The sequence below is a fragment of the Hymenobacter sp. HD11105 genome, assembly GCF_054051685.1.
Window position 1 is genome coordinate 1 of record NZ_JBSWBR010000001.1, and the last position, 56451, is coordinate 56451.

Annotated in this window: 53 protein-coding genes and 1 tRNA gene (1 of these 54 only partly in view); 35 read left to right on the forward strand and 19 right to left on the reverse strand. The window is 54.2% G+C overall.

Annotation, left to right across the window (positions count from 1 at the left end; genetic code table 11):
- Window positions 1-16 precede the first annotated feature (16 nt).
- From ACW9KT_RS00005 to ACW9KT_RS00020, 4 genes are all read right to left on the reverse strand, one after another.
- Complete coding sequence (locus ACW9KT_RS00005) at window positions 17-349, reverse strand: hypothetical protein (protein ID WP_457077308.1); 333 nt, start codon at window positions 347-349, stop codon at window positions 17-19.
- Between the two features lie 443 nt (window positions 350-792).
- The gene (locus tag ACW9KT_RS00010) at window positions 793-1347 is read right to left on the reverse strand and encodes a hypothetical protein (RefSeq protein WP_457077309.1); all 555 of its coding nucleotides are present in this window, start codon (window positions 1345-1347) and stop codon (window positions 793-795) included.
- Between the two features lie 453 nt (window positions 1348-1800).
- Window positions 1801-3180 carry a hypothetical protein gene (locus ACW9KT_RS00015; RefSeq protein WP_457077310.1) on the reverse strand — a complete coding sequence of 460 codons (1380 nt, stop codon included), beginning with the start codon at window positions 3178-3180 and terminating at the stop codon, window positions 1801-1803.
- Between the two features lie 346 nt (window positions 3181-3526).
- Window positions 3527-3599 (reverse strand) — tRNA-Met (locus ACW9KT_RS00020).
- A gap of 300 nt (window positions 3600-3899) precedes the next feature.
- Here ACW9KT_RS00020 and ACW9KT_RS00025 point away from each other — a divergent pair.
- The gene (locus ACW9KT_RS00025) at window positions 3900-5009 is read left to right on the forward strand and encodes an alpha/beta hydrolase (RefSeq protein ID WP_457077311.1); all 1110 of its coding nucleotides are present in this window, start codon (window positions 3900-3902) and stop codon (window positions 5007-5009) included.
- A 66-nt stretch (window positions 5010-5075) separates the two neighbouring features.
- Here the strand turns inward: ACW9KT_RS00025 and ACW9KT_RS00030 are convergent, their stop codons facing one another.
- Complete coding sequence (locus ACW9KT_RS00030) at window positions 5076-6968, reverse strand: POTRA domain-containing protein (protein ID WP_457077312.1); 1893 nt, start codon at window positions 6966-6968, stop codon at window positions 5076-5078.
- Window positions 6969-7087: 119 nt separating this feature from the next.
- Here ACW9KT_RS00030 and ACW9KT_RS00035 point away from each other — a divergent pair, with 119 nt between their 5' ends.
- The 9 genes from ACW9KT_RS00035 to ACW9KT_RS00075 all read left to right on the forward strand — a co-directional run bounded on the left by ACW9KT_RS00035 (window position 7088) and on the right by ACW9KT_RS00075 (window position 13647).
- Entirely contained in the window at window positions 7088-7327 is a 240-nt protein-coding gene (locus tag ACW9KT_RS00035; RefSeq protein ID WP_457077313.1) for a chryseobasin-related MNIO class RiPP peptide, read from the forward strand.
- Between the two features lie 21 nt (window positions 7328-7348).
- Entirely contained in the window at window positions 7349-8482 is a 1134-nt protein-coding gene (locus tag ACW9KT_RS00040) for a multinuclear nonheme iron-dependent oxidase (RefSeq protein WP_457077314.1), read from the forward strand.
- A gap of 195 nt (window positions 8483-8677) precedes the next feature.
- Complete coding sequence (locus ACW9KT_RS00045; RefSeq protein WP_457077315.1) at window positions 8678-9271, forward strand: RNA polymerase sigma factor; 594 nt, start codon at window positions 8678-8680, stop codon at window positions 9269-9271.
- Window positions 9272-9275: 4 nt separating this feature from the next.
- Entirely contained in the window at window positions 9276-9542 is a 267-nt protein-coding gene (locus tag ACW9KT_RS00050; protein ID WP_457077316.1) for a hypothetical protein, read from the forward strand.
- Between the two features lie 125 nt (window positions 9543-9667).
- Window positions 9668-10369: a ClpP family protease gene (locus tag ACW9KT_RS00055; protein WP_457077317.1), complete on the forward strand. Its 702-nt coding sequence runs from the start codon at window positions 9668-9670 to the stop codon at window positions 10367-10369.
- 117 nt (window positions 10370-10486) lie between these two features.
- Window positions 10487-11626: a radical SAM family heme chaperone HemW gene (gene hemW / locus ACW9KT_RS00060; RefSeq protein WP_457077318.1), complete on the forward strand. Its 1140-nt coding sequence runs from the start codon at window positions 10487-10489 to the stop codon at window positions 11624-11626.
- 28 nt (window positions 11627-11654) lie between these two features.
- The gene (locus ACW9KT_RS00065) at window positions 11655-12125 is read left to right on the forward strand and encodes a hypothetical protein (protein WP_457077319.1); all 471 of its coding nucleotides are present in this window, start codon (window positions 11655-11657) and stop codon (window positions 12123-12125) included.
- Between the two features lie 32 nt (window positions 12126-12157).
- On the forward strand, window positions 12158-12847 hold the full coding sequence (locus ACW9KT_RS00070) for an alpha/beta fold hydrolase (protein WP_457077320.1): 690 nt from the start codon (window positions 12158-12160) through the stop codon (window positions 12845-12847).
- 29 nt (window positions 12848-12876) lie between these two features.
- Window positions 12877-13647 (forward strand): cyclase family protein, encoded by a 771-nt coding sequence (locus ACW9KT_RS00075; protein ID WP_457077321.1) that lies wholly within the window; start codon window positions 12877-12879, stop codon window positions 13645-13647.
- 151 nt (window positions 13648-13798) lie between these two features.
- On the opposite strand, the gene rpmA is transcribed toward ACW9KT_RS00075, so the two are convergent.
- Both rpmA and rplU read right to left on the reverse strand, forming a co-directional pair.
- Entirely contained in the window at window positions 13799-14089 is a 291-nt protein-coding gene (gene rpmA / locus ACW9KT_RS00080) for a 50S ribosomal protein L27 (RefSeq protein WP_457077322.1), read from the reverse strand.
- Between the two features lie 92 nt (window positions 14090-14181).
- Window positions 14182-14487, reverse strand: coding sequence for a 50S ribosomal protein L21 (gene rplU, locus ACW9KT_RS00085; protein ID WP_457077323.1), 306 nt, complete (start codon window positions 14485-14487; stop codon window positions 14182-14184).
- A gap of 470 nt (window positions 14488-14957) precedes the next feature.
- On the opposite strand from rplU, the gene ACW9KT_RS00090 reads away from it, so the two are divergent.
- From ACW9KT_RS00090 to ACW9KT_RS00115, 6 genes are all read left to right on the forward strand, one after another.
- Entirely contained in the window at window positions 14958-15917 is a 960-nt protein-coding gene (locus ACW9KT_RS00090; RefSeq protein WP_133274415.1) for a ribonucleoside-diphosphate reductase small subunit, read from the forward strand.
- A 502-nt stretch (window positions 15918-16419) separates the two neighbouring features.
- The gene (locus ACW9KT_RS00095) at window positions 16420-18804 is read left to right on the forward strand and encodes a ribonucleoside-diphosphate reductase subunit alpha (RefSeq protein WP_457077324.1); all 2385 of its coding nucleotides are present in this window, start codon (window positions 16420-16422) and stop codon (window positions 18802-18804) included.
- Between the two features lie 4 nt (window positions 18805-18808).
- On the forward strand, window positions 18809-19096 hold the full coding sequence (locus ACW9KT_RS00100) for a hypothetical protein (protein ID WP_457077325.1): 288 nt from the start codon (window positions 18809-18811) through the stop codon (window positions 19094-19096).
- 260 nt (window positions 19097-19356) lie between these two features.
- A complete protein-coding gene (locus ACW9KT_RS00105; protein ID WP_457077326.1) occupies window positions 19357-20040 on the forward strand; it encodes a RibD family protein in 684 nt (227 codons plus the stop codon).
- Window positions 20041-20252: 212 nt separating this feature from the next.
- Window positions 20253-20543, forward strand: coding sequence for a GIY-YIG nuclease family protein (locus ACW9KT_RS00110; protein ID WP_457077327.1), 291 nt, complete (start codon window positions 20253-20255; stop codon window positions 20541-20543).
- 205 nt (window positions 20544-20748) lie between these two features.
- Window positions 20749-21228, forward strand: coding sequence for a GNAT family N-acetyltransferase (locus ACW9KT_RS00115; protein WP_457077328.1), 480 nt, complete (start codon window positions 20749-20751; stop codon window positions 21226-21228).
- 256 nt (window positions 21229-21484) lie between these two features.
- Here the strand turns inward: ACW9KT_RS00115 and ACW9KT_RS00120 are convergent, their stop codons facing one another.
- On the reverse strand, window positions 21485-22483 hold the full coding sequence (locus ACW9KT_RS00120) for a ScyD/ScyE family protein (protein WP_457077329.1): 999 nt from the start codon (window positions 22481-22483) through the stop codon (window positions 21485-21487).
- Between the two features lie 289 nt (window positions 22484-22772).
- Between ACW9KT_RS00120 and ACW9KT_RS00125 the strand changes: the two genes are divergently transcribed.
- The 5 genes from ACW9KT_RS00125 (at window position 22773) to ACW9KT_RS00145 (ending at window position 27986) form a co-directional block, all read left to right on the forward strand.
- Window positions 22773-23333 (forward strand): glycosyl-4,4'-diaponeurosporenoate acyltransferase CrtO family protein, encoded by a 561-nt coding sequence (locus ACW9KT_RS00125; RefSeq protein WP_457077330.1) that lies wholly within the window; start codon window positions 22773-22775, stop codon window positions 23331-23333.
- Window positions 23334-23459: 126 nt separating this feature from the next.
- Window positions 23460-24965, forward strand: a complete 1506-nt coding sequence (locus ACW9KT_RS00130) for a serine hydrolase (RefSeq protein ID WP_457077331.1) — start codon at window positions 23460-23462, stop codon at window positions 24963-24965.
- Between the two features lie 268 nt (window positions 24966-25233).
- Entirely contained in the window at window positions 25234-26508 is a 1275-nt protein-coding gene (locus tag ACW9KT_RS00135) for a M48 family metallopeptidase (protein WP_457077332.1), read from the forward strand.
- Window positions 26509-26521: 13 nt separating this feature from the next.
- Entirely contained in the window at window positions 26522-26803 is a 282-nt protein-coding gene (locus ACW9KT_RS00140) for a hypothetical protein (protein ID WP_457077333.1), read from the forward strand.
- Between the two features lie 277 nt (window positions 26804-27080).
- Window positions 27081-27986 (forward strand): hypothetical protein, encoded by a 906-nt coding sequence (locus ACW9KT_RS00145; RefSeq protein WP_457077334.1) that lies wholly within the window; start codon window positions 27081-27083, stop codon window positions 27984-27986.
- A gap of 128 nt (window positions 27987-28114) precedes the next feature.
- Here the strand turns inward: ACW9KT_RS00145 and ACW9KT_RS00150 are convergent, their stop codons facing one another.
- Window positions 28115-28672, reverse strand: a complete 558-nt coding sequence (locus ACW9KT_RS00150) for a hypothetical protein (RefSeq protein ID WP_457077335.1) — start codon at window positions 28670-28672, stop codon at window positions 28115-28117.
- Window positions 28673-29123: 451 nt separating this feature from the next.
- Here ACW9KT_RS00150 and ACW9KT_RS00155 point away from each other — a divergent pair, with 451 nt between their 5' ends.
- From ACW9KT_RS00155 to ACW9KT_RS00170, 4 genes are all read left to right on the forward strand, one after another.
- Window positions 29124-29678: a GNAT family N-acetyltransferase gene (locus ACW9KT_RS00155; RefSeq protein WP_457077336.1), complete on the forward strand. Its 555-nt coding sequence runs from the start codon at window positions 29124-29126 to the stop codon at window positions 29676-29678.
- Window positions 29679-30053: 375 nt separating this feature from the next.
- Window positions 30054-30323, forward strand: a complete 270-nt coding sequence (locus tag ACW9KT_RS00160; RefSeq protein WP_457077337.1) for an acyl carrier protein — start codon at window positions 30054-30056, stop codon at window positions 30321-30323.
- A gap of 200 nt (window positions 30324-30523) precedes the next feature.
- On the forward strand, window positions 30524-31240 hold the full coding sequence (locus ACW9KT_RS00165) for a 3-ketoacyl-ACP reductase (RefSeq protein ID WP_457077338.1): 717 nt from the start codon (window positions 30524-30526) through the stop codon (window positions 31238-31240).
- A 142-nt stretch (window positions 31241-31382) separates the two neighbouring features.
- A complete protein-coding gene (locus ACW9KT_RS00170; RefSeq protein WP_457077339.1) occupies window positions 31383-32303 on the forward strand; it encodes an alpha/beta fold hydrolase in 921 nt (306 codons plus the stop codon).
- Between the two features lie 70 nt (window positions 32304-32373).
- Here the strand turns inward: ACW9KT_RS00170 and aspA are convergent, their stop codons facing one another.
- Complete coding sequence (aspA, locus tag ACW9KT_RS00175; protein ID WP_457077340.1) at window positions 32374-33780, reverse strand: aspartate ammonia-lyase; 1407 nt, start codon at window positions 33778-33780, stop codon at window positions 32374-32376.
- A gap of 203 nt (window positions 33781-33983) precedes the next feature.
- On the opposite strand from aspA, the gene ACW9KT_RS00180 reads away from it, so the two are divergent.
- The 6 genes from ACW9KT_RS00180 (at window position 33984) to ACW9KT_RS00205 (ending at window position 39279) form a co-directional block, all read left to right on the forward strand.
- On the forward strand, window positions 33984-34616 hold the full coding sequence (locus ACW9KT_RS00180) for a DUF4269 domain-containing protein (RefSeq protein WP_457077341.1): 633 nt from the start codon (window positions 33984-33986) through the stop codon (window positions 34614-34616).
- 155 nt (window positions 34617-34771) lie between these two features.
- Window positions 34772-35539: a PKD domain-containing protein gene (locus ACW9KT_RS00185; RefSeq protein ID WP_457077342.1), complete on the forward strand. Its 768-nt coding sequence runs from the start codon at window positions 34772-34774 to the stop codon at window positions 35537-35539.
- A 186-nt stretch (window positions 35540-35725) separates the two neighbouring features.
- Window positions 35726-36493: a creatininase family protein gene (locus ACW9KT_RS00190; RefSeq protein WP_457077343.1), complete on the forward strand. Its 768-nt coding sequence runs from the start codon at window positions 35726-35728 to the stop codon at window positions 36491-36493.
- A 70-nt stretch (window positions 36494-36563) separates the two neighbouring features.
- Window positions 36564-37511 carry a proline iminopeptidase-family hydrolase gene (locus ACW9KT_RS00195; RefSeq protein WP_457077344.1) on the forward strand — a complete coding sequence of 316 codons (948 nt, stop codon included), beginning with the start codon at window positions 36564-36566 and terminating at the stop codon, window positions 37509-37511.
- A 195-nt stretch (window positions 37512-37706) separates the two neighbouring features.
- The gene (locus ACW9KT_RS00200; protein WP_457077345.1) at window positions 37707-38318 is read left to right on the forward strand and encodes a hypothetical protein; all 612 of its coding nucleotides are present in this window, start codon (window positions 37707-37709) and stop codon (window positions 38316-38318) included.
- A gap of 247 nt (window positions 38319-38565) precedes the next feature.
- The gene (locus ACW9KT_RS00205) at window positions 38566-39279 is read left to right on the forward strand and encodes a haloacid dehalogenase type II (RefSeq protein WP_457077346.1); all 714 of its coding nucleotides are present in this window, start codon (window positions 38566-38568) and stop codon (window positions 39277-39279) included.
- Window positions 39280-39311: 32 nt separating this feature from the next.
- Here ACW9KT_RS00205 and ACW9KT_RS00210 read toward each other — a convergent pair whose 3' ends face one another.
- Complete coding sequence (locus tag ACW9KT_RS00210; protein ID WP_457077347.1) at window positions 39312-39647, reverse strand: hypothetical protein; 336 nt, start codon at window positions 39645-39647, stop codon at window positions 39312-39314.
- Window positions 39648-39917: 270 nt separating this feature from the next.
- Between ACW9KT_RS00210 and ACW9KT_RS00215 the strand changes: the two genes are divergently transcribed.
- Both ACW9KT_RS00215 and ACW9KT_RS00220 read left to right on the forward strand, forming a co-directional pair.
- Window positions 39918-40499: a TetR/AcrR family transcriptional regulator gene (locus ACW9KT_RS00215; RefSeq protein WP_457077348.1), complete on the forward strand. Its 582-nt coding sequence runs from the start codon at window positions 39918-39920 to the stop codon at window positions 40497-40499.
- Window positions 40500-40580: 81 nt separating this feature from the next.
- Window positions 40581-41348 (forward strand): MBL fold metallo-hydrolase, encoded by a 768-nt coding sequence (locus ACW9KT_RS00220; protein ID WP_457077349.1) that lies wholly within the window; start codon window positions 40581-40583, stop codon window positions 41346-41348.
- 176 nt (window positions 41349-41524) lie between these two features.
- Here the strand turns inward: ACW9KT_RS00220 and ACW9KT_RS00225 are convergent, their stop codons facing one another.
- Window positions 41525-43624, reverse strand: coding sequence for a M13 family metallopeptidase (locus ACW9KT_RS00225; RefSeq protein ID WP_457077350.1), 2100 nt, complete (start codon window positions 43622-43624; stop codon window positions 41525-41527).
- Window positions 43625-43874: 250 nt separating this feature from the next.
- Between ACW9KT_RS00225 and ACW9KT_RS00230 the strand changes: the two genes are divergently transcribed.
- Complete coding sequence (locus tag ACW9KT_RS00230) at window positions 43875-44729, forward strand: pirin family protein (RefSeq protein WP_457077351.1); 855 nt, start codon at window positions 43875-43877, stop codon at window positions 44727-44729.
- A gap of 160 nt (window positions 44730-44889) precedes the next feature.
- On the opposite strand, the gene ACW9KT_RS00235 is transcribed toward ACW9KT_RS00230, so the two are convergent.
- The 7 genes from ACW9KT_RS00235 to ACW9KT_RS00265 form a co-directional block, all read right to left on the reverse strand.
- Window positions 44890-45147: a hypothetical protein gene (locus tag ACW9KT_RS00235; RefSeq protein WP_457077352.1), complete on the reverse strand. Its 258-nt coding sequence runs from the start codon at window positions 45145-45147 to the stop codon at window positions 44890-44892.
- A gap of 63 nt (window positions 45148-45210) precedes the next feature.
- Window positions 45211-46542, reverse strand: coding sequence for a M56 family metallopeptidase (locus ACW9KT_RS00240; RefSeq protein ID WP_457077353.1), 1332 nt, complete (start codon window positions 46540-46542; stop codon window positions 45211-45213).
- Window positions 46539-46910: a BlaI/MecI/CopY family transcriptional regulator gene (locus ACW9KT_RS00245; RefSeq protein WP_457077354.1), complete on the reverse strand. Its 372-nt coding sequence runs from the start codon at window positions 46908-46910 to the stop codon at window positions 46539-46541. Before ACW9KT_RS00245 ends, ACW9KT_RS00240 begins: the two co-directional genes overlap by 4 nt.
- Window positions 46911-47059: 149 nt before the next feature.
- Window positions 47060-50977 (reverse strand): T9SS type A sorting domain-containing protein, encoded by a 3918-nt coding sequence (locus ACW9KT_RS00250; protein WP_457077355.1) that lies wholly within the window; start codon window positions 50975-50977, stop codon window positions 47060-47062.
- A 115-nt stretch (window positions 50978-51092) separates the two neighbouring features.
- The gene (locus ACW9KT_RS00255; RefSeq protein ID WP_457077356.1) at window positions 51093-52421 is read right to left on the reverse strand and encodes a DNA/RNA non-specific endonuclease; all 1329 of its coding nucleotides are present in this window, start codon (window positions 52419-52421) and stop codon (window positions 51093-51095) included.
- 416 nt (window positions 52422-52837) lie between these two features.
- Window positions 52838-53344, reverse strand: coding sequence for an N-acetyltransferase family protein (locus tag ACW9KT_RS00260; RefSeq protein WP_457077357.1), 507 nt, complete (start codon window positions 53342-53344; stop codon window positions 52838-52840).
- 181 nt (window positions 53345-53525) lie between these two features.
- Window positions 53526-55130, reverse strand: coding sequence for a family 43 glycosylhydrolase (locus ACW9KT_RS00265; RefSeq protein WP_457077358.1), 1605 nt, complete (start codon window positions 55128-55130; stop codon window positions 53526-53528).
- Between the two features lie 624 nt (window positions 55131-55754).
- On the opposite strand from ACW9KT_RS00265, the gene ACW9KT_RS00270 reads away from it, so the two are divergent.
- Window positions 55755-56451, forward strand: the 5' portion of a protein-coding gene (locus tag ACW9KT_RS00270; RefSeq protein WP_457077359.1) for a Gfo/Idh/MocA family protein. Its footprint extends 341 nt past the window's final position; only the first 697 of its 1038 coding nucleotides appear in the window; it begins with the start codon at window positions 55755-55757; the stop codon falls past the right edge of the window.

A 56451-nucleotide genomic window follows, 5' to 3' on the forward strand; every position in this document is an offset into this window, starting at 1 on the left:
CCCTGCTTATCGATCCTTATTCCCTGTCTGCAAGTAGAGCTAGAATGGCCGCTGCTTGCCGGCGGAGGTGGTTCCACCGCGGGCTGTGCGCCAAAGCCTCGACCGTCCACAGGTCGGAAACGGAGGACATCGCATACAGTGCTTGATCTAGCTCGATGAGGGCCGTGTATATGGTGGTCGTTAAGGGAAGCGGAGGCGGGGCGCTAGTGAGCAGTAACAGCGCATCGTCGTAGTCCAAGGTGATCTCATCCGCGACGACGTAGGGAGGATAATACTGACACTGCTCCTCAGCGGGCGCGGCTAAGAGGCGAAGCGCCGCCACTAGTTGGGTATAGGAGTCGGTCGGCATAGGGGCAGGGTGAAGTAGGGATGGATACGAACGTGCTCCTAGGATCAAGCGCATCGGGTGGCTAGCGCTTAAAAGGAACCCCTTTTTCCAAGTCGAAGGGTGGCACTGAATATTAGGTCCGCTACCTGAAATTTATCGGACCTAAACGTTAGTGCAGGGAGGTAGGGTGGTCCCCGGCTACTGCTCCGCCTACTTGCCTTTAGGAGACCTGCCCGACGACCCGGGGGCCGCTTCGGCTAGCCTGTAGCGCGAGTGCGGTGGCCAGCTGACTGCTCGGCCCTTATTTTCGGACCGGGGCGAGCAGCCGCCGCTGGCCGGAATAATCCGTGGTTCGAACCCGCCCACAGGACGGACACCGCTGGACCTCCACGTAAAAGAACGTTTGGAGGGGTGGCCCCCAGGCGTGCCAGCCGAGTTGACAACGGAGCGGGTGCATCCAGGCCCTACTGCTTGGCATACCGCTGTGTGGTCACCACGCCGCTTAGGCGCTCGGCCGTTCGCGGATCGATTAACAGCTCCAACTCGGTGGCCGTCAGCTTGAGGATCGTATAAGGCCGGAAGGGTATGGGATTATTCGGCGTGGTCACCGTCACCTCCAGGCGCATGTCCTCGATGCGATAGGTACCGGCCAGTTGCTCGCCCCCCTTATAAAGAAAGCGCACGCCCTGCTCGGCCGTAAAGAAGCGCTCATAGTCCTCGCCCGTGCCCGCATACTGGTACGTGTTGTCGGTCATCAGGCCCCCTGCGCTATTATACTCTTGGATCGTTTGTGTTTTTAGCAGCCAGTGCCCGACGATGGTCTTGCGGGCCTCCGAGGTGGGGGTGGGGGCCAGCACTGGCGCCGGCTTCGGGGCGGGATCGGCCCCTTTGTGGTCGGCGCAGCTCAGGGTGGCGACGGTGAGCGTGAGGAGCAGACAGCGGGACAGGCAAGCAGACAGCATAGAATCGAAAAGGATAGCCGGGATACCCCCAGCGGGCTCCAGCCCCGGGCAGGGCAAATCGATGAGATATAAGAATAAAAGGATACCGGGGCAGCATTTTTAATGCTCTCCCCAGCAAATTAGTACAAAAGGTAGGCCAACTAAGAACTGCCGTCAGTAACCGTCCGCCCCGCAGCGAGAACCAGACGAAACTCGACCAGGCAGTAAGTAGCCGGGAGTCAAAAAAGCGGACACACCCATAATAACGTTCGTTAGACTCACAAACTTATATAGCTATAGTTCTATTTGTTCTGCAACAGGTACCGCAAATAAGTGGTTGGTTATACTAAGATAAAAATAATAGGTCCCCTATGCCCCCACGGCCCCTGCTTCTCCTATCCTAGTATGTTTTTTGCCCAGCCTCGGGTCGGATAACTAGAGATTCTTTCTGTGCTCAAACCCTTACTCTTCGCGACCTGCTGCGCCTTGCCTTCCCTGCTCCTGGCTCAGGCCCGCCCCTGCGCCTGCAGTTTAGTCCATTCGGCTCGTTGCCGATTCTGTTTTTATATGTTCAAAGGCACCTATTTTAGCCTGTTTCAGCATGTCGATATAGCCAGGGAGCAGCATCTTATCCCAGTGCATGAGAAATTGTCTGTTGCGTTGAGCGATGGATGACGGTGTCATGCCTGCTTCGATGTCAAGAACGACTGCTCTGGCACCTTCATTATACCAGGTAAGCCAGTTAAAACCTTGTTTCGTATTCGGGTAAAGCAAACTGAACGCAGTCAAGCAAAAAATCCATTGCATCCGTTTCTGCCAGACACCTGACGCATAAAGGCCCCAGGTAAAATAGCAGATAAGCAGCGCTGGCACGGCTAACAGGGCATATCGGTGGGGTAAACCATAAACGGGTACCAAGCCTGCCCGGCCATATCCCATCACTAAGGCGAAAAGCAGGCTGCCAAGGAAAAAAGAAAGCATTCCCCATACGCGGCGGGATTGAGTAGTGTAATCCCTGCGAATTGTAGCAAGCAGTAAAATAAAGGTAGGTAATAGCAGGAAGGCTATCGCCAGAAGCGCTGGCAACCAATTGTATTCAACAGCAGGGCCTAGGCCGAGCGCCTGAAACTTCCAGCCTGTTTTGAGAGTAGCGAGCAGGCCGGGACTGGGTGGGTTCCAAGGGGGGCGCTCATACCCAACAAAATAAACAAGGCCCTCAATACCCGTCAGCAGCACACTACCAACCAACAGCACGCCTACCCACCTTTTAGTCCCTTGTTCTTGATGCTGCCACTGAATAAATCCTTCAGCTAATAGCCAGGGGGCAATGGGCAAAACGTATAATAATCCGTTGGCACCGCATAGGGGCAGCAACATCAAACATAGACCGGCAGCGATGGCCAGTGATGATTTAAGGGCCGATTTATACTGAATGATAAGTAAAAGCAGGATGAGAGTCAACACCGTAGGGAGGACAAATGAGACTTGCCAGCTCCAGAAAAGATTATTTCCGTGCCCTATATGAAGCAAAATCAGCGGAATAAACGCATCCGTTAGCGAAAGTTTTCCTTCCCTTAAGTAAGCGCAAACCCGAATAGCAATAGCCGCCAGTAGGCCTATCAGTAGCACATTGAAAACCATCCCCACTCGAAAATCGCCATGACTTAATTTCAGCAACCCCAAATAGATGAGTCGGGGTAGTGGAATCCGATGTTCATTGACCTGCGACCACAGCCAGCGAGGCATATCTTGCTCATTTCCGGTGAGAGCGGGCACCATGTGCCAGTCTTCGGCCAGCGGCATATTCGGCGCATACCGAAAAATACAAAACAGTGCAAAGGCAAGCAGGCCACACCAGGTAGCCCAAACAAAAACGTTTATCGGTTGAGTTAGACTGTTTTTGCCGGGCATATGCGTATGAAATATATATTATGCCAAATATAGATTGTGGCGATGGATTGACGTTTATTCAATCGGAAGTTTAAATTGTCAGCATACTAGGCAAGTTGCTGCCAAAGTATGAAAAAGCCCCGTGCCCTCGACTGAGGAACGCGGGGCTTTGCCGTTTGGTAGAGCTGGCAACTACAAACCTGTAGGCGCTATAAAGATACTTGTTGGCTGCTATTTCACCATTTCTTGTAGGTTGGTGTATTAGGCAATAATGTCCTACACGGTAGGAGGCCAACTGAATTTGTCCTATAAACTGTCCTATATACAAAAGAAAAAGGCCTTTCCGTTATAGAAAGGCCTTTTTAGGTAGCGGGGACAGGACTCGAACCTGTGACCTTTGGGTTATGAGCCCAACGAGCTACCAACTGCTCCACCCCGCACTGTTTGGTTCTGCAAATGTAAGAGGGTTTTTCGGAATTAGGTGAGGTCCAGCTGCAAAAAGTTGATTGCAGGGGCTTTTGCGCTGATAGTCAGTCTTATTAATTTCTGAGTGTTATTTAAGGCAAGGGCCTTACTGATTAGCCCTCTGTCTTATACCTGTTGGTAGCGCTCCTTAAATCTTAAGTAGGCGGCAGGCCGTATGTAGGTCCCTTACACACATCATACACTTCAGCTTACTCCCCCTCATTGCTAAGAAACACTCTTTTTTAGCTGCTTCCTGCGCGGCAGCATTAGCGACTATGGCGTTGCTGACCGCTTGCGACTCCAACAGTACCACGGGCCAAACGGCTACTTCTGCCCCTGAAGGCAGCTTGGCTACAACGGCCATGGGTGATACAGCCGCCGCAGCTACCCGGCCGTTGCACCCAACGGGACCAAAGCCCGCTTGGGCACCCAATATTGCACCGGAAATGCAAGTTGTTATTGAAAAGCTAGACAGCCTGAGCGGTCCGAAGCCGATGCATGAGTTGACGGCCCAGGAAGCACGTAAGGCCCCATCAGCGACCGACGCTACTATGGCGGCAATGAGAGCATATGGCATTCCGACCCCGCCTTCGCCCGTCGATACGATGAGCAAGGAGGTCGCGCCCGGCGTGAAAGCTCGCATTTATACGCCTCGTAATGCCGGTAATGGACCGTTGCCTGTGGTGGTGTACTACCACGGTGGCGGCTGGGTGATTGCCACCTTAGATACCTACGACCCCTCAGTGCGGGCACTGGCGGAAAAGACGGGGGCCATTTTTGTGTCGGTAGCGTACCGGCAAGCGCCAGAGAATAAATTTCCGACGGCCCATAATGACTCGTTTGCTGCATATCAATGGGTGCTGAAAAATGCGGCCTCCATCAAGGGCGATCCGCAGCGCGTGGCAGTGGCGGGTGAAAGTGCGGGGGGCAATTTGGCCGCCGCCGTGTGCATGATGGCCCGCGACAAAGGCGTGTCATTGCCTAAGCACCAGCTGCTAGTATATCCCATTGCGGGCTACGACCTGAATACACCTTCGTATCAGAAAAACGCCAACGCCAAGCCTCTAAGTAAGCCACTGATGGCGTGGTTCTTCGACAAATACCTGCGCACTCCTGCCGATGGCAAGAACCCGTTGATTTCGCTTGTGACGGCGCCAAACGTAAAAGGCTTGCCCGCAGCTACCGTTATCACGGCTAGCATCGACCCGCTAATGAGCGAAGGCAAAACCTACGCGGATAAGCTACAGGCAGCCGGCGTGCCGGTAAAATACCGCAACTTCGACGGGGCAACGCACGAGTTCTTCGGAATGGGCGCCGTGGTGCCCCAGGCTCGTGAGGCGCAGGATTTTGCGGCTGGCGAGTTGAAAGCTGCCATGAGTAAATAGTTCAGCTTCGACTGTGCATTAAAAAGCCCCCCAGAACTGTTCTGGTGGGCTTTTTTGCCTATAACCCTAAAATCGACTCGTAATACCGAAGTGAATTTTGGAAGCATTCAGCGCCAGCTTTTGACCAAGCTGTTGGGAGCGGCCCACGGAGTATACCAGCTGAAACAAGCCTGCCCCAGTCCGGAAGCTTATGCCCGCGCCTAGGCCGGTGGGCGAATCGGCGTTGTTGCCTTGGTTGAGCTTGCGCTGCAAATAAGCTTGATCGAGGAAGAGAAAAACGAACGAATCGGGGCCGGTAAACTGCCGGTACTCCACGGTGCCGACAGCGTAGGAGCTGGCAAAGAAGGCAAACTCGCTAAAGCCGCGCAGTGTAGCCAAGCCGCCCAGGCGAAATAAGTCGTTGAGAAACAGCCGGTCATTGAGCAAGGATTCGCCCCGCACCCGGCCCAGGAACACGCCGTTGCGCCCCACCGGATAATAATATTCGGCCCGGCCGCCCAACGTAATTTGAGTGGAGCGCAGGGGCACCCGATTGTAGAGCGTATCGTTGAGGTCGGTGTTTTTGCTGATGCGCTTGTTGCCGACGGCTGCCAAACCGGTGAAAAAAGCCCCCCGGCGCGGGAAATATAGGTCGTCGAGGGTGCTTTTGGAATAGTCGAGGCCGTAGGAAGTGTACTCGGAATCGATGTTTTCGGGCAGGGCCCGCAGTTCCCTAAAGGTGGAATCGGAAAGCAGGCGGGAGCTGCGAAACTCTGTGAAGAAGCTGATGCGCCCGGCCCGCGCCGTAGGGTAGGTGACTTGGAGACGCGGCCGTAGCGTCAGAAAGGCATCGGACTGACGGTAGAGGTTGAAATTGCCCCCCACCTCCAGCGGCGAGCCGAAGAAATTGGGGTGCACATATTGAGCATCGAGCAGTTGGGAGGCGGCGTCTACTTTGCGCCATTGCAGACCGAGTTGCTTGCCGCCCCCGCGAATGTTGCGCAAATTAATGGTCACGTCGCCGGTGAGTTGCACCCGGTTCTGGCCCGGTCCGGGACTTGGGTTAGGTAGCACGCCCACAATGGCATCGAACTGGTTGGCGGCCCGGTCGTCGATAAGAAGGTACACGCGCGCTTTGCCTTGAGCGAACCGGACCTCTGGCTCAGCTTTCAGCTGAATGTAGGGGAGCTGGCGGAGCTGGCGGGCAGCGGCGGCCACCCGCTGTTGGCTGTAAGGCTGATTGGGGAAAATCTGCAGATACTTGGTTAGAAACTGTGTGCGGGTCTTGGTGTTGCCTACCACTTGTAGACTGTCAAACACGATGACTGGGCCGCGGTCGAGCACCACGCGGCCCTCAATATCGGAACCGGTGAGGGCGACGGAGTCGAGGCGGATGGTGGCGAAGGGGTAGCCTTGATTTTCGGCTTCGGTAAGTACGCGCTGCTGCAACTGAGTCCACTCCTGGGGCCGGAAGGGCTGGTCGCGGAAGAACTTTTCGCGGTAACCGGCTTTGGTGAGCAGGCCGTCGCCGAGGTTGCCGTTGCGCAGGCGCGCCCACCGAAACTGCTCGCCCACGTACAGGCGCACCCGCACCGTGTCGCGGCGCCAGCGTAGGGTATCGGCTGAGGCAGTGAGGTAAGCGTCGGCTTGTAGGGCCAGCACTAGGTCGCGGATGGTGCGCAGGGCGGTGAGCGAGTCGGGGGCGCTAGGGCGGAAGCGGAAGCGCCGCAGAGCGGGCCGGTCTACCTCTTCCACGTCCAGCCGGATGAATTTTGCCCCCCGAAGCGGTTTGCGCAGGCGGGTGGCGCTGGTATCGGCGCGAGCTGGCGGCAAGGGTGGCGTTTGGAGTGTGGGCTGATTAGGCGCGGCCGGAGTGGGCGTGACCTGTGCCCATGCTGCGCTCGGCCAACTAATTAGCAGCCAGCTTACCACCCAGCAAATGAAGACGCGCACAAACATCGGGGCAAAGAACGCGGACAAGAAGCACTTGTTGTGGGGGGCTTTTTTTGGCCGCAACATTAACAGCGGCAAAAAACGGCCTTTGTCAACTCCCAGACACGATTTGACAACAAAACATCAATCAACATTCCGCCCACCCGATGCAACCAATATTCGTGCACCCGGCTCTTGTAGTTGAAAATAAATCTGTCCTACCTAAAACGATTTGTACTACTATGAAACTGCCAAAAGCATTACTCGGCGCTATCTTGGTGGGCATGACGGTGCAAGCCACCAGCTGCTCAAAAGAAGACGCACCCAAACCCAAAGAAGAAGCTGGGAAAAGCGGGAAGGAGTCTTCCAAAACGCCCGTTAATTGCCCAGCTTGCGGCATGGGATAAACACCCGAAATAGTTGATGGCATGGAAAAGGAGCCGACAATTTTAGCGTCGCTAGCCTGTAATCTGGATGTCGATATTCTGTCGGCGGCTTTTCCGTTGCTGGAAGAAGGTCGAGTAGAAGCTATCGAGTGGTCATTCGACACACTTTTATGGGCTGAGCAAGTACCAGAGTGGTTTTTGGAATTACTCGGCACCTACGGCGCTCAGAAAAGGCTGATAGGCCACGGGGTATTCTTTTCCCTGCTCTCGGGCAAGTGGACGCAGGAGCAACAGCAGTGGCTACAGCAACTGAAAAAGCTATCCACTGAGTTCTACTTCGACCATATCACCGAGCATTTTGGCTTTTTTACTGGTCAGAATTTTCACTACGGAGCGCCTTTGCACATCCCGTACACGGCTACTACGCTGCGCATCGGTCAAGATCGACTGAGCCGTATACAGGATGCTTGCCAGCGGCCGGTGGGGTTGGAGAATCTGGCTTTTGCCTACTCTTTAGACGAGGTAAAACAACACGGCGAGTTTTTGGAAAAGCTGGTGGAGCCCGTAAATGGCTTCCTTATTTTGGACCTGCACAACCTGTACTGTCAGCTCCACAACTTTTCCGTCGCCTACGACGAGCTTATCCAGCTATACCCCTTGGAGCGGGTGCGGGAAATCCATATTTCGGGCGGCAGCTGGGAAAAATCGGCGCTGGTACCGGATAAGAAAATTCGACGGGATACGCACGATGAGTCGGTGCCAGAGGAGGTTTTTCAGCTTCTGGAGCAAACTATACCAAAGTGTTCTAATCTAAAATTTGTGGTGTTGGAGCAGTTGGGCGTTGGCCTAAAAACTGCAGACAGTAGGGCCCAGTTTCGCCGCGATTTTGGGCGGATGGAAAAGATGATGAAGGGGAGTAGAAAAGGTCGTACTAGTAGCCTAAATAATCTGTTTTTGCCGTTGCAGCCTCTCCAAATGACTAGTGCAGTAGAAGACGCGACACTACACGAACAACAGATTCAACTCTCGCATATTCTGGAAACCGCGCTTTCCTTCGAGGAAGCCCAGCGCCGACTGCATTCCTCGTCCCTAGCGAATACCGACTGGAAAGTGGAGCAGTGGGAGCCGCGTATGTTGGAAACCGCCGTCAGTATAGCGCAAAAGTGGAAAAAGTAGCTGCTGTCATTTTATTGGAGAAGTAGTTAGTTGCTAGATTATCCTCTATATAATTATCATACAAGTAGCTAAATTATGTAAGTAAGCATTGACAGGGTAGGGGAAGAGGTATGGGGCTTCCAGGGGAAAGTATTTTCTTAATAATTGGGTGATACCAGGGGCCAAAAAGGATTAATCACTAGACTGCACGCTCCCATGAAACCACTTCTTCCACCTCATCCCCTGCCGCCCGAACCAACCGCCCTGCGGGTGGCCCTACAGCATGACCGTGAAGCTATGCTCACGGAGCTTTACCGGCGCACCTTTCCGATGGTACGGCGCCGGGTGAAGCACCTAGGCGGTACGGATCAGGATGCGCAGGATGTGTTTCATGATGCCCTGGTGATATTTTACGAAAAGGCCATTAGCAGCACCCTCGTACTCACGGCCTCGGCCAGCACTTACTTGGTGAGCATTTGCCATAACCTGTGGCGGCAGGAGCTAAGCCGCCGCAATCGGAGCGCCGCGGTGGATTGGCTGGAAACCGACGCCCCACCCGCCGATGAGCCGGAAGTGACTTCGGCTGATAGTTCAGAGGAGGCTTTTTCGGTGCTGGGGTACGTGGAGCAACTGGGCGAGAAGTGTAAGAGTATTTTGCTGTCCTTTTATTACTTCCAGCAACCCCTGGAGCAGATTGCCACCACCCACCGGTACAGTAGCGTGCGCTCAGCGACGGTGCAGAAATTCAAGTGTCTGGAGCGTTTGCGCAAATCGGTGCGGGCTGTACGAGACCAACTGCTAGCCCACTAACGCCATGCGCTCCGAACTGGAACGTCTGCAGTACATCGAGCAGCAGTTGTTATCCGCAGTGCCGCCTTCGGAGGCCGCCTGGAATGTGCAGCTTTTGCTTGACCCTGAATTGGAAGCTGATACCGAAACGCAACGCCTTTTATATCAAGGTATATACTTAGCGGGCCAGCGCCAGTTGCGGCGCGAACTGGCCGCTATTCATCAGCGCCTATATGCCCCCAGCGCTCGAGTTGGCTGCATACGGCCACGGCTGGGCTGCGCTCCTTCCTGACGCGTCGCCTACACCGCCGCACTTAGCACTGATCCTTTCTATCTGCTTGCCTTTTCCTCCGCGCCACCCAGTCAGCGTGCTGATTTCCTGTGCGCATAACTCACCGCTTTTCATCCAACATACTTATGCTGACCAAAGAAGAATTCCGCAAGTTTGCCGTCCGGGGTCAAGGCTTGAATGGCTTACGAGTCGACGAATATTTGCACCAAGTGGAGGGCCAGATGCGCCACTCCATAACGGGCATGACCCGCTTGGTAATTGAGGAACGCCCCACCCGCTTCGCTGAAATTGACGTGTTCTCCCGCTTGATAATGGACCGTATCGTGTTCCTGGGCACGGCAGTAGATGACCAGATTGCCAACATCATCACCGCGCAACTCCTTTTTCTAGAGTCAGTTGATGCCAACAAAGACATTCTGCTCTATGTAAATTCGCCGGGCGGCTCGGTGTACGCAGGCTTGGGCATTTATGACACCATGCAGTATGTGGGCCCCGACGTAGCAACCATCTGCACCGGGTTGGCCGCCTCGATGGGGGCCTTTTTGCTGGCGGGAGGCGCCTTGGGCAAACGCTCAGCTCTGCCCCACGCTCGCGTCATGATTCACCAGCCTTCGAGTGGTGTGCAAGGTCCTTCAGCTGATATCGAGATTACGGCCCGCGAGGTGGTGAAGCTGCGCCAGGAACTCTACACCATTTATGCCGAACGCACAGGTAAAACCTACCAACAAATTCACGACGACTCAGACCGCGACTATTGGCTACGCGCTGATGAAGCCAGAGACTATGGGCTGATTGACGAAGTATTGGAGCGAAAATTAGTGGCATAAAATCAGGCGAAGCGGCCGTTTGGGTAGCTTGCGGGTCAATTAGAATTACTTGGCGCTGTCGCGCTAAACTAATTGCCCCGCTCCGGCTGTTACCCAACACGCTACTCTTCTTGCTGAATGCCTGGTCTTTACCTCCACATACCTTTCTGTAAACAAGCCTGCCACTACTGCGACTTCCATTTCAGTACTTCTATGGCGCTGAAAGGCAAGCTGGTAGAGGCTCTGGTACGCGAAGTGGAGCTGCGCCGCGACTACCTTGGACCGCAGGCCGTTCTGGAGACAATTTACTTCGGCGGCGGCACGCCATCCTTGCTCACGGCGGCTGAGCTGGATACCCTGTTCTCGGCCATTCATCGGCACTTCCAAATTGCCCCCCAGGCCGAAATTACCCTCGAAGCAAACCCTGACGACCTGACCGCCGACAAGCTGCGGGAGCTGGCCGCTTCGCCTATTAATCGCCTGAGCATTGGGCTGCAAAGCTTCCACGAGCCGCACCTGCGCCTGATGAATCGGGCCCACTCGGCCACTGAGTCGGCGCGGAGTGTGCGGCTGGCCCAGGAGGCGGGCTTCGAGAATATTTCCGTAGACTTGATTTATGGCGTGCCGGCTTCCGACCACGGGATCTGGGAGCAGGATATGGCGGCAGCATTTGCCCTGCAAGTACCGCACCTGTCCTGCTACGCACTTACTATTGAGCCCGATACAGTATTTGGGCGCCGCCTGCGCAAAGGCCAGTTTACCCCGCCACCCGATGAGTTTGTAGCCCGGCAGTTTGAAATGCTGCTGGCCGAAATGGCCACGCACGGCTACGAGCAATACGAGATTTCTAACTTCTGCCTCCCCGGCCGCGAGTCGCGTCACAACTCAAACTACTGGCGCGGTGTGCCTTATTTGGGCTTGGGCCCAAGTGCCCACTCCTTCGATGGCACGAGCCGGGAATTTGCTGTAGCCAACAACACGCGCTATGTAACCAGTCTGCTGGAGCAAAACGAGGTGCCCGTCACCCGCGAAACCCTCTCGCCCACCGACCGCGCCAATGAGTACCTGATGACTAGTCTGCGCACCGCCCGGGGCTGCGATCTGGCCCGGATGCGCCAAGAATTCGGGGTAGATATCCGCTCCCAACGCGCTGACTACTTGCACAATTTAGAGCGAAACCACTGGGCCACCTTACACGATGAAGTATTGATTCTTACTGACCAAGGCAAGCTCCTGGCTGACCACATCACGCTGGAATTATTTCAGGAGGCTGGCTAAATCAATAAAATCAGCGTAATCTGTGCCTATGGAACGCCTGATTGATGCCCTCGCCGACGACGCCGACTTCTTTGTTGAGCACGTTCAAATTACTGCCATCGTATTCGACAATACCGACGACGTAACTGTGTGGGCTACCACCTATTTCGATAACAGTCTGCATTTCTTTCATTTAGGCCTACAGTTTCCGGCTTTGGATCTGTTGCTGCGCTTGGCTGGTGAGCGCGCCGAGGCCTTGCAAGAGGAAGTAGCTGAAGCCCTAGCAACCGTTACGGAGTGGCCTTGCTTGCTGGAGTACACTACCGAAGAAAGGCCCCCAGTGCCGCTGGCCAACGTTGCCATGAAGCTGTCGTGCACTTATCCGGCCTCTTTACTGGAAGATGACGACGAAGAGGAAGAGGATCAGGAAGTAGAGGACGAGGATCAGGAAGACGAAGAGGAAATTGCCCCCCACAACATCTTTTACCTCGAGGGCGTCTATTTGCGCTTGGAACCGTAGGCGTATCATAAACCTCACCACGCAGAGCTATTATGTTCTACTTGATTCCTGGTCTGGGAGCTGACAAGCGCGTTTTTCAGAAATTGCTGCCCTTGCTTCAAGGCCCAGCGCAGGTTTTGGAATGGCTGAAGCCCATCGGCGACGAGCCGCTGCCGGACTACATACGGCGCATGGCGGCAGCAATTCCTGAGGATCAGACCTGTTTCGTGGTCGGGGTGTCATTTGGGGGAACGGTGGCGTTGGAAATTTGCCGAATCCGGCCACTGGCCTGCGCGGTGCTGGTTTCCAGTATTTCAGATGCTAGCCGGTTGCCACTCCTACTGCGTCTTATTCGGGCTACACGGGTGTACAAATTGGTGCCGCCGCCTCTGCTCAAGTTATTTCCTTGGGCAGGCCGCTGGTACTTTGGCATTGACGACAATATCGAATACAAGACTTTCAAAGCCATCCTGCGCGACATGGATTCGGCTTACACTAGCTGGGCAATTGAGCGGCTTTTGCACTGGGACAGCACCGGGGTCGGCAGCTGCGTCCAGATTCTCGGCTCCCGCGACCGAGTTTTCCCGCCTTCTCCCGCGCCTGTCGACTACATGATTCCTGGTGGCACGCACTTTATGGTACTCACCCACGCCCAGCAGATCAGCGAAATCCTGAATGACTTGCTACGCAAACAGTGCCGCGCTCAGGAAGCTGTAGAAGAGCCAACAGACGTGCGGAGTTAAATTCTACCCACCCATCGCTGCTCTCATAAATGCTCGCCACTTATCCCTTCCACGGCCACACATTCTCATTTGACCCTAGTGCGCCCCTGGATATTTCGCTGCCTTTGGCGCCGGGCCCAGATCAAGTCAACTGCTTTTGGGCCGAGCCGGTGCAGTTCGAAACCATTTGGGTGGGTGACTTTGTAGGAAGCGTAGCTGAAGGTGGCAGCACCAACTACAAGCGCGTGCACCTCACGCCCCACGGCAACGGTACCCATACGGAGTGCTACGGTCATATTTCTACCAACCCCGCGGCGACCTTGAATCAATGCCTGCGTCGCTTTTTATTTGTGGCCCGACTCATTTCAGTAGAGCCACGCCCGCAGCCCAATGGCGACCAGGTAGTGATGCTTGCCGACGCGCAGTCGGCGCTGGGGGGCTTTTTGCCGGGCTCCTCGCAGTTACCAGAGGCTATTATTCTGCGGACCCTGCCAAACCATAAAGCCAAGCGTACCCGCCAGTACTCCGGCACCAACCCTACCTATATTGAGCCTGCGCTGGCTCAGTACCTTGCCGACCATCACATTGAACACTTGCTTCTAGATTTGCCTAGTGTAGACAGAGAAGAAGACGGTGGCCAGCTTCTCGCTCACCATGCTTTCTGGCAATACCCCGAGCATACGCGGCGCGCCAGCACCATTACGGAACTCATCTTTGTGCCTGATAATTTGAAGGACGGTCTGTATCTGCTTAATCTTCAGGTTACAAGTCTCGAGCTTGACGCCAGCCCGAGCAAGCCAATTTTATACAAACTCAACTGAGCTTAGCACTCCTTCAATTGCTTCGGGTTTCAGAAGCTACTACACACTTATGACACGAACGCAAAAAGCCCCCCAGATTTACCTGGGGGGCTTTTTGTTACTTTCCTGATTTCCACCAAAGCTGTGGAGATCGATTAGCTAATAAGTTAGACTAAGCAGCAGTTGCTTCGGTCAACTCGGTGTCGTCGATGACGGGTACTACCGATACGAACGAACGGTCCTTGCGGCCCTTGCGGAACTGCACGGTGCCATCGACCATAGCGAACAGAGTGTGGTCTTTGCCGATACCCACGTTCTGGCCGGGGTGGTGCTTAGTGCCACGCTGACGAACGATGATGTTGCCAGCAATGATGTCTTGACCGCCGAAGATCTTCACGCCCAAGCGCTTAGAATGCGATTCGCGGCCGTTGTTAGATGAGCCTACGCCTTTCTTATGTGCCATTGTAGTATGTGTTGTGCGTTAGTGGTGCTGACTTGCCTATTGGTTGCTCAGGGCGGAAAACTCTCGCTCAGCAACTCATCAGGCTAGTTCAACTACCCGATGCTGTTGATCATTACTTTGGTGTAGTCCTGACGGTGGCCGTTGAGCTTCTTGTAGCCCTTACGACGCTTCTTCTTGAAGACCAATACCTTGTCACCCTTTACTTGAGCCAAGATGGTACCTTTCACAGTCACGTCCAGAAACGGAGCGCCGATAGTGAGCGAACCGTTATTATCGGTCAGGAGCACATTGCCCAGCTCAACTACGTCGCCGACGTTGCCGGCTAGTTTGTGGGTATAAACAAATTTCTCGGCTTCGACCTTGGTCTGCTTGCCAGCTATGTTGACGATTGCGTACATCGGCGTCTCGCGTGTTTTAAAAATGGGAAGGCAAAAGTAGCAGGTTTAAGATTCAAAACCAAACCTAACTCACTAGTCTTCATTTGGTCGGCGAAACAAGGCGCATCGCGAAGGAGGTTTTCAGAGGGTTCTAGGAGCACGCGCCGGGCACGCGAATACACTTTTTGTGGATAAGTTAGATTGTCCACAGATGGAATGTGGATAACTATTCATAATTCGGGCATTTAGAAGGAAATTTAGGCCTTTTCCACAAAAATTATATAGCAGGCAACTTAGCCAGCATAGGCAAAAATTAACAGAATAAAAATGCTTTTCAGGGGGCATTTTGCCGGTAGTCGGGTTTATATTTGATCCATTGACCAGCCAAATTTTATCTAAAGCTGGACTAAACAATTCCGTTTGTCGCAAGGTTGGCAAGCCACCGCCTGATCATATTTTTGGTCACGTTCACCTTCAATACGCTATCTGTTATGGAACCACTGCTCGTTGAGAACCCCAACCGCTTTGTGCTTTTCCCCATCCAGAACGACGATGTCTGGCAATTCTACAAGAAGGCGGAAGCTTCCTTTTGGACCGCCGAGGAAATAGACCTTTCCCAAGATCAGAAAGATTGGGAAAACCTCAACGATAACGAGAAACACTTCATCTCGCACGTGCTCGCCTTCTTCGCGGCCTCTGATGGCATCGTGAATGAGAACCTGGCTGTCAACTTCATGCAGGAAGTGCAGATGCCTGAAGCGCGCTGCTTCTACGGCTTCCAGATCATGATGGAAAACATTCACAGCGAGACTTATTCGCTGCTGATTGACACCTACATCAAAGATCCCAAGGAGAAAGACCGCCTCTTCAATGCCCTCGAAACCGTGCCTTGCGTGAAGAAAAAAGGTGAGTGGGCCCTGAAGTGGATCAACTCCGAAGATTTCGCCGAGCGCATCATCGCCTTTGCCGCCGTGGAGGGCATTTTCTTCTCTGGCTCGTTCTGCTCAATCTTCTGGCTGAAGAAGCGTGGCTTGATGCCCGGCCTCACCTTTTCCAACGAGCTAATCTCCCGCGACGAAGGTCTACACTGTGACTTCGCTTGTTTGCTGTACGGCTACCTCCAAAACAAGCTCTCCGAAGAGCGTGTGCATAGCATCATCCGCGACGCGGTAACCATCGAGCAGGAGTTTGTAACGGATGCCCTGCCCGTGAACCTGATCGGGATGAACGCCAAAAACATGGCGCAGTATATCGAGTTTGTGGCCGACCGCCTACTGGTGTCGTTGGGCTACAGCAAGATTTACAATGCTTCCAATCCCTTCGATTTCATGGAGATGATTTCTCTGCAGGGTAAAACCAACTTCTTCGAAAAGCGCGTAGCTGAGTATCAGAAAGCCGGCGTGATGAGCGAGCGTACCGAGAATGCCTTCTCGCTCGACGAGGATTTTTAATCTGTTGATTCTCAATAAAGAGGCCCTCCAGCGTTGGTTGGGGGGCTTTTTTGTTGGCTTGTTTCTCGTTCAACGAGGCCTCACCCCCTAGCCCCCTCTTCTAGGGGAGAGGAGGAACTAGCTCTAAGAGCTAGTAAGTAGTAAGAGCTACTATTCTAGAAAATCTAAAAGCTAGTTCTCCCTCTCCCCTAGAAGAGGGGGCTAGGGGGTGAGGCCAATCGTTAGCGCCGCCTACCAAATTTCCCCCAACACTACAACCCAATTTCACCTCCAAAATTTAGTACCAATCTCACAGCGCCTCCCATCAATTTTGCCCCCCAGCGCTGGATTTTTGGACTATGTGGATAACTTCTGTTGATAAGTCTTGTCCTACCCAACTGTAAGAAATATCTTCCGCAACGATTAGCCACATCCATTCGCGGCTTACCCCAATTTCCCGATTATACTGCCTGCTCCAATAGAGCCGGCAAACTCATATCCAACTACCAAAACGCACACGCTTATGCTGGTAATTAAACGCGACGGCCGGCGCGAATCCGTGAAATTTGACAAAGTCACGGCGCGCATCGAGAAGCTCTGCTACGGGCTCAACATGGTGTATGTCTCGCCAATAGAAGTGGCCAAAAAGGTCATTGACGGGATTTATGACGGCGTAACGACCATTGAGCTAGACAACCTGGCCGCCGAAACCGCTGCCTCGCTCACCACCAAGCACCCCGACTACGCTATTCTGGCGGCCCGCATTGCCGTGAGCAACTTACATAAGGTGACGTCCAAGTCGTTCAGCAGCACGATGAAGCGGTTGTACACTTACGAGGACCCCAAGACGGGCGAAAACGCTTCGCTTATTGCCAAAGACGTGTGGGAAGTTATCCACAAGCACGCGGCTACCCTCGACTCGGCTATCCTGTATGACCGCGACTACAGCTACGACTACTTCGGGTTCAAAACCCTGGAGCGCTCCTACCTGCTGCGCATGGATGGCAAAGTGGTAGAGCGGCCCCAGCACATGCTCATGCGCGTGGCCATCGGTATTCACAAGGACGATATCGACTCGGCCATTGAGACCTATGAGCTAATGAGCGAGCGGTGGTTTACCCACGCTACCCCTACCCTGTTCAACGCCGGCTCACCGAAGCCCCAGTTGTCGTCGTGCTTCCTGCTCACCATGAAGGACGACTCCATCACGGGCATTTACGACACGCTGAAAAACTGCGCCCAGATTTCGCAGTCGGCGGGCGGTATTGGCCTCAGCATACATAACGTGCGGGCTACGGGCTCTTACATCAAGGGCACCAACGGTACCTCCAACGGTATCATCCCGATGCTGAAGGTGTTCAACGACACGGCCCGCTACGTGGACCAGGGTGGTGGCAAGCGCAAAGGCGCCTTCGCTATTTACATCGAGCCCTGGCACGCCGACATCTTCGACTTCCTGGACCTCAAGAAAAACCACGGCAAGGAAGAAAACCGCGCCCGCGACCTGTTCTACGCCCTCTGGACGCCCGACTTGTTCATGAAGCGCGTGGAAGAGAATGGCGACTGGACCCTGATGTGCCCCAACGAGTGCCCCGGCCTGGGCGACACCTGGGGCGAGGACTTCGAGCGCTTGTACCGCAAGTACGAGAAGGAAGGCCGCGGCCGCAAGACCATCAAGGCGCAGGAGCTGTGGTTTGCCATTCTGGAAAGCCAGACCGAGACCGGCACGCCCTACATGCTGTTCAAGGACGCGGCCAACCGCAAGTCGAACCAGCAGAACCTGGGTACCATCAAGTCGTCGAACCTGTGCACCGAGATTATGGAGTACACCGACGAGAACGAAATTGCGGTCTGCAACCTGGCTTCGCTGGCCTTGCCGCGCTTCGTGAAGGAAGGTGAGCAGAAGGGCCAGATGGTGTTCGACCACCAGAAGCTCTACGAGGTAACGTACCACGCTACCAAGAACCTGAACAAGGTTATTGACATCAATTATTACCCCGTGCCCGAGGCCGAGCGCTCCAACCGTCGCCACCGCCCCATCGGGCTGGGCGTGCAAGGGCTGGCCGATACGTTTATTGCGCTGCGCATGCCCTTCGAGAGCGACGAAGCCACGGGCCTGAACAAGGACATCTTCGAGACCATCTACTTCGCGGCCTGCACGGCTTCCATGGATTTGGCCAAGAAAAATGGCCCCTACGAGACCTTCGCCGGCTCGCCCATGAGCCAGGGTAAGTTTCAGTTCGACCTCTGGAACGTGACGCCCGACTCGGGCCGCTGGGATTGGGAAACGCTGCGTGCTCAGGTAATGGAGCACGGCATGCGCAACTCCCTGCTGGTGGCGCCTATGCCCACGGCCAGCACCGCCCAGATTCTCGGCAACAACGAGTCGTTTGAGCCTTACACCTCCAACATCTACGTGCGGCGCGTGCTGAGCGGAGAGTTTATGGTGGTAAACAAGCACTTGCTCAAGGACCTCATCAAGCTCGGCATCTGGAACGAGCAGATGAAGAACGAAATCATTGCTGCCAACGGCTCGGTGCAGAACATCGCCCGCATCCCGCAGCACATCAAAGACCTGTATAAGACGGTGTGGGAAATCTCCCAGCGCCGCATTATCGATATGTCGGCCGACCGGGGGGCATTTATTTGCCAGAGCCAGAGCCTGAACCTGCACGTGATGAACGTGAACTTCGGCAAGCTCACCAGCATGCACTTCCACAGCTGGAAGAAGGGCCTCAAAACCGGCATGTACTACCTGCGCACCAAAGCCGCCGCCGACGCCATCAAGTTCACGGTGCAGAAACAAGCCGCCGAGACCCTAGAGCCGCTGAACGTAGCCGCCCAGAATGCTTCGGATATGGCTTGCTCGCTGGATAATCCAGATGCTTGCGAGGCTTGCGGTTCGTAATTAAATGTTTGAAGGCTATAAGGTTGATTTTGGCAAAGTAAATTGGAATTGGTGCCACAGCTTCAATATCCAGATGGACGAAATAGAGGAGCTTTTAGCTGCTTCTGATCGTAGTTCGTGGTATATCAAAGAAGATGGCTCTTACGAAGTTGTTGGATATACGAAGCACCGGAAGTTTCTTTCAGTTACTTTTATGTTGAAGGATGACCACTTAGTCATCGAAGACGTAAATTTACCTAGTTATGAAACCATCCGAGACGTCATCCTCCGCCAACTCGAATCCGGCCAATAATCTTTCAATGATTGGTAGGACGATAGAGGAGTATGAACGCATCAGAGTTAGTGGCCCACTGACGAAGCAAGAGTTTCTATCTCACCTGCGTAAAACCGGGCAACTACCACCCAATACCAATTGGCAATTGGCTTCGTAGTTCCCTTAATATTAAGATAAGAACGCCCGACCATATTGGTTGGGCGTTCTGCATTTATGGTAATATCATGCACCTGCAAATGCGCGTAAGAAGCACCTTATTCTTACACTAATCAACACCTATGAAACCTCGGGTAATCTGCCACATGATGAGTTCCCTGGACGGGCGCACCATTCTCAGCCGCTGGGGCGACTCGCCCAACACCAAGGAGTACGAAACGACGGCCGCCACCTTCGAGGCCCAGGCCTGGCTGTGCGGGCGCGTGACCATGGAAAAGGACTTCACCCACGGCCTAGCCCCCGACCTGAAGCCCGTAGCCTCTCCCCTGCCCCGCACCGACTTCGTGGCCGAGCACGGTGCCGAGTCGTTTGCCGTGGCTGTCGATGCCCACGGGAAGCTAGGCTGGGAATCGGCCGCCATCGACGACGACCACATCATCAGCATCCTCACCGAGCAGGTAAGCGACGAATACCTGGCTTACCTGCGTGAGAAAGGCGTGTCGTACCTATTCGGCGGCGCCCAGGAAATCGACTTCGCGCTGGTCCTGCACAAGCTAGGCGAGCTATTCCCTATCCAGACCATCCTGCTGGAAGGCGGAGGGCACCTGAACGGTTCCCTGCTCAAAGCCGGCCTGATCGATGAGCTGAGCCTCCTGCATTACCCCGTGGTAGATGGCGCGCCCACCTCGCCCACCATCTTCGAGCAGAGCGATGCGCCGGGCCCCGCCACACCCTTCAAGCTCCTAAGCGCCGAGCAGCGCCCCGACGGGATTCTGTGGCTTCGCTACGAGGCAGGAGCAGCTTAGAAAAAGCCCCCCAGAAAGCCGGTTGGCGCCGTGGGGGGCTTTTTCTTTTGAGGTGGTCATGCCGAGGCGGAGCCGAAGCATCTCGCGTGCTGGTATTGCGATGGTAACTTCTCGGAGAGAACGTCATGCAGAGCAGAGCTAAGCATCTCGCGTGCTGACGTTGCAATGCTATATCTTTAAATTGAACATATTACTATAAAGACAATCATCTAGTGTACATCTACCTTCTGACCAATCCTGCTAGGTCAGTTCTTTACACCGGCATCACTAATAACTTGGACCGACGGCTGTATGAACACAATCAAAACCTAGGTACTGCGGGCAAATTCACCGGCCGTTATCAATGCAATCTGCTTATGTATTTTGAGGTATGTCCCGATGCTCTCCAAGCTATTGCGCGCGAAAAAGAGATCAAAGGCTGGAGTAGAGCTAAGAAAGAAGCCCTGATTGCGACAATGAATCCGACTTGGGAGCCTATCGATTTGAGTACTTGGTCGGGGTAAACGAATTACTAAATAATTCTTCAATACCATAACGTCATGCAGAGGCGGAGCCGAAGCATCTCGCGTGCTGATGTTTGGTTGCTAACCTTGATAAACACGCGAGATGCTTCGGCTCCGCCTCTGCATGACCGCCTTTTGAACCAGCTCTTCAACCAAGGCGGTATCATACCAGACAGCGCACAATAGTAGCAGCAGAACTATCCCGATGCGGCAGAGACAAGTAAACCTCAGGCCAACCGAAAAAGCCGACTTAGACTTTTTCTTTCAATTCCAGCTCGACGAAGAGGCAGGTCACTTAGCTGCATTTATGCCTGAAAACCACACTGATAAAGAAGCATATGTGGAGAAATACACCAGATTTCTGAATGACCCGACCATCCATATGCAGACTATTTTGGTGGATCAAATCATTGCCGGTAGCATTTCAAAATTTGAGCGGGAAGGCGACGCTGAAATCACCTATTGGATAGACAGACGCTTCTGGGGAAAGGGAGTCGCGACAACCGCACTTAGGAACTTCCTTATCCTTGAAAACACCAGACCTATTCTTGGACAAGTTGCATTTGATAATCTAGGCTCGCAGAGAGTTTTAGAAAAATGCGGTTTTGTAAAAATCGGCACGGACAAAGGCTTTGCGAACGCGCGCCAAACGGGGATAGAGGAATTCATTTACAAACTGACATAGGATCGATAAAGCAGCGAACTGCCAGCTTGTAGTTCGTGACCAGCTTAAGAGTATGCGTTGGTGAGCAAACCCGTTGAAACAGAAGAGTCGTCTGCACCCCAGACGACTCTTCTTGTTTGTACCTGACCTGATGTTCGCGCTTTGCTGCCTACGGCTCTAGCTACAAGCAAGAACGCCCAACCTATTGGCTGGGCGTTCTGCGTCTCTAACAATATGAGTATCAATAACAAATAATGAGTAGCGAATAATAGTAGAGCTAGAAGGTTACTCGGCGGATAGTGCCGTTGCCGTTGCTTAGTACATAGTAGGTGTTGCCGCTGATGCGCTCGATATCGGTGGGGCGGCTGAGGCCACCGAGCAGAACGGTGCCTGACTCGCTGCGTACGGCACCGGTATTGGGCTGGAAGCCTACGTTTGTTGGGGGTTGAAATACAAACTCGGCCAGCTGAGTAACCACGGGGGCTTTGTTGGCGGTTAGCTCAATGTCGGTGAGGGTAGTGAAGCCGGTGCGGTAGTCACTCACAACGCCGCTGTTGCTGACCTGCATTATTTTGGCGGACCCAGTGGCGAAGGGAAAGCCAGTGAGTGTGCTGACCAGGAAGCGGTTGCCATCGTGCACGATACCCGTAGGCACGGGCTGGGTTTGGGGGGTAATGTTGGGGAAGCGGGCAAATACGCTCAGCCGCCCGCTGTCTCTATCCCGCCGGATGATGGCGTTGGCGCCCGCATCGACGATATATAGGCTGCCATCTGGCCCGAAGGTCATGTTGTAGAGGTTAGAGTCGATTGGGTCAGACAGATTCTGCGACAACACAAACGAGCCAATATCCTCTGAACTCAGGCTAGACGCGGGGCGCGCTGGGTCGCCGAGCCGATAAGTGGATACATCGACGCGGTAAAGCTTGCCAGAATAGCCCCCCAGAATATACAAGATGCCATCACGATACAGTACGTGGCCAATGCCGGTGATTTCCCCGTCGGGCCGCAAATCGGATTGAAAGCCAGTAAATACTGGATACACCTGCCCTGTGCCACTCACCACGGATACCCGCCCATCGTTACCCCCTGTCCCCGACTCACTTACCCACACGCGGCCATTTGGCGCTACACTCATCCCAATGGGACTCACCAGATCGTCGGTTAAAATAGGTCGCTGGGAAGCCAGCAAACCGTCGAGGCCGTCGATGTCGTTGCAGCCGGTGGTAACAAGAGCCAGAAGTAAGGTTGCATTCAGGAGGTAGCGTTTGTAATTCATGATGGTTGGTGATTGGAGTGGAAAAAGAAAGTATGACTTTACTAATTTTAAAACTCTGCTATTCAAGTCGTTATCCCGAATCTAACATAATTTTTAAAAGATTTCATAGTTTTTTTTCCTCTTTCTGTGAGCCGCTCACTGCCCACCGCTTAGCTTGGCATTACCGGTCTGGACTGCTAGTGTCGAGCAACAGCTAAATCAGCAAACGCCCTCCAGGCCGTCCCGTGCTTGCGCTGGCGTAGCTTCAGGCAAGTAGAGTAGTTCCGAGCACCTTCTTTGCCCTAGCACTATGCCGCCATTTGCACCGAAATCAGCTGTTCATTCGCCTGCTTTGTTGGCCTGGTACAACGCGGTGCCCAACGTATTCTGGTCGGTGCTGAGCCTGACGCCCATTAGCGTGTATTGCTACCAGCACATGGAGCGGCCGTGGCTTTATGGGATGCTGGCGGGCAGTATGCTGGCGTTTGGTGGGCTGCCGGCTTCGTGGTTTCGGTACTGGCAGCTTAACTACGCGCCGATTACGTACCGCCGGCTGGGCGTGCATGTAGTCAACCTCTTCACTCAGCACGGCACCTTGATTCATGGCCTAATTCGTCGGCGGTATCCGCAGTACCGGCGCGTACGCTCCCGCCTGGCTGTGGCGGCCGTAGTGCGAGCTACTTACCACCAAGAGCGGTTTCACCTAGTTTTGTTTCTGTTTTTTCTGCTGACGAGCCTCTATGCAGCCGCGTTGGGTCACGGGCGCTGGGCCTTGCTCATCGGGTTTACCAATGTGGGGTACAATCTGTATCCGATGTGGCTTCAGCAATACATTCGGGTCCGGCTGGCTGCGGGGCAGATGAAGCACTAGCCGGCAGCAAGCCAAGGCGGACTCTATCCTACTAACCGGTGTCAGGCCAAAGCCTATGAAGTTGAGAACTACACCTACTTTAGATCCCGAAGCAACGGTTTAGCCATCCCGGGTATCTATCCCCACATGATGCGAATTCTCCCCTCCGCCTGCCTGTATTTTCTCGTTGCTGCCACGGCGTCCGTTGGGCAAAGTAACCCGCCCGTTATCAACCCCGATACGGCCGCCACGCGGCTGGGCTCGCGCTTCGTGAGCGTGCCAGGCAATATGGGCTTATCGGTAGGTGTATACGACAATGGCCGGACGTACTTCTACAACTTCGGCACAACTGAAAACGGCCAAAAAAAGCCCCCCACGCAGAACACGCTGTACGAAATTGGCTCTGTCACGAAAACCTTTACTGGTCTGCTACTGGCGCACGCCGTGACAGAGAAGAAGCTAAACCTGAACGATGATATTCGGAAGCACCTCGACGGTAGTTACCCTAACCTCACGTATCAGGGTCAGCCGATTCGACTGGTGCATCTGGCCAATACTACCTCCGCCTTGCCGGATAATCTCCCAGATCGGCCCGAGGTGTTCCGCAATCCGAATCCGGACTCTATTGCGCCGCATTTTTACCGATTACATATCAACCGCACCCGCCAGGACTTTTACGCCGACCTCCACCAAGTAAAGCTGACCCGCGCTCCCGGCACCGTGCCTCAGCACTCCAATGTGGCGGCGGAGATGTTGGGCTACATTCTGGAGCGGGTGTATAAAATGCCTTACGAGGACCTGGTGAAAAAATACATTACTGGCCCTCGCCAAATGACCAGCACCAGCACAGCCTTGACCATCCCCAAGGCCAAAGCTCCGCTGCAAGCGAAAGGCTACGGGCCCACCAGCATGGTAACGCCCTACCACACCCTACCCGACCTGCAAATTGCCGGTGGCCTCAACTCAACTACCACTGACCTGCTGAAGTACCTGCAGCTCCAACTCGACCCCAGCAACGCCGCCGTCAAGCTCAGCCACCAGCCCACCTTTGGCAGCCCTAACAGCGAGGCTATGGCCGTAAACTGGTTTATTACCAAAACCATAGACAGCAAAGTGGCCTTTGCCCACTCCGGCGGCACCTTCGGCTTCGCCAGCTACTGCGTATTCTATCCCGAGTTAAACCGCGGCCTCGTGCTGCTCGCCAACCGCAACGATGGCTCCACCGAAAGCCGACTCGCGGAGTTGGCGGCAGCCATTGAGGAAGGCACCTATGGTTTACCCCCGGCTCTGGGCACCCTGCGTACGGAGCTACAGAAACGCAACTTCGCTCAGGCATTTGAAGTGATGCAGGAGGTAAAGAAAAAGCATCCCGAGCTGCACCTATCGGAAGACTACGTGAACAGCTGGGGTTATAGCCTGTTGCGGAGCGGAAAAAAGCCACAGGCGGTGGAAATGTTCAAGATGAATGTGAGCCTCTACCCCAAAAGCGCGAACACCTATGATAGTCTGGGTGAGGCGTATGAGGAGAGTGGGAACATGGCTCTCGCCATCAGCAACTTCAAACGTTCCCTGGAGCTAAACCCGGCCAACTTAAACGCCGTGGACCACCTTAAAAAACTGGAAGCTGGTGGAGCCAATACCAACATCAACTAAACGCCGGAGCGATGCTGCGTTTAGGCGGCTGTAGTTACTTCCGGCAATGGAGTTAAGTAGCTGCTCTAGTAAGTCAGTGTACTTACTAAAGTAAAAAAGCCCCCAGACGAACAGCTGGGGGGCTTTTCTTACTGCGAGGTGCATCAAGAAGATCGATAACGCCTGAGAAATCAGTAACCCAAGACGCAGTATATATAGAGTTTAAAGTATTAGCTTACAGAGGCAAGCTCACACAGTGCTGATGCTGCTTTTCCTATCGCTCAAGTCTATGCCTCTCCTATACAAACGCTTCTTCTTAAGCATATTGGCGCTACTACTAGTCATGGCGCCCGCTCTGGCTGCCGCGCCCACCCAAGCCGACACTACCGCTGCCTTCAGCATAGAAGCCGCCACCCAGCACTACCTCGACACCCTTACCCCGGCTCAAAAAGCCAGCTCCGACGCTTACTTTGAGGGCGGCTACTGGCTCCAAATCTGGGGGCTGCTGTATGCTTTGGCCGTGGCGGGCGTGTTTTTGCTGCTGGGGCTGTCCAGAACCGTGAAGGACTGGACGGCTCGGCTGCCGGGCAAGGTGTTGCCCACGCTGGCTTATGTGGCCATGTATCTGCTGCTGGCTTACTTGCTCAACTTCCCCTTGAGCTTGTACGAGGATTATTTTCGGGAGCACCAGTACGGCTTATCCAATCAGAGCTTCGGCGAGTGGCTCACCGACGATTTGAAGGGCTTGGCGCTATCGTTGGTGTTTGGGAGCTTGGTGTTGCTAGCCTTGTACGCGGCCATTCGGCGCACGGGGCGGAGCTGGTGGGTGTGGGGTACCGCTATCATTGCCGTGTTCTTGGTGGTGTCCATATTCGTGTCGCCGGTGTTCATTTCGCCCTTGTTTAATAAGTACACGCCCCTGCCCGCGGGCCCCGTACGCGACCAAATTCTGAGTATGGCGCGGGCCAACGGCGTGCCCGCCGACAATGTCTACCTCGTCGATGCTTCCAAGCAGAGCAAGCGCATCAGTGCCAACGTGAGCGGGCTGGGCAGCACCATCCGGGTTTCACTCAATGATAATCTGCTCAATCGGTCCACGCCCGAGGAGGTGCAGGCTGTCATGGGCCACGAGTTGGGCCACTACGTGCTGAATCACATCCCCAAAATGCTGATCTTCCTCATCCTGATTATTGGCATCGGCCTGTGGTTTGTCGATTGGGCTTTCCACCGGCTTATCGGGCGCTATGGGCCGCGCTGGGGCATTGCGGGCATTGCCGATGTGGCTGGGCTGCCGCTGCTGGTGGCGTTGTTTGCGGTGTTCATGTTCCTGGCTACGCCGGCCTTCAACACTATTATTCGCACCCAGGAGCAGGAAGCCGACGTGTTTGGCTTGAACGCCGCCCGTCAGCCCGACGGCTTTGCTAGTATTGCCATGAAGCTGTCGGAATACCGGAAGATTAATCCCGGCCCGCTGGAAGAGGTTATTTTCTTCGACCACCCCAGTGGCCACACCCGCGTGCTGACAGCTATGCGCTGGAAGGCAGAGCATTTGTCGGATAAATAGTCCTTAATATGGTATGAAAGACGCTATTCTTCAGTTAGTTCACCAAGCCCACGCCCTGACCGAGACTGCTGCCGTCGAGGCCCTGGACCCGCAGGAGCGGAAGAAGTTTATTCTAGCCGATTTGTCGCTGCACATGGTACAGGCTGCCCTGCGCCACCCACAGCCCCAGGCCGCAGAGGTGAGGCGCTACTTATTCTCGGTACTCACCGTTTGTGATGGCTTCGTACCCGACCTTGACCTAAAAGCCATGGCCGAGGTACTATTACCCCCAAGCGCCTCAACATCTGAGCAGTAACACTGTAGGTAGGTGATTTTGTATCAAGCGTAAGCAAGCTTACAATAGCAAAGGCAAGGCGATAAGGCGAAAGCAGTTAGCCAAGTGTTTCCCTAACAGTCACATGCTAGGGAGCGACGTAAAAGACAGGCAGAGCAACCCCGATCTTCCATCTCATCCTTTTGCACTATGCAACGCTTCTTGTTTTTTCTTCTAGTGCTCGTAGCAGCGGGTCTGGACGCCCGACTTCAAGCAGGGCCGCTATTTTGCGGGTTTACGCAAAGGCCTGAACTCGCTGATGCTGGCGGCTAACCCCCAATATGCCGCCCAAGGCGGCCAGCGACAAGTCGCCAACTCCGGCCTCGCGGCAGGTGCGGGTAATGTTGCCGCTGGTGCTGACGCAGGCGTTGGCGCTGGCCTGAACAACGACTTATCCCAAACTTCGGAGCCAAGCACCGAGCCATTTCGACCCTCAGCGTCGGCCCCCGAACCGGCCTCTTCGGGCTTAGGTATCGGTACAATGGCCATCGGTGCCCTGGTTATCGGAGGCGTCCTGTGGCTGCTGATGCGCCTGTTTCGGCGCAAGACGCCGGCCGCCGCGCCCCGTACTGTATACTCCAACCAGCCCCAAAACCCTAGTCAGCCTAACCCTAATCAAACGCCTGATTTCCTAGGCACTCAGACGGCGAATCCCAACCGGCCTACCGGCCCGGCCGGCAATATGAACCGTGGCCCCGCACCCCAACAAACCCCCGACTTTCTGGGCAACAATTCCTTGAACAGAGGTGGTGGTGGAGGAATAGGTAGCAACATGGGGGGCATTTTGGCGACGGGCGCCGCGGCCGCAGCCGGTGCTTATTTGGGTAACCGCATGGCGGGCGGCGGGCACAATGACCAACCCGGTCAGAACCTGGGCGGCCTTGGCAATACACCTCCCCAACCCCTTGACCCCAATACGACTGCCGCCGCTGGGCTTGGCGGTGCTGGTCTGGGTGGAGCAGCTGGTTCTTCTACTGGCTTCCCGGCCCTAGACGGCGTAAACAGCACCGACAATTCAGCCCCCGATTATTTCTCCGACCTGCCCAGTGAATCGGAGCCCGATTTCTTCTCGGCCGATGAAACCTCTTCCTACGACAACTCCTCTTCTGATGACACGGGCGGAGGCGGCTTTGATGATGATAACAGCAATAGCGGCTCCTGGTAAACCCGCCAGTCGTTCGCAGATACAGCAAAAGAGCCGTCCCCAGGGACGGCTCTTTTGACAATTAAGGTTTACCAAGCTCGACGGGTTGAATACGAGCAGCACACTAGTGTACTCAGCGTTGCCAGCTCCTACAATCCAGTTTCATTAGTTGCCAGGGCAGAAGATACAGCCACAGGGGTTAGCGTATTCAAAGTTGCTACCTGCTGGCTCCGGTTGCCTAAGCGCACCCGCACATTGCGCACGGCCACGACCTGACCAGTAGCAGTAGGCTTCACTTGAATCGTGTAGCGGTAGGTGTCCTGGCCGAGCTTAGTGACCAGGAAGTAGGAACCTGGTTTCAAGTTTTGAAAATTGAGGCGGCGGGAATAATACGCTTGGTCGTAGGTTTCGGTAAATAACCGGTGGCCTGTAACGCCGCTAATCACCTGCACCTGCACGCGCTCATTCATTGGGTTCTGGGTACGCACCCGGAACGTGGCGGCATCTGTTTTGTCTATTGTTATGGGCTGCTGCTGGGCAACTGCGGGGCTGGCTAAGAATGCACTACCCAACAACAAGGCGCCAAGGGCGGCCTGGCGCACCCGGCTTAGCATTGATTGCACGGCAGCCCGTGGCTGAACAGACGCCGACTTAGAAGTAAAACGGGCAGCGGATGAAGGAGTGGCGGAGGTGAAAAAGCTTTTCATGGTAAAAAGTTTGGGGTTAGAAATGATAGATGTCGTGTTCAGTGCACCGCTCGGCAGCGGCCTTTTACCTTCGTATAGCTTTGGCTGCTTTTAAAATCGTGGGCGATTTTGGACAGTCAGTGCTACCCGACGAAGACATAAATTCAACACCTGTGCCATTCACACAAACACCTCATTATCAATTGATTAAAACACAAGCCTATTTTGTAGCACTTTCAAAATCTGTCCGATAGCGGACAGTGCGTTCGCTTTTGATATGTGCACTATTGCCGAGGCGTGCCAGCTCCGGACAGGGGCGCGCTGGGAAGGCGGAAGCGCAAATAGAGTTGTGGGGGGCAAAACTGGCGGCGGCTGCGGGCCGCGGGCCTGGCTTTGAGCATGGGCTCCTAGCCGCGCGCTTATTACTTTAGCCACCTCACTGCTAACTAGCTATACTATCGAGCTTATTTCTATGTCCGTTTTAGATCAGACCCTTCACCAAGTGCCGGTGCTAGAAACCGCCCGGCTAGTCTTGCGCGGCTACCGTCCCAGCGATTTCACCCAGTACGTGGCCATGTGGGCCGACCGTAATTTTTACCGTTATCTGAGCCCCCGCCCTATGGTGGAGGAAGAAGTGTGGGCCACTATGCTGCGCAGCATTGGCCACTGGGCCTTGTTGGGCTATGGGTTTTGGGCAGTAGAGGAAAAAGCCACCGGTAACTTCATCGGGGCCGTGGGGTTTGCTGATCCTAAGCGCGACCTGAAGCCCTCCAACCACGGCACGCCCGAAATAGGCTGGGTGCTGGCCGCCAACGTGCACGGCCAAGGCTATGCCACTGAGGCCGTAGAAGCGGCCATCGCCTGGGGCGATACTCACTTTGGTGGGGCCCGCACCGTCTGCATTATTCACCCCGACAACCGCGCCTCCCTGCGCCTGGCCGAGAAGTTTGGCTACCGCAAATACCACCGTACCATGTACAAGGATGAGCCCATCCTGATGTTGGAGCGCATAGCGAACGAACAGTAGACATTTAGGCCTCAGAAAAGCCCCCAGGAATAATGCGGGGGCCTTTTTTATATCAGATTGGCCAGTGTTTGTATAATGCTTTGATGCCTGCGCCCGGCTAGGGTCGTTGATTTAGCGCTTGCGCTGCGGCGCCGAGTTAGTCTGCCACCTATAGGTTCGGCGGATTTAGACGTGCAGTTACTGTTGGGCTAAAGCAATTGAGGAAGAAAGAATCAGCTATTATAATAAGGTAAAAGGCTGAGGAATACGTCTTCCATTTCAGTGGCACGCTCCCGGTGTGTGCGTAATTTCAGCCAGCTTTATCTGCGTCAGCAGCAGCTTTGCCGGAGCACACTACGTCTTCTCTGTGCCTCAACCCCTATTCTTTCTTTAGTTATGCAACTTCCCATTCAGCAGCAGGTGTACAGCTATTTGTCCAGCAAACCAACCTCTACCACCAAACCCTCCGACGACTCGCGCTTCCGCGAAGACCTGGGCATGGACCAAATCGACTTTTTTGAGTTGGTTATTCGCCTCGAAAACCTCTACCACGTCCGCATTCCCGATACAGAGCTTGAACAGATAAAAACCGTGCAGCAGCTCATCAACTGCCTCAACGACCAGGTGGTAGGACAAAGATGGAACTGCGCCACGCTTATGGCCTAAACGACTACGCACCCTGATTGAGCAGGCCTTTTCGTTTGGCTTCATCAATTTATCTCGCTCCTGAGCACAAGCTTTTTAAGCTTTTCTGCTTTGGCTAAAAATGAAAACCAGCGTATACCAGCCACTTATCGATGTGGGCCAAACACCGGCCGGCGTTGGTAGTTATGCCGTGTATTCATTTTCTTTTTAGCCGACATTTCATGGAATCATTAGTAGGAAAAGTGGCCCTCGTGACGGGCGCAGGTAAAGGTATTGGACGAGCTATAGCGCTGGCATTGGCGCAGGAAGGTGTGCACGTAGGCTTGCTGGCCCGCTCCGAAAAGCAGCTCCAGGCTGTAGCCGCCGAGCTAACAGCGCTGGGGGGCAAATCGACGGTAGTGGCCTCCGACATCACCGACCGCGCCGCCGTAGAAGCCGCCGCCACGCAAGTAGCGCAGGAGCTGGGGCCCATCGATATTCTGATCAACAACGCCGGCATCGGCACCTTCGGCAAGTTCCTGGACTTTGACCCCATCGACTGGGAGCGGATTATTCAGGTCAATCTGATGGGCGTGTACTACGCTACCCGCGCTGTATTACCCCAGATGATTGAGCGCCAAACGGGCGACATTTTCAATATTTCTTCCACGGCCGGGCAGCGCGGCGCGGCGGGCACTAGCGCCTACAGCGCCTCTAAGTTTGCCGTTATGGGCCTTACCGAGTCGTTGATGCAGGAGGTGCGCAAGCACAACATTCGCGTGTCGGCGCTCACGCCCAGCACCATTGCTACAGAGCTGGCCGTCAGCAACAAGCTTACCGATGGCAACCCAGATAAAGTGGCTCAGCCCGAAGATCTGGCCGAGCTCATCATTGCCCAGCTGAAGCTGAACCGTCGGGTGTTCATCAAAGAAGCCGGCATGTGGTCTACGAACCCATAAGGGCGCCTTGCACCTCATAGGTATACAGTTAAGCGATTTTGCCGGTTAGCCCGTACAAGCTGAAGCGCAAAAAGCCCCCCAGCCCTGACTTGCAGCGGTTGGGGGGCTTTTTACTTTTCCTTAACTCAAGCTCCCTGATACGATGAACATGCACCACACCCGGCGCGGCACCGGCAAGCCCCTTTTATTGCTCCACGGCATCGGGGGCAGCTGGCGCTCCTGGCAAACTATCCTCGATGGCCTGGCTGCTGAGCGCGACGTTATTGCCGTGGACTTGCCCGGCTTCGGCGACACGCCGCCGCTCCCCGGCCCCGTCACGATTGGCACCCTGGCCGATGCCGTGACGGAGTTTTTGCGCGAGCAGGACCTGCTAGGCATCGACGTGGTCGGCAGCTCTATGGGCGCGCGGCTGGTGCTGGAGTTGGCTCGCCGGGGCGGCGTGGTGGGCACGGTGGTGTCACTCAGTCCGGGCGGATTCTGGGAGGGATGGGAGGTGCCTTTTTTCTACCACAGCGTCGCTATTGCCCTTAGGCTGGTGCGCGCCCTGCAGCCTGTGATGCCGCAGATAACCGGTAATGTGGTGAGCCGCACGGTGTTGTTCGCCCAGTTCTCTGCCCACCCCTGGAAAATTGCCCCCCACGTAGCGCTGGATGAGATGCGCACCTACGCCACGGCGCCCTCTTTTGATGAATTGCTCTACAATCTGGCCTACGGCGAAAAGCAGCAGGGTGCGCCACGCGGCAGTATTTCGGCGCCCCTTATTATAGGCTGGGGCCGGCAAGACCGGGTGTGCTTTCCCTATCAGTCGAAGCGGGCCTTGGCCAAATTCCCCGATACCCGCCTGCGCTGGTTCGACGACTGCGGCCACCTCCCACAGTGGGACCAACCCGCAAAAACCATTGATCTAATTTTGCGCGCCACCAATGGCAAAATGATTGAGGAAGCGGCAGATGCGCCCCAACAGCCTGCCTCATTGCACCGCTTGGGCACGGCCGCTGCGCTGGCTAGCGTGCTTATGGTTGTAGTAGGCGGTATCTGGTTGGCTCGTTCAAAAAGCCGCTGAACGGCCGCAGCCCCGCAGAGACGCGACACTTCACGTTTCTGCGGGGCTGCGGCAACCTGCTCTTCTGCATTTACTGAATAAAGCTGGGGCGAATCAGGTTTTCGAAAGTGAATATCTCATCCCATTTGGCTTGAGTCAGCAAGTGGCGCTCGGTCACGGCTACGTCGTGCACTGATTTGCCAGTGCGTAGGGCTTCTTTGGCAATCTCGGCGGTAGTCTCGTAACCCAGAATAGGGTTTAGCTGGGTCACAATGCCAACGCTATTGCGCACTAGCTGCTCGGCGTGCTGCACGTTGGCCGTGATGCCGACCACGCACTTTTCGCGCAGGGTGTGGCAGGCGCGGGTGAGGTAGGAAATGCTGGTAAACAGGGCAAAAGAAATAACTGGCTCCATCACGTTGAGCTGGAGCTGACCGGCTTCGGCGGCCATGGTCACGGTGAGGTCGGCACCAATAACGTAGAAGGCGGTTTGGTTGACGACTTCCGGCACTACAGGATTTACCTTGCCAGGCATAATGCTGGAACCGGGCTGCAGGGGGGGCAAATTTATCTCGTTGAAGCCCGTGCGGGGGCCTGAGGACAACAGGCGCAGATCGTTGCAGATCTTGGAGAGCTTTACGGCCGTGCGCTTGAGCACCCCAGAAAGCTGCACGTAGGCGCCCGTATCGTAGGTGGCCTCAATCAGGTCACCGGCCAGTACCAAGTCCAGACCCGTGATGTTGCGCAGGTGCTCCGTTACAGTTTCGGCGTAGCCAGCTGGGGCATTGACGCGCGTACCGATGGCCGTGGCACCCATATTAATCTCGCTGATGAGGTGGCGGCTGTCCTCAATGCGTAGCAGCTCCTCGCGTAGGTTGGTGGCAAAGGCCTTGAACTCGTCGCCCATGCTCATGGGCACGGCGTCCTGGAGCTGGGTGCGGCCCATTTTGAGCACGTTGCGAAACTCCTCACCTTTCGCGGCAAAGGCATCGGCCAGCAAGCCTAGCGCCTGAGTGTAACCCACTAGCTTATTATTGAGGGCAATACGGAAAGCAGTTGGGTAGGCGTCGTTCGTGGATTGGGAGCAATTGACGTGGTTGTTGGGGTGGCAGAACTCGTACTGACCTTTCTCCTTGCCCATCATTTCCAGGGCCACGTTGGCAATCACCTCATTGGCGTTCATGTTCACCGACGTGCCGGCCCCGCCCTGAATCATATCAGTTAGAAACTGGTTGTCGAACTCGCCGGCCGCTACTCGGTCGCAGGCTTGGAGGATGCAATCGGCAATTGCAGGATCAAGCACGCCTAGGTCGCGATTAGCGAGGGCGGCGCCTTTTTTCACGTGGGCCAGAGCCCGCACAAACAAGGGCTCCGACTTCAGCGGTATGCCGGTTATATCAAAGTTTTCGAGGGCGCGCAGGGTTTGAATACCGTAATATGCATCAGTAGGAATGGCCCGTTCGCCAAGAAAATCGTGTTCGGTTCTAAACTGGTTCATGGGTGGGGATAGGGTGGTGCTGGGTGTGCCTTATTTACGCAAAGTAACAGAGGAGGTCGGCAACTGCGTAGGTTAGGGTTAATACCAGGCGCTGCAGTGGCCTCCCGAACGTTGTAGAGACACATACTTGTGTCTCTCCGCTAAACAACCGTTATAAAGCGTGACTATCACATAAACAACTTTAGCAAAGATTAGACACCACTATGCGTCCCTACCTTGTGCATCAGGCCAATAGTCAGCTTAGCGTGAGAAACTGGAAGGACCCACATTATCTGCTTGCCGGCAATAAGCGCCAGCAATTTGCCTACGCCGCCTTGCAGAACCTCGGCATATGGAGCACCCTCTCCGCTTTTGACCCCGTGCTGGCCGGCACCATTCCGCTCGACATCGATATAGCCAGCAGCGATTTAGATATCCTATGCGCCGTGGATTCTACAGAAATGGCGCGCTTCGTCGGACTGCTCCAGGCGCAGTACGCTCACTTGCCGGAGTTTATAGTAACCCAAAAGCTAATAAACCAACGTCCGTCGGTGGTGTGCTCTTTTCGCTTTCAGGAGTTCGAAGTAGAGGTTTTTGGACAGGATTGCCCGACGGAGCGCCAGCAGGCTTTTCGGCACATGGTCGTGGAAGACCGGGTGCTGCAAGCCGGGGGCGAGGCCTGGCGCGCCGCGGTGCGCAGGCTCAAAGAGCAAGGGCTTAAAACAGAGCCCGCCTTTGCTAAGCTGCTCCAGTTGAAAGGCGACCCCTACGAGTCGTTGCTAACGCTGGAAGGCATCAGTGTGGAGGAGCTTCGGGCTTGGCTAGCTAGTCTCTCACCGTTGGTTGGTACGGTATAAAGGCGCTTGGTTCGTACCGGTTGACCTTATCTCACAATGGCAGAAGGTAGCACAAGTAGTCCGTACACAAAGTAACTGACGGTTCGCCACGAACCATTTGAAATAGAAAGCCTTACACTATATATTACAACAAAATTATACTATAGCTCTGTTTTATGACTTACACCTCTCTGAAGCGACTACCCCTACTGCTGCTCTCAGTTATTCTTTTAGCTGGCTGCGAAAAGGAAATTGTTCCAGTTGCCGATTTCGATTATGCTCCCGCTGATCAGTTTTTCCGGCAGCCGAGGCCCATTTACCCAGCCCGGAATGGCATTAAGATTATTAATAATACCAAAGACGGCGAGTCGTATCAGTGGGAGTTTGGCGATGGTACTACCTCTACAGAAGCAGCGCCTGTTTTTGGCTATGCCCAATCAGGAACTTATACTATCAAGCTAACAACGACTAGTTCAACGGGCGAACGTAGCGTAATTTCTAAACCAATTACGGTAGTTGACAGAGTCTTGAAACGAATCATAGTAAGGCGCCTCAACTGGAATGCCTTCGGTAGATTACCTACTTGGAATGACAGCAAACGAGCGGCTCTTACCATTGAAATCGGGACGCGCGAGAGGAATACACCTTCAACCGTAATTGGCTCTTTAATTTATCGATCTACTCCCTTGACCGGCGTTGCTAATACAGAGACCAGCTTTGAGGTTCCCGTAACTAGTCGAGTAGTACTAAATAATGACCTCGTCGGGGAAGGCGTGACGATTAACGTGCTGGGCGATGATACGAGCGGCAAGCAGCTCGTCTTTTCCTCTGGTGGCTCAGGAGTTGGCCTCTCTGCCTTTCCTGATCTTACCCGCGCCCATACCTTACTCATTCAATCGGGTGCCCTTGGCACTGCTATTACCCTTGAATGTGGGTATGAATAGCTTTTTGGTTTTTAGGGCACCCTAAGAGGGCTCCAGTTGCCTTGATAGGACCTACATTCATGGGCAGCTCCCGTAATGAGAATGATAGCAACAGCCAGCCGGGGTAAACTTGGCTGGCTGTTGTTGCGTCTGTACGGCAGTAGTCTATTTTAGGGACTATTCGCGTAAAAGATTCACATCTCCTCCATGACTCCCCGCCCCTACATCCTCGCCGAAACCACCTGGAAGCAGGTACAGGAAACCAAATACGAAGTTGTGGTGCTGCCCTGGGGCGCCACCGAGGCTCACAACTACCACCTGCCCTACGCCACCGACAATTACCAGTGCGACTACGTAGCGGCCGAATCAGCCCGCAAAGCTTGGGACCAGGGGGCAAAAGTGGTAGTGTTGCCCACCATTCCCTTCGGCGTAAACACGGGTCAGCTGGACATTACCCTCGATATGAACCTGAATCCCAGCACTCAGTTCCTGATTCTGCGCGACATGGTACAGGTGCTGGCTCGGCAGGGCATTCCAAAGCTGGTGGTACTGAACGGCCACGGCGGCAACGACTTCCGGCAGATGCTGCGCGAGCTACAAGCTGAGTTTCCGCAGGTATTTCTCTGCACCCTCAACTGGTTCAAAGCCGCTGACCGCAACCAGTTCTTCGCCGCCCCCGGCGACCACGCCGACGAGATGGAAACCAGCGCCATGCTCCACATTGCCCCCCAGCTTGTCCGCCCGTTATCCGAAGCCGGCGACGGAGCCGCCAAGCAGTTCAAAGTCAAAGCGTTCCGGCAGGGTTGGGCTTGGGCTCAGCGCGAATGGAGTAAAGTATCGGCCGATACGGGCGTGGGCGACCCTGCCGAGGCTACGGCCGCGAAAGGCGAGGCTTTTTTGGAAGCCGTGACGACCAACATCGGGCAGTTTCTGATGGAGCTGGCCGCCGCCGATCCGCAGGAGTTGTACGAGTAAGCAGCGCGGAGTGAGGGTTAGGGAAGTTTAGGTTAGCTTGGTCTTAATTCCTTACTCCCCTTTACGCCACATGAAGTATCTATCCCGTAGCCGTCATTGCCTCCTGCTCACGGTAGCCCTTTGGTTTCTGCTCTGCACGGTGCAGGCCCAATCTCATGCTAAGACCACTATGAAAGAAGGCTATATCACCGTGCCGGGGGGCAAAATTTGGTATCAAATACTGGGCGCCGACAAGCCCGGCACGCCGCTCCTACTTCTGCACGGCGGACCGGGTTCGGGCAGCGGCAGCTTCGAGGGCTTTGTGACCCTGGCCGATGAGCGGCCGGTTATTCTCTACGACCAGCTCGGCTGCGGCAAATCGGATAAGCCTGATAACCCGCAGCTTTGGACTCTGGAGCGCTTCGTAACAGAATTGGAGCAAGTAGTGGCAGCCTTGGGCTACCCGAAGGTGCATTTACTCGGCCACTCTTGGGGCGGCACGCTGGCGGTGGAGTATTTGCTCACCAAAAAGCCCCCCACGGTTGTAAGCGTGATTCTGTCCAGCCCTTTGCTCGATACCAAGCGCTGGGTGCAGGATGCGGAGCGCTACATTGCCCAGCTGCCCCCGGCTCAGCAGAAAGCTATGCGCCTGTACGCGGCCACCGATGAGCCCAGCAAGCAGGCCTATAAAGAAGCTGTGACGCTCTACAATCGGCAGCACCTATATCGCAATGGCCCCATGCCGCCAAACCCTACCTTCGGGGGGCAGGTGTACGAAACCATGTGGGGCCCCGATGAAGCGCAGGCTACGGGTACGCTGAAGAATTACTCCCGCGCCAACGACCTAAAGAAGCTCACGGTGCCGACACTTTACCTGTGTGGGCGCTACGATGAGGCCGCGCCCACTACAGTAGCTTATTTTCAGAAGCAAACGCCAAACTCGCAACTGGTGATTTTTGAAAATGCCTCTCACAAAGCGTATTGGGAAGTGCCAGCTGAGTATTTCCAAACGGTGCGCGCCTTTCTGCGGAAACAGTGATGAACTTGACAGCTATACAGATTAGCCACAGCTAATCACATTAGACGGTCTCAGGAGTGGCTGACTAGGGCATAAAAAGATACAAATCTGTTCTAGTACCCTCAATAGTGCCATTTATATGCAACAAACATCTATGCATACAAATGGCACTATTTTTCGTTTGGGTTAGCTTCTGCACCTTTTTCAGTTATGCTTATGAAGCCATTCATTACGCTACTGCTATTTCTGACGATGTTGCTTACAGCCAGCTGCGACAAGCAAGAAACCGAAGATCCAGCTCCTGAAGTCTTGCCCGAAGCGACGTCTTTGCTGAATCGCTCGATTTATTACCTGGAAACCGGCGCCCGCCTCGACACTACTTTTCAGACCAAAGCCGTGCGTGCTTTTGCCGCCCAAAGCACGAAGGAGTTGAAGGTAGGAGTAAGTGCGCTCCCCAGCAGCGAAGGCATCAACTTCGCATTCGACCGCACCCAGCTAAAGCCTGACTTAGTTGGCACCTACCCACTCAAAACGATTACCACCGTCAATGGTGCGCCAACCAACGCGGCCTTTGTAAGCTATTTCTATGATTTGCGGCCGACTAATGGCACGGGCACCTACTTGTACCTGAGCAGCACGGCGAAAGTCAGTGGCACGTTCACTATTACAACCTACGACGTCCGGCGCAAACTGCTTAGTGGCCAGTATGAAGCTGTTTTTACGCGGACTAAAGACCCCAATTCTCCGGTCAGGGACACTGACTCCTGGTATAAGTGCGACATCACCGTAAAAGGGTCGTTTGACAATGTGCCGCTGACAGAAGAGTAAAGCCGAAGCCGTGCTGCCATAGAGCAGGCAAGCAGCGCTTGGCGGGTTTGCTTTTTCAGCGCTTTCTCTACACTCAATTCCATTGCTTGCCCCATAAAAGGCGATTAGGATTTGGTACAGCTCATCGCCGCCCTCTAATCGAGCATTGCAGCGCTCATATCGGCTTTGTTTTTGATCAGCAGGGCCAAGCATTGCGTATGGAGAGGTATCCATCTACCTCTTTTATTTCTGTTAAACTGCTCTATCTATGCTTCAGCCCCGCGCTACTGGCAAGTCTAAAGTCATTCTTTTCGATGTAAACGAAACACTGCTGGACATGAGCAAGCTGAAAAATGCGCTTATCAAAGCCTTTAACAATAAAGCTGCTTTTCATCAATGGTTTGGTTTATTGCTCCAGTATTCCCTAGTCGATACCGTCACGAACCATTACCACGACTTCCGCGCCATCGGCGACGCGGCCCTGGACATGACGGCCGCTATGCTACAGGAGCGCACCCTAAAGTCGGCCGAGAAGCATAAGATTCTGGACCTAATGACGGAGCTGCCCGCCCACAAAGATGTTCCGGAAGGCTTGAAGATGCTCATGGACGCGGGCTACTCGTTGGTCGCCTTCACCAACTCTACTCGTAGCGTGCTGGACAAACAGCTGCGCTACGCCGACATTATCCATTACTTCGAGCAGGGCCTGAGCGTAGACGATCAGCGCCTGTACAAGCCCTACCTGGGCACTTACCACACAGCCGCCAGCAAGGCCGGCGCCCCCGACCATAGCTCGGCCATCCTGATTGCGGCGCATGGTTGGGATATTACGGGGGCCTTGCACGCAGGCCTGCAAGCAGGTTTCATTGCTCGCAAGGGTCAAACGCTGTACCCTTTGGCCCCATCACCTACCTTCGAGGGCAAAACGCTACCCGAGGTGGCGAAGCAGATTATTGCTAAAAAAGCCCCCCAGCGCCTCTAATACTGCCTTTGCAGTTGGCAAACTTACCCCAACTATCGGCGCGTTTGCTCGTGGTGCAGCCACTGCATTGCCTCGCCTTCGTTTCTGAAAAATGCCATTACGTAAGGCATTGAGTCGTACGCTCTGGGCGGTAGAAATTCGGTCCCGTTGGTAATGGCTTCCAGCAAGACCGGGCCCGTTAGGTAAGCTACATGCAAGCGCCCACCCAGCCTGACGGCCATTTGGGGAAAGTACGCGGTGAGCAGCCAACGGGTGATGTTGGGGTCGCTGAAGGCACGCCGCCGGATGTCTTGTAGCCAGAAGCGGCAGTTGGCCGCTAGCGCTTGCTCCGTTAGGTGCTCGTAGGCGCGAGGTAGCAACTCCCGCATTGGCTGATACGCCCAGCGCCCCACAAATAGGTCTAGATCGGGGCGGTAAGCGGTGTGTAGTAGTTTGGTAGGCTACTCAGGAGCCATAGTGCCTCGTATAGGAGCATGAAGGTAAATAACCCAACCGTAGCTTTTTCATGCACCCATATCGTAGATCATCATTAATAATAACTTTGAAACAAGTTTTGGACCGATCGGTTCTTAATTGTAACTTGCGACACTTAAACATTCGAAACTTCATTATCCTCTTGCTATCTTTTTTTCCACACCATGGCACGCCCTCAGGAATTTAATACGGCCGAAGCCCTGCACCAGGCCATGGGGGTGTTCTGGCGTAAGGGCTACGAAGCTACTTCCCTCGCTGATTTGCTGGCCGCAACTGGTTTAAGCAAAAGCAGTCTGTACGCCACTTTTGGCGGTAAGCGGGAATTGTTCCTTGCGGCCTTCGACGCATATCGGCAGGCCCGGGCCCGCGATGCGCACCGGGTTTTAGAACAGCAGCCCGCACGCCCGGGCATTGACGCTTTTTTCCACTCGCTCTTTGCCGACGTTAATGCGCCCGAACCCGCCCTGGGCTGTATGAGCATCAACCAAGCAGTGGAATTGGCCCCCCATGATCCGGAGATTCGCGAGCGGGTAGTGCAGGACCTGCAATTCATTGAAGAGATATTGACCCGCGCCATTGAGCGGGGACAGCAGGATGGTTCACTTACCAGCCTTCGCCTAGCCCCTGACTTGGCCAAACTATTAGTATTAGCCTTTCCAGGGCTACAAGTGATGGCGCGAGTAGGCTATACCCGACAAGAACTAGACAACGCGCTGCACCTACTTTTAACTCATCTGGACGAATAGCAAATCTGCGTACCTTTTTTTATCCATTTTTGGACCATTTGGTCCTTAACACTAATTACATCTTACTTAATCCTTAAACGCATGAAAATCCAACTCATTCGCAATGCCACGCTACGGCTTGACTACGCTGGCGTTCAATTCCTTATTGATCCTATGTTGGCCGACCAAGGCGCTGATCCCGGCATACCCGGCACGCCAAACAGCCACTTGCGGAACCCCACAGTGGGCCTGACAACACCGGTAGAAGAGTTGATGCAAGTGGATGCCGTCATTGTCACTCATACACACAACGACCACTGGGACAAGGCTGCACAGGCCCTGCTGCCCAAGCATTTACCCATCTTTACCCAGCATGCTCAGGACCAAGCTTTAATTCAGTCACAGGGCTTTACCGACGTTCGCTTGCTCGAAGGCGCTGAATTTCAGGGCATCTCGCTAACCCAGACGCCGGGCCAGCACGGCAGCGATGCAGCCATTGAGGCGGCGGGCGAAATTCTGGGTCATGTGTGCGGAGTGGTATTCCGGCACCCGGAGGAAAAAACGCTCTATGTCGCTGGCGACACCGTCTGGAACCAACAGGTGCACGATAACCTGCAACAGTATCAGCCCGACATCGTGGTGCTAAATGCGGGGGATGCTCAGATCATCGGGCTCGGCTCAATTATCATGAACCAAGAGGATGTTTATCAAGTCTACCAGGCTGCGCCGCAGTCCACGCTGCTTGCCTGCCATCTAGAGTCACTGAACCATTGCATGCTGACGCGCCAGCAGCTGCGCACATTTGCCGGCGAAACAGGGATGACAAATCGGCTATTCGTACCCGAAGATGGAGAATCCTACTCGTTTTAAACGCCCACGAACCAAGTACATGGTGAACTAGCAATGGCTCGAAGTTTATAGAATTTGTAACCCATACAGTGCTGCACTAACCAACCATAAGCCTACTTAATTTATCGAGCAGTTCACCAAAAAAGCCCCCCAGAAGCTTTCTGGGGGCTTTTTTGGTGAAACAATTCCAAAGCCTATTACCAGATCTTGGCCCGGTCGGCTTCGGCGCGAACCATCTTCTGGCCGGGCTTGCAACCGAACGCCTCGTAGAACTGGGGCATGTTCATGAGCGGCCCGATGGTGCGGTACTGGTCGGGGGAGTGCGGATCGGTAAGAATCTGCTGGCGCAGGGCTTCGGGCCGGATATTGGAGCGGCGCAGCTGCGCCCACGACAAAAAGAAACGCTGCTCAGGCGTGAAGCCATCAATTTTGGGGCGGGGGCCATTGCCATACTTCTTCTGTAGCTGCTTCTGCAAGGCGGCGTATACAATGGTTAGGCCAGCAAAGTCAGCCAGGTTTTCGCCCATAGTCAGCTTGCCGTTCACGTAAACTGAGTCGAGGGGTGAAAAGGCGCTGTACTGCTGGCCGACGATGGTGGCACGCTTAGTGAATTCTTCACCATCGGTCTTGGTCCACCAGTCGCGCAGGTTACCTTGGGAGTCGTACTGCCGGCCCGAGTCGTCGAAGCCGTGGGTCATTTCGTGGCCCATTACGCCCCCAATGGCGCCGTAGTTCACGGCATCATCGGCATTCGGGTCGAAGAATGGTGGTTGGAGGTAGCCCGCCGGAAACACGATTTCGTTCATGGGCGGGTTGTAATAAGCGTTAATGGTGGGCGGCGTCATGCTCCACTCGTTTCGGTCGATGGGCTGCCCGAACTTCTGCACGTTCTGCTGGTAGTTCCAGCGCCGGGCGTTAAGCACGTTTTGCAGGTAAGAGTCGCGGGAAATGTTCAGGGCCGAGTAGTCCTTCCACTTGTCAGGATAGCCGATTTTTACGCGCAGGGCGTTAAGCTTTTTCAGGGCTTCGGTCTTGGTGTCGGCGCTCATCCAGGTGTTGGTTTGGATGTGCTCGGCCATCGACTCCTTGATATTAGCCAGCATATCCAGCGCTTTTTGCTTGGCTTCGGGCGAGAAGGCTTTGTCAACGTAAAGCTGGCCAAATGCCTCTCCCAGCGTATTATCCGTGGCCGACAACATGCGCTTCCAGCGTACCGGCTGCTGCTTAGCCCCGCTTTGCACCTGCGCAAACCGGAAGGCCTCGTCGCTGTAGGCCTTGGGTAAAGCAGAGGGTAAGGAACTCACCAGCTGCCACTCCAGATAAGTTTTTAAATCGGCCAGTGGCTCAGTTTTAAGCACCGCGTTCAACTCCTGAAAAAAGGCAGGCTGACCCACAATCACCTCTTTAGCCGCGCCAAGCTTGTTTTGGGCTAGAATAGTGGGCAGGCCAATGCTAGGAAACTGCTGGTGGAAAGCCGCCACCGTCATCTTGTTGTAGTTGGCGTTGGGGTCGCGCAGCTCCACGCGGGTTTTAGAAGCCTTCGCTAGGCGCGTTTCCAGGCGCAGAATGGCTGCCGCTTTCTTAGTGGCCGTAGCTGCCGGGTCGCCCATGAGCTGGAAAGTGTTGGTCATGTAAGTCGTAAAGGCATCCCGCACAGCTTTGGAGCGCGCATCATCCTTCAGGTAATAATCGCGGTCGGGCAGACTCAAACCACCTTGATACAAATTCACCGCGTACACGGTGCTGTTCTTGCGGTCGGGCGACACGCCGGCGCGGAAAAAGGCCCCCGTGCCCAGCTGATGCTGAGTGGCAATTGTGACGGGCAGGCTTTTGAGATCTTTGGTAGCTGCAATGCGCGCTAGCTCCGGCTTTAGGGCCGTAGTACCGGCCTTCTCAATAGCCACCGAATCCATGCCGGAAGCGTAGTAATCACCTACTTTCTGAGCGTTGCTGCCTTTCTCCGCGCTGGTGTTGGCAGCGGCCTCTTCCAGAATCTGCCGCAGCATAGCCTGCGTACGCTCTCCCAGCAAGTTGCGGGGGCCCCATCGCGAGGTATAGTCCGGAATAGGATTGTTTTTCAACCAGTTACCGCCCGAAAATTGATAGAAGTCCTCACAGGGATCTACGGAACGGTCCAAGTCGGCTACGTCGATGCCGACTCCTTTTATGTTGGGCTCAGCCGCTATTTCGGTCGAGGCGGTGGCGGCTGTGATAGCGGCGGGCGGAGTGCTGGTGGCGCAGCCGGCCAATAAGAAGGCAGCGGCTAGGGCCCGAGGCAACACGTAGTGGTTTTTCATAAAGCGAAGAAAGTGATAGGCATTGAAGGCAGAAAGGTCAGTAAAAGACTAAGCGAACCTAGGCGGGCTGCATAGCCACTGCAGCAGGCCAGCGATTTACAAAGAAAGCCCGTTCGCGTAAATGACAGCCAGCAGCCGGCTGACCTCTTGCCTAGCTCGCTGAAAACTATCTGGCCGCACACCCGGTATTCTCCTTCAACGCAAGCTGCTAATTATTCAGCAGCGGCCATCTTATTCACAATTTGCCCCTATGCGCACCATCAAGCAGCAGCACCAAGCCGTCAGCTCCCCCATCGCTGACCTGACTACCTACCGGGCCCTGCCCACCCAGTCGGTCGACTACCTCGACCCGTTTCTATTTTTGAACCACCACGGTCCGCAGGTATATCGGCCCAACAACCGGGGCCTGCCTTTTGGCCCCCATCCCCACCGCGGCTTCGAGACGGTAACCTTTATTCTGGCCGGCGATATTATGCACCAAGACTCAGGTGGGCACGAAAGCGTGATTGAGGCTGGTGGTATTCAGTGGATGACGGCCGGCAGCGGCTTAATTCACGCCGAAATATCGTCGCCCGCCTTCAAGCGCACCGGTGGCGACCTCGAGATTTTGCAGCTCTGGGTCAATCTGCCCGCCCAGCACAAAATGACCGCTCCTAACTACACTGGCCTGCAAAAAGAGGACATTCCGGAAGTGGTCCAAGACGAGGGGCGAGTAACTATTCACGCCGTGTCGGGCAACTGGCTAGGTACCGCCGGCGCGTTGCAGCCCCTAACTGACATTCACCTAGCCACCGTAGACCTGCGCGTGGGGGGCAAATTGGCGCTAGATATTCCCGCCGAGCACACTATTTTCTTCTACACCATCCGCGGCAAGCTGCGCGTAAACGGCCATGAAACCGAAGCGCGCCGCCTGCTGGAGTTCAACTATGACGGCGACGAGTTACATATCGAGTCCCTATCAGATTCGGTGATACTTCTCGGCCACGCTGCCCCTTTCCAGGAGCCTGTAGTGGCTGCCGGCCCGTTTGTAATGAATACCGATGCCGAGATTCAGCAAGCCTATCAGGATTACCGCGCCGGAAAGTTTGGCACCTGGGAAGGCTAGTTCTTCTTAGCTAAAAAGGCGGTCATGCAGAGGCGGAGCCGAAGCATCTCGCTCGCCGTCGTAGGGTTACTAACCTCTCGTCAGCACGCGAGATGCTTCGGCTCCGCCTCTGCATGACGTGCTTTTATCAACAAAGCCCCCAAAGATTTCTGGGGGCTTTTTATATGTGAGATTTGCCTTTTAGATCCCAATGACTGCTCGTTACCTCGGTGCTGCTGGGGGCGCGTTTGATGGTGCGCTTGTATCGTTCGCCGATAATCACGCCATCGGGGCGGCGCTTGCCGATAAACAAGGTGACAGGCTCGCCATTTTCGTTGGTTACAAAGGTGATGTCGTGGCCTTTGAACACGTCGTTGATGGTGGTGGAAGGCTCGTAGGTTTTGCTGAGTTTGTCGGCTAACTGGCGGTGAAGCGGCATGGCAGGCGGGCGAATGGTGCTAGCATGTACGTGACCGAATACGGTAGAGATATACCAAGCTGCTCAGTTGGTCAATATTTGCACGGAACCGTTTTTACCTTTTTCTCCGTAGGCCAACATCGCTTTTTCGGGTGTTAGTACGGTCACTTGCCGAATTTGGGCTGGCAAAAAGCGCTCAAACTCTGCTTGGGTCACTTCTTTATCGTCTACGAGCAGCAGCTTACCGGCCAGCTTTACGCTGCGGTTCAACTTTTTATTCAGATCTATAACGGCCGCCGCGTTTTCATTGGCTTTAGTCGTAATCAGAATGGCTCGTGTTTCCGATACATTGCCTAGTACCTGCCGTACGCGTTCGCCCTTCAGCACATTTATGCTAGCTATACTCTCCGGGGCGATGTTCTCTGTCACTGTTTTGCTCACCTTCTTTCCATCGAGGTAGTACAGTAAATCATCAGCTATTCCAGCAGCGTTTTGCACCGGTGGAACAGCATCTGGGGTAGACGCAAAGACGCCCGTAACTACAGTTTGTCCAGCCTGCGAGGGAGCAAACGCGAGCAGCAACACCATAACGAGCGGTAGCACCAAAGCATATTGCGTTAGGTAGGCGCGAGCGGAAGCAGGTTTGTTCATCATCGTAATTCGGGATTTGAGAGTGAGAAATGTGAAATGATTGGCTAGTTCTGTCGCCGCCAAACCACTCAAGCGAAGCAGACTGTATTGATAAGCTTTGAGCGACACTAGCTTGGTGCGTAGCACCGCCGCATCTGTAAGAAATTCCAGGTTTTGCTGCACAGCCCGTCCCAGCCACCACGCTACCGGATTAAACCAGCAGAACACCTGCCCTATTTGGGCTAGCAGTATATCCAGCGTGTGCCATTGGCGTACATGCACCAACTCGTGGTGCAGAATAGCGGGTAGCTCAGCCGCCGGATAGTATTCGGGGTTCAGATAAATAATTGATCCAAAAGAGAACGGACTCTTTGCTTCTGGTAAGCAGCGCACCATCTGTCCGGCCACGATAGTGGACACTGAGGTACGATGCTGCCAATACAGCGACGCTAACTGTCCTATCAGGCGTACGCCCATTACCGCTACACCCGCACAGTATATGGCTACTAAGGCAGATTCCCAACTTAGCTCAGGTGCTGCGGGCTTCGCCAAAGAACCCGTCCAGTTCGGGATGATAGTCAACAACGAGCCGCTTAGGTGGACCTGGGGGGCGAATATGGTCGTTACATTTAGCACCGGATACAAAGCCGAAAAAAGCAGGGCAAACAGCAAGTAAGCACGGTTTAGGCCGTAAAAGGTAAGCCGACGTAGGCCCAGGTAATATAAGCCAGCAAACAGCAGCAGCGCCGCATTTGCTTGCAGCAGATATAGCAGTAGCGCGCTCATGAATCCTCGCGCTTACCGTTTTCAATCATGCTGAGAATCTCTTTCAGCTCGGCCGCGCTTATCTTCTCATCCTGGGCAAAAAACGATACGACTTCTTTATAAGAGTTCTTAAAATACTCGCTCACAAACGTGCTCATGAAATTCCTCCGGTAATCCTCGGCGGCAATCTGGGGGGCAAATCGGTAGGAGTTGCCGAGTTTCTCGCTGCGCAGGTAGCCTTTGCGCTCCAAGTTGCGGATGGTAGAAGCCAGCGTGGTGTAGGGCGGCTTTGGCTTGGGCAGCAGGTCTAGCACATCTTTGGTGAAGCCGCCGTTGAGTTGCCACAGCACCTGCATGGCTTCCTCTTCGGATTGAGTTAATCTTTCCATAGATAATTACGAAAGTTTAGTAATTATACGAATAAATCGTAATGTATTGTTGATTTTCTACCTAAAGTTCTCGTAATCAAAAAAGCCCCCAGATATCCTCTGGGGGGCTTTTCTGCCTTATATGTAGACGCCTGTTAGCGCTGCCTACGCTATTTATTGAGTACGAGACGCTTGGTTTCTACTTTACCGTCGGTAGTCAGGCGGCAGGTGTAGATGCCTTCCGGGAGTGAAGCACCCTGCAAGGCAAACTCATAGTCACGGCCTTTCTCGGCCACGCCGCTGTAGAGTGTGGCTACTTGCTGCCCTACGGCATTGTACACTACGAGTTGTGCTTTGCTGGTTTCCGTCAGGCGGAAACGGATGCTGGCTCGCTCGGTGAATGGGTTCGGATAAGCCTCGAATACGTTGGCGGCAGCTGGTTCGGTGGTTACAGCGCTGGCCGTGGCCGCCGCTTTTACCGCGTTACCGGAGCAGTCACCGAGTTGCTCCTTGTGCCCGAGCAGGTGACTCTCTACCTCGTTCATATTCACATAAACACCATTGCCATTATGGCAAACCATGATCTTGGGATTCCTCTTGTTACCATCACGCACTTCTACGACCTTAATAGTAACCGACTTTGTGGCCGAGCAGCCGAGCTGGTTGGTTGCCGTAACGGTGTAAACGAAGGTACCAGGCGTAATAGCGTTGAAGACTGGGTTAGCAATTTTGGTATTGCTCAGGCCCGTTGGCCCTTCCCAGCTGTACGTAGCGCCACCCGTGGCAGTCAGTGTCAGGCTCTGCGGACCGTAGCCCAAGTACAGATTAGTAGGCACACCACCGGTGTAAACCGTGTTGGCAGGAGTAGCCGTGATGGCTGGCTCTGGCAGCGGGTTCACCGTTACCTGGCTAGTGTAAGTAGCTGAGCAATTGCCCTGTGTAACGGTGAGCGTAGCCTTGTAAGTACCCGCAGTGGCGTATGTGTGGCTGATGCCGCCCTTGGTGGTGTAGTCTACTTTGCCATCACTATCGATGTCCCAAGCATAGGTGGCATTCGACTCAATCACCGTAGAAGCGTCGGTGAAGGCTACGGGCGAGCCTGCGCAACCGGCTGGCGCCGTGAACGCGGGCACTGGCTCAAGACAGATCAGGCCCGTGCGTACCACCCGGTATGAGTTGCCGACCCTAATACCGTCAATTACCAGATTAACGCCATTACTTCTAGTGCCTTGCCGCAACACTACTGATCCAATATCTGAAGGCGAGCCAGTGGTTTCGGTAGTGGAAGCGACACTTATTGGCTCCGCATTCAGTGCAGGATTGATGAACAACTCACTGGTGTTGGAAGCTTCGTTGAAGGTGTACTTTACCACCAGCAAGTAAGTGCTGCCGACAGAATATTCTTCCGTAGAATAGTTAATGCCAGAGCCATTACTGATGCCGAACTTTATTTTATCAGTCGAGGAGCCTTTACTAACATATACTCGCCCTTTATAAAAACTACTGCTCATGTTTGCTTGCCCCAGATGGAAGAAATAATCAGCCGTGTTGATGCTGGTTACCTTTACCAAAAAGGATGCATATACTGGTGTGCCAGCATAAACGGCAGCAAACTGGTGATTCACATCTTGCCCTTCAGTAGTTAGGGAAGCCGCCCCGCCAATTTTACTTGCGCCATAACTTTCATACTCTAATCCAGCGGAGGCACCGGAAATAGCGTTCGTAGTAGCACCACTATGCACACTCCAGCTATTATCTGTTAATAGTGGCTTAGCAGCTTCATAGGCAAAGTTTTCTTCCAACAACAGTGCGGCCGGAGCACCTGGCGTAGCCACAGGTAAGGTACCGGGAGTAGTTAACAGGTAATTCTCGGCGTAGGGAATATCGTTGTCATTGAAGGCGAATACCGCGAAGTGATATTCCGTGTTGGGACGCAAACCAGTGAGCGTTACACTGTTGCCCGTGCCATTGTACACCACATAGCTATTGGTGCCTAAACGAGTGCCTTTTCCAAAGGCCGCGTCGGCGGTGTAGGTAGTAGCATCAACCGGAACAGCATCAACGGCACTGCCAATACGGGCAAGCACGAGGCGCTTTTGCCCGTTGCCACCTGCCAAATTCAGCTGCATCGAGGTGCCTGTTTCCTGACTAGCAGTAAGCGTAGCGGGAGTGGTTGGCTCGGTGGCCAGTGGAACGGCTACGGTCGTGAACGTACGTTCTTCGCCGTAAGTGGTACCCATGCCATTGGTAGCATAAGCCCGTGTGTAATAGGTGGTACCGGGCAGCAAGTTCGTGATGGCGCTAGTGAAATCGCCAGAGCCAGCACCTTCGGCCTTTTTAGTTGGCACCGCCAAGGTTGGGTTTACAGTAGTAGCCCACACAATACCGCGAGCTGTTACGGCGCTACCGCCGTCGGTGGCAATAGTGCCGCCGCTGTTGGCGCTGGTAGTCGTTAGCTCAGTAATAACAGCGGTGCTCACCGTGGCTGGATAAACGGCCTCAACACCCGTACCCGATACTTTTACGTCCTTGTCAGGTAGGCCAGCGCATTTTACTGGAATAGTTGCCTGATACGACTGAGCAGCTACAGGTGCAAACCGAACATCGATAGTTGTGCTTGGAACATTGCCTGCGGTGGGCTGCAATTCGATAGAGCAGCAAGCAAAGGGATTGTTACCGGTTCGAATTTCAAAGCCCGCGGGCGGCGTAATGATGACGTTTCCAGTCAGGTTGTTACCGCCCACCGTGAAGCTTTTCTGCGGAGCACTAGCACCGACAGTCAGGTTGCTAAATGCAGGAAGCTCAGAGGAAGAAACCGTCAGAGAGGGCGTGGTTGGAGGCGCCGATACGGTTACCATTATCGGTGCGCTTTCGCCCTTGGCAATGCCGCAGTTAGTGGTAACAGAGGCTTGGGCAACCAGATAATACGTGCCAGCGCCAGGGAAATTCGCCCCCTGCAATGTGTAAGAGGAAGCGGTAGCCCCGCTGATAGCCGAGGTAAATGGGCCAGCCGCGCTGGTGCTGTACAACCAAGTGAAAGTAGAGGTGGCAGCAGCCGTGGCCGTGAGCGTAGCGCCCGTTCCGGTTGTCGTTACTGTCTGCGCCGCCGATGGGGTTACCGCAACTGGGTTGCTGTCGGAAGCTAAGTTGATGGTTAGGTCGGTGCCGTTGTTGGTGCCGGTGGTGGCTGGCGCATCGTTCACCACACGCACCCGATATTTGGTGCCGCTAGGTGTGCCCGCCGGAATAGCCGCCGCAATCGGTGAACTGCTGCCGCTGCCAATAATGCTCTCGTTCAGGTTAGTAGAGAATACACCCGAAGCATTCGATAACTGCACTTTGAACGTACCCGTAAAAGCGCCGTTGCTGGTGTAGGCTACATTGAATGGCGAACTACCCACCGCAGCCGTGATACAGTACGGGCTGCCAAAAGCGGAGGCTGTGGTAGCAATGGAAGTAGTAGGCGCCGGAGTATCAGCTGCATTAGTGCTTACCCGGATATTGTCGATGCTGATTTTTGGACGGCTACCAGTAGAACCGACCGTTGAGGTCACTATGAAAAAGCGAATTTTAGCATTGGCTTTGCCAGCAAAAGCAGCTGGCAAGGCAATAGCACTCAGGTTGCCGGAGGAGGCTACGTTGTTTGTAATCGCAATCGTAGAGCCATCAAGGTCAACAAATGCCCCCTGCGCGCCAGTATTCGTTTGGAGCTTAAAAATAGAGCCCCGGTCGCCTGATGAGTTATTAACCTGCGCCCAATCCAGACTGATAGTGCCGGCTGAAGTGCCAGTAAAGTCCAGGTTTAAATCAAAAGCAGTAGCATTTTGACCAGCAGTGGTACCAATGGCCAGCAGCACGATAGCACCCGTACCCTTCTGGACGCCTCCCCCCGAGCCGGTGCTGAACACAGTATTAGTGTTCGGCAAAACAGGGTCGGGAGTAGCTACGCTGAAGCGCTCAACGCCTGTTTCGGTTATGCTAGAAGTGAAATTTGCCCCCCAGCTAGCAATTTTATCAAAGCCTTCGGTGTAGGCGCCATTCGCCAATTGGTACGGCGCGGCTTGGGCCCAACTCTGCTGCGTACTCAATAAAAATAGGCAAACTAATAAAGCCGGCAACTGCCCCAGCTTACAAGCACTCTTGTAAAAACTTGTCATATAGACCTGTATGTCGTTTTGAAAGAATTCGGCTAGCAATACTCAACTACTGGGTTGGGCCATTATCGATTCTCGCCTCAATAACCGTCTGGATGTCCACGGGTAAAGCAGAAAGAATATCGTAGCCGGTAGCAGCCTCAATAGCATCGATGCTCGTGCGGTGAGTACCCCAGTTTGGGTTAAGCGTGTTGGTATTTGGCATGTCCACGGCAATCACGCGGGTATTGGCCGTAATCCGGGCCGCATCATTATCCCCAACGGGCAGAATGACAATCACCTTCCAGGTGCGATTAGGCACTGTAATGCGCCCTTGGTCCAAGGTCATCGTGACGCCGCCATTGTTGCCTGTACCACCTATGCCATAGCTACCGCAGATGACATACATCTCATTGGCTCCCAGAAAGCTACGTGTATACTCTTCCAGATCACCCCAGGCACCTTGGTTGTTCTGTGGCGCTTGAGGCATCATATTGGTCATGAAGAAGGTAGCCGCATTATTCTCCGGGGAAGACGTGCGGTCAGCAGAGGGGCAATTGTGTCCCCGGTCGAAACCAGAGCCGGTGTAGCTATTTGCCTGCACCTGGTACCAGCCCGCAGGAAGGGTCGGATCGGGCCCAAAAACGTCTACACGTGGAGCACTGCCCCGATCTGAGGCATCCAGGTGCCAGCTTACCCAATTGGGCTTTCCTTCTTTCTCATTGTAGCTCAATGCGTACTGAGGCTTCTGCATCAAGTAGTTGAGTGGCGAGTTGATGTCGGTAACCGCACCGCTGGGATTACCCAAGGCGATATGGTCATTGTCTACGGAAGGCTGCGTGACGCCAAACTCGGTCACAGCAAAGTCGTCGATGTTCAAGCGAGCCGCCCCACCCGATACTTTCCGAATCTCAAACTTGACGCTGCCGGGAATATTGGCTCGGAAGGCTGCTGCCTGGAGGATGCTGGAGGTAGTAGTTATGGTGTTGCCTACCTTGGTCCACTTGTCGCAGTTGCAGGCCTCCGACTGTGCCCAAAGCTCCCAGCTGCTGCTGGCATCAGAGCCGTAGAGAGCGTGCTGCACTGTAACGGTGGTAGCACCGTTGGGCAGAAAGAAGTTCATGGTAAGCCGGCCTTGGCCCTGTAGGCGAACGGCCTGGGCTCCGTTTTTCCGGTCGAGGTCGGTGTTGCCCAGCGCGGCTTCGGTGAAGGTCCAGCTACCGGTGGCTAGGCTGACGGTTGCAGTCGCATAATCGGACTTGCTACCCGTATCAAACGTCTCCTGAGTGTCAGTTGCTGTGGCCCTGATAATGGCTGCCTGACTCGCGCGAGCGGACTGGAAAACCAAGCAGGAAAGCAGCAATAATTGGCGAAAGGAGCAATGTAGAAATTTTGGCATACTCGTGCTAAGAGAAAATTACTCAAACAAGTTCCGAACACACAACGATGTGCAATTCAGCTGCAAAAGTACAAGTCACTCATCACTTAGGTATTACCAAAGTGTTATTTACCTGGATTAAGGCCAAAATTATACTGGTATAATATCAATACATATAGCTACTGTAATTTTTTCAAGTTATAGGTCGCATTGCCAAAATGGCAGAATAATCCAGTCTGTGTCTGTAGTTTTTAGAAGACGATAGTCAAGCATTAGCTACCATAGCTGTGCTTAAAGCCCGAAAAGATCTTCTTCAGATTATTCTTTCGACCTCCGAGGAATGCAGTTATGCTAAGTTTATATGCTGCTCACACGGGAGCAGGCGGCACGGCCTCTATCCTCGTAACGTAAACACAAGATTTGCCCCCTAAAAGAGCTTAAACAAGACGTTTTTCGTAGCAAAAAAAACGTAGGCCGGGCCGAAACGCGAGCGTGATTTCACCGGCAAAACGATAGCCTAGTTTGGGAAAAAGTCGCTGGGTAGCTTGATTCTCTGAGTTTGTGTCTACGCGTAATACAGGCAGGTTTTGCTCAAGCGCTAATTTTTCGGCTTGCTGGAGCAGGGCAGCTGCTATTCCTTGGCCTTGAGCAGTGGGGTCTACGGCCAAGCGATGCGTTACGAGTGCCGGCAACGTGACATCCCAGTTGGCCTGGGCATATTCGGGGTCTTGGTCGGTGGTAAGAGCGGCTACGCCTACTACATTGCCCTCAGCCTCCGCCACCCACAAATGTTGACGCTCAATATCCTGACGAAAAACAGCCTCATCAGGATAACTTGCTTCCCATTGGTAGTTGCCAGCTGCATGCATCAAAGGCACTACGCTCTGGATAATGCGCAGGATGCTAGGCAAATCGTGGGCAGTGGCGCGGCGGCAATGCAGCATAGTTTGTGAGGCGTTGAATTCTGTTGACAAGATAAAGCAGCATACGAATCTATGTCGTGCCAAATAATAAGCGTTGACTTGGCTACGAGTGAACACAAAAAAGCCCCCCAGCAGGTTGCTGGGGGGCTTTTTACTTAACCTAATAATAAACGCTAACCTATAATAAACTCTAAGTGCTGATCTAGCGGCAGTTACGCAGGGCAAAGTTGTCGAAAGCGACCGTTGAAGTTTCGGGGCCTTGCGCCAACAACCCAACCCGTACGCCCCGATCCCAGGGTGGCAGATAGGTGCCATTCAGAGCAAAGCTGTCGAGGATAACGGGCTGCCAGGTGCTGCCCCCGTCAGCGCTGAAGGCAAAACGGAAGCGGCTACCGCCCCATGCTTCCAGGCGGAGACTCAGGTGTTTGCATGGCGCCAGCGCTACTTTCGTCAGTACCTGGTGCTTATTGCCCTTCATATGCCAGAGTTGCAAGCCACCGTTGCCGGCTACTAGTGCCAGCGCATTGCCAGGGTCACCAATGGCGGCCAGGCCCGCGAAAGTGTTAGGAGGCAGCGCCCCAAAATCGAGAGTGGTAGCAGCCTTATAAGTCGCCGTGAAGGTACGCTGCGCAACGAGCCCACCTAAGCCAGCAGGGCTAGCTCCAAGATGAAGCTGACCATCACTGACGCCCACGGTAGGCTGATGGGTGATAGGCCACTGCCAAGCAGCTGACAGGCGGTTGCCGGGGAAGTTATCATCTACGTTGAGCACGCGCAAATCGCGCAGGGGCTCGGCCTGGGGGCTGCTGTTCACAAATTCGGGCCAGCCTTCCTCATTCCACGTGAACTCGCTCAGTAAGCCTTGACGCCCTACAAACTCGTGGCTATCAGTGTAGTATGCGTGGTGAAGCAAGAACCAGCGGCCTTCGTACTCAGTCACGGTGCCGTGGCCGGGGCACTTCCAGGTTTTGTTTTTGGTTAGAATAGGGTTCTGAGGGCATTTCTCCCAGGGGCCGAGCAGCTTTTTAGAGCGCGCTACGCCGGTAGCATAGTTGCAGCACTTGCCGCAGCAGCCGTTGCCGGCATAAAACATATAGAAGTATTCGCCCTGCTGTACAATAGCGGAGCCCTCTACCAGGCAGCCTTCCCACTTCTCTGTGTTGCGGAACAGCTCTACCTTGTTGCCGAGAAGGGCTGTGCGGCTTTCATTCATGCGCTGAGCCCAGATCGGGGTGTCCTTCTTGTAGGCGTTTCCGTCTTCTTTCCAGACCATATAGAGCACACCATTTTCGTCGCGCAGCGGAAATCCGTCGATGGAACCCATGCGCTGGCCTACCAGGGGGCCGTGGTCGGTGTAGGGACCGGCCGGGTCGTCGGCGCTGGCGATGGCAACGCATAGCTGCCCACGCTTGCCTTTGGCTTTTTTGCGTGCGGTGTAGCAGATGTACGTTTTGCCGTTCTCATGGCTGATTTCCGGAGCCCAGAAGTTCGATTCAGCCCACTCGGGCAGCTTATCCGGAAACACATAGCTTACTACTTCCCAATCGACAAGATTGGTGGACTTCAAGAGGGGGAAAACGGGACCCCACTCAGCGGAAGTAGCACTAGCCCAGTACGTATCACCGATTTTGGTGATGGTAGGATCGGGAAAGTCGCCGGGAAGAATAAGTTTATCGTAAATGACGGCGCGCGCAGCCTCAATCGATGGCGCAGTATTTACTACCGGCTGGCTGGCAACGGGGTAAGGCTGGGGCCACTCGCTTGTGGAAAGAGCGGAAGAGGCGCCTGTTTCTAAATCGAAAGACACAAGTGGAGAGGAAAGAGTGGGAGGAAGGGATTCTCTCAGCAGCTGGGGGCAAGGTTTGACGGGCGGGTGGCCCAAGCCTGACTAGCTGTATGTGTACCCTGAGCAATCACTCAGAGTGTATGAAGCAGCAAAAAGGAGCGGAGAAGTAGTGTGGGAGCCAATAACCTGCGATAGTTATCAGCCTAAAAGCACCGTAGAGTTGGGAGAAAGCGTAAGAGCAAACAGTATCAACTTCCTGGGGGGCAAAAGTACAGACTCAGACAATAGTTAATACCTAAGACTGCATTTTTCTTATAAGTCCAGCTTTTTCGGTTTGCTTCTAATCGACCGCTGATACGTATTTTTCCGCGGTAGATCGGTAAAACAAACTAAGCTAAAATTAGTGCCTTACTGTTCCTTTTCGCAAACATTTTGCCAAGAGTTTCTTCTTAACTCCTTAAGCCCGAATTATTAACACGCTGTGCTGTACTCAATCTATAATACGTATTTATACTAGGATTAAATGTAGATTACTTTGATGATTTTATCTATAGACTCGTCTGCCTTGCCTACTCTTGTATTCCGCTTGTCCTGAAATAGCTCACATTTCTTAATAATACTGAGGCTTACACCTTTCTTTATTCAATGATGACCACAATAACACCCGTTCAAACCGGCTTACTAGCTTATGGCATGTCGGGCAAGCTTTTTCATGCCCCCTTCCTGGCAGCGCATCCTGGTTTTGAGTTACGTGCCGTGGCGGAGCGCAGCCAGAAGCAGGCGCAGCAGGACTACCCGAGCCTCATAAGCTACGACAGCGTAGAGGCTTTGCTGGCAGACCCAGAGATCGAGCTGGTTGTAGTGAATACACCTAGCAACACTCATTTCGACTTAGCTCGGCAGGTGCTGGAAGCAGGAAAGCATGTGCTTATCGAGAAGCCCTTGGTTACTTCTTCGGCCGAGCTACAGGTACTAGAAGAGCTCGGACAGCGACACAATCGGCACGTGCTGGCTTACCAGAACCGGCGCTGGGACAGCGACTTTTTAAGTGTGCGCCAAGTGATAGAAAGTGGGCAGCTCGGCCGCTTAATTGAAGTGCACTTCCGCTTCGACCGCTACAAAATGGCGCTCAACACTAAGGCGTTTAAAGAGGAGCCTATTCCGGGTAGTGGTTTGCTGTATGATCTGGGCCCGCACCTAATTGATCAAGCCATTAGCTTGTTTGGCCAGCCCTTACGCACCCACAAAACCACAGGCATCTTCCGGACCGGCTCGCAGGTAACCGACTATTTCTCCCTGCATCTGCATTATCCCGAGGGCTTGCAGGTGCATCTGACCAGCA

What these genes read in the sequence shown, in the direction of transcription:
- ACW9KT_RS00035 (WP_457077313.1), top strand. Translation starts at nt 7,088, where the DNA reads ATGCAACCAATATTCGTGCACCCGGCTCTTGTAGTTGAAAATAAATCT.
- ACW9KT_RS00115 (WP_457077328.1), top strand. Translation starts at nt 20,749, where the DNA reads ATGCGGCAGAGACAAGTAAACCTCAGGCCAACCGAAAAAGCCGACTTA.
- ACW9KT_RS00135 (WP_457077332.1), top strand. Translation starts at nt 25,234, where the DNA reads ATGCCTCTCCTATACAAACGCTTCTTCTTAAGCATATTGGCGCTACTA.
- ACW9KT_RS00190 (WP_457077343.1), top strand. Translation starts at nt 35,726, where the DNA reads ATGACTCCCCGCCCCTACATCCTCGCCGAAACCACCTGGAAGCAGGTA.
- ACW9KT_RS00215 (WP_457077348.1), top strand. Translation starts at nt 39,918, where the DNA reads ATGGCACGCCCTCAGGAATTTAATACGGCCGAAGCCCTGCACCAGGCC.
- ACW9KT_RS00065 (WP_457077319.1), top strand. Translation starts at nt 11,655, where the DNA reads ATGGAACGCCTGATTGATGCCCTCGCCGACGACGCCGACTTCTTTGTT.
- ACW9KT_RS00130 (WP_457077331.1), top strand. Translation starts at nt 23,460, where the DNA reads ATGATGCGAATTCTCCCCTCCGCCTGCCTGTATTTTCTCGTTGCTGCC.
- ACW9KT_RS00185 (WP_457077342.1), top strand. Translation starts at nt 34,772, where the DNA reads ATGACTTACACCTCTCTGAAGCGACTACCCCTACTGCTGCTCTCAGTT.
- ACW9KT_RS00160 (WP_457077337.1), top strand. Translation starts at nt 30,054, where the DNA reads ATGCAACTTCCCATTCAGCAGCAGGTGTACAGCTATTTGTCCAGCAAA.
- ACW9KT_RS00090 (WP_133274415.1), top strand. Translation starts at nt 14,958, where the DNA reads ATGGAACCACTGCTCGTTGAGAACCCCAACCGCTTTGTGCTTTTCCCC.
- ACW9KT_RS00025 (WP_457077311.1), top strand. Translation starts at nt 3,900, where the DNA reads ATGGCGTTGCTGACCGCTTGCGACTCCAACAGTACCACGGGCCAAACG.
- hemW (WP_457077318.1), top strand. Translation starts at nt 10,487, where the DNA reads ATGCCTGGTCTTTACCTCCACATACCTTTCTGTAAACAAGCCTGCCAC.
- ACW9KT_RS00100 (WP_457077325.1), top strand. Translation starts at nt 18,809, where the DNA reads ATGTTTGAAGGCTATAAGGTTGATTTTGGCAAAGTAAATTGGAATTGG.
- ACW9KT_RS00155 (WP_457077336.1), top strand. Translation starts at nt 29,124, where the DNA reads ATGTCCGTTTTAGATCAGACCCTTCACCAAGTGCCGGTGCTAGAAACC.
- aspA (WP_457077340.1), bottom strand. Translation starts at nt 33,780, where the DNA reads ATGAACCAGTTTAGAACCGAACACGATTTTCTTGGCGAACGGGCCATT.
- ACW9KT_RS00230 (WP_457077351.1), top strand. Translation starts at nt 43,875, where the DNA reads ATGCGCACCATCAAGCAGCAGCACCAAGCCGTCAGCTCCCCCATCGCT.
- ACW9KT_RS00210 (WP_457077347.1), bottom strand. Translation starts at nt 39,647, where the DNA reads ATGCGGGAGTTGCTACCTCGCGCCTACGAGCACCTAACGGAGCAAGCG.
- ACW9KT_RS00165 (WP_457077338.1), top strand. Translation starts at nt 30,524, where the DNA reads ATGGAATCATTAGTAGGAAAAGTGGCCCTCGTGACGGGCGCAGGTAAA.
- ACW9KT_RS00125 (WP_457077330.1), top strand. Translation starts at nt 22,773, where the DNA reads ATGCCGCCATTTGCACCGAAATCAGCTGTTCATTCGCCTGCTTTGTTG.
- ACW9KT_RS00050 (WP_457077316.1), top strand. Translation starts at nt 9,276, where the DNA reads ATGCGCTCCGAACTGGAACGTCTGCAGTACATCGAGCAGCAGTTGTTA.
- ACW9KT_RS00240 (WP_457077353.1), bottom strand. Translation starts at nt 46,542, where the DNA reads ATGAGCGCGCTACTGCTATATCTGCTGCAAGCAAATGCGGCGCTGCTG.
- ACW9KT_RS00235 (WP_457077352.1), bottom strand. Translation starts at nt 45,147, where the DNA reads ATGCCGCTTCACCGCCAGTTAGCCGACAAACTCAGCAAAACCTACGAG.
- ACW9KT_RS00005 (WP_457077308.1), bottom strand. Translation starts at nt 349, where the DNA reads ATGCCGACCGACTCCTATACCCAACTAGTGGCGGCGCTTCGCCTCTTA.
- ACW9KT_RS00195 (WP_457077344.1), top strand. Translation starts at nt 36,564, where the DNA reads ATGAAGTATCTATCCCGTAGCCGTCATTGCCTCCTGCTCACGGTAGCC.
- ACW9KT_RS00075 (WP_457077321.1), top strand. Translation starts at nt 12,877, where the DNA reads ATGCTCGCCACTTATCCCTTCCACGGCCACACATTCTCATTTGACCCT.
- ACW9KT_RS00220 (WP_457077349.1), top strand. Translation starts at nt 40,581, where the DNA reads ATGAAAATCCAACTCATTCGCAATGCCACGCTACGGCTTGACTACGCT.
- ACW9KT_RS00105 (WP_457077326.1), top strand. Translation starts at nt 19,357, where the DNA reads ATGAAACCTCGGGTAATCTGCCACATGATGAGTTCCCTGGACGGGCGC.
- ACW9KT_RS00070 (WP_457077320.1), top strand. Translation starts at nt 12,158, where the DNA reads ATGTTCTACTTGATTCCTGGTCTGGGAGCTGACAAGCGCGTTTTTCAG.
- ACW9KT_RS00095 (WP_457077324.1), top strand. Translation starts at nt 16,420, where the DNA reads ATGCTGGTAATTAAACGCGACGGCCGGCGCGAATCCGTGAAATTTGAC.
- ACW9KT_RS00120 (WP_457077329.1), bottom strand. Translation starts at nt 22,483, where the DNA reads ATGAATTACAAACGCTACCTCCTGAATGCAACCTTACTTCTGGCTCTT.
- ACW9KT_RS00150 (WP_457077335.1), bottom strand. Translation starts at nt 28,672, where the DNA reads ATGAAAAGCTTTTTCACCTCCGCCACTCCTTCATCCGCTGCCCGTTTT.
- ACW9KT_RS00200 (WP_457077345.1), top strand. Translation starts at nt 37,707, where the DNA reads ATGAAGCCATTCATTACGCTACTGCTATTTCTGACGATGTTGCTTACA.
- rplU (WP_457077323.1), bottom strand. Translation starts at nt 14,487, where the DNA reads ATGTACGCAATCGTCAACATAGCTGGCAAGCAGACCAAGGTCGAAGCC.
- ACW9KT_RS00170 (WP_457077339.1), top strand. Translation starts at nt 31,383, where the DNA reads ATGAACATGCACCACACCCGGCGCGGCACCGGCAAGCCCCTTTTATTG.
- ACW9KT_RS00225 (WP_457077350.1), bottom strand. Translation starts at nt 43,624, where the DNA reads ATGAAAAACCACTACGTGTTGCCTCGGGCCCTAGCCGCTGCCTTCTTA.
- ACW9KT_RS00140 (WP_457077333.1), top strand. Translation starts at nt 26,522, where the DNA reads ATGAAAGACGCTATTCTTCAGTTAGTTCACCAAGCCCACGCCCTGACC.
- ACW9KT_RS00015 (WP_457077310.1), bottom strand. Translation starts at nt 3,180, where the DNA reads ATGCCCGGCAAAAACAGTCTAACTCAACCGATAAACGTTTTTGTTTGG.
- ACW9KT_RS00255 (WP_457077356.1), bottom strand. Translation starts at nt 52,421, where the DNA reads ATGCCAAAATTTCTACATTGCTCCTTTCGCCAATTATTGCTGCTTTCC.
- ACW9KT_RS00260 (WP_457077357.1), bottom strand. Translation starts at nt 53,344, where the DNA reads ATGCTGCATTGCCGCCGCGCCACTGCCCACGATTTGCCTAGCATCCTG.
- ACW9KT_RS00040 (WP_457077314.1), top strand. Translation starts at nt 7,349, where the DNA reads ATGGAAAAGGAGCCGACAATTTTAGCGTCGCTAGCCTGTAATCTGGAT.
- ACW9KT_RS00245 (WP_457077354.1), bottom strand. Translation starts at nt 46,910, where the DNA reads ATGGAAAGATTAACTCAATCCGAAGAGGAAGCCATGCAGGTGCTGTGG.
- ACW9KT_RS00045 (WP_457077315.1), top strand. Translation starts at nt 8,678, where the DNA reads ATGAAACCACTTCTTCCACCTCATCCCCTGCCGCCCGAACCAACCGCC.
- rpmA (WP_457077322.1), bottom strand. Translation starts at nt 14,089, where the DNA reads ATGGCACATAAGAAAGGCGTAGGCTCATCTAACAACGGCCGCGAATCG.
- ACW9KT_RS00145 (WP_457077334.1), top strand. Translation starts at nt 27,081, where the DNA reads ATGCTGGCGGCTAACCCCCAATATGCCGCCCAAGGCGGCCAGCGACAA.
- ACW9KT_RS00055 (WP_457077317.1), top strand. Translation starts at nt 9,668, where the DNA reads ATGCTGACCAAAGAAGAATTCCGCAAGTTTGCCGTCCGGGGTCAAGGC.
- ACW9KT_RS00180 (WP_457077341.1), top strand. Translation starts at nt 33,984, where the DNA reads ATGCGTCCCTACCTTGTGCATCAGGCCAATAGTCAGCTTAGCGTGAGA.
- ACW9KT_RS00205 (WP_457077346.1), top strand. Translation starts at nt 38,566, where the DNA reads ATGCTTCAGCCCCGCGCTACTGGCAAGTCTAAAGTCATTCTTTTCGAT.